At 60.1% G+C, this 56271-nt stretch carries 53 protein-coding genes and 2 tRNA genes (2 of these 55 cut by a window edge); 23 read left to right on the top strand and 32 right to left on the bottom strand.

Translation table 11 applies throughout. The features are described 5' to 3' along the window. Both nusG and secE read right to left on the bottom strand, forming a co-directional pair. Positions 1–470 carry the 5' portion of a transcription termination/antitermination protein NusG gene (gene nusG, locus ACEWMW_RS06750; protein ID WP_409413126.1) on the bottom strand. The gene continues 67 nt to the left of window position 1, outside the view, so 470 of the gene's 537 nt are visible here — the first part of the coding sequence; its start codon is at positions 468–470; the stop codon falls past the left edge of the window. Positions 471–496: 26 nt separating this feature from the next. Beyond that, on the bottom strand, positions 497–718 hold the full coding sequence (gene secE / locus ACEWMW_RS06745; RefSeq protein WP_409413125.1) for a preprotein translocase subunit SecE: 222 nt from the start codon (positions 716–718) through the stop codon (positions 497–499). A gap of 259 nt (positions 719–977) precedes the next feature. On the opposite strand from secE, the gene ACEWMW_RS06740 reads away from it, so the two are divergent. After that, a complete protein-coding gene (locus ACEWMW_RS06740) occupies positions 978–2531 on the top strand; it encodes an alanine/glycine:cation symporter family protein (RefSeq protein WP_409413124.1) in 1554 nt (517 codons plus the stop codon). A 67-nt stretch (positions 2532–2598) separates the two neighbouring features. Here ACEWMW_RS06740 and ACEWMW_RS06735 read toward each other — a convergent pair whose 3' ends face one another. Both ACEWMW_RS06735 and ACEWMW_RS06730 read right to left on the bottom strand, forming a co-directional pair. Then, positions 2599–2751, bottom strand: coding sequence for a hypothetical protein (locus tag ACEWMW_RS06735; RefSeq protein ID WP_409413123.1), 153 nt, complete (start codon positions 2749–2751; stop codon positions 2599–2601). Positions 2752–2883: 132 nt separating this feature from the next. Then, positions 2884–2959: transfer RNA gene (locus ACEWMW_RS06730), tRNA-Trp, on the bottom strand. Positions 2960–2987: 28 nt separating this feature from the next. Here ACEWMW_RS06730 and aat point away from each other — a divergent pair. Next, the gene (gene aat, locus ACEWMW_RS06725; RefSeq protein WP_409413122.1) at positions 2988–3752 is read left to right on the top strand and encodes a leucyl/phenylalanyl-tRNA--protein transferase; all 765 of its coding nucleotides are present in this window, start codon (positions 2988–2990) and stop codon (positions 3750–3752) included. On the opposite strand, the gene ACEWMW_RS06720 is transcribed toward aat, so the two are convergent. From ACEWMW_RS06720 to ACEWMW_RS06705, 4 genes are all read right to left on the bottom strand, one after another. After that, positions 3698–4183: a DUF2155 domain-containing protein gene (locus ACEWMW_RS06720; protein ID WP_409413121.1), complete on the bottom strand. Its 486-nt coding sequence runs from the start codon at positions 4181–4183 to the stop codon at positions 3698–3700. The genes aat and ACEWMW_RS06720 overlap by 55 nt on opposite strands. Positions 4184–4186: 3 nt before the next feature. Beyond that, a complete protein-coding gene (locus ACEWMW_RS06715) occupies positions 4187–4582 on the bottom strand; it encodes an NADH:ubiquinone oxidoreductase subunit NDUFA12 (protein ID WP_409413120.1) in 396 nt (131 codons plus the stop codon). A gap of 61 nt (positions 4583–4643) precedes the next feature. Then, positions 4644–5159, bottom strand: coding sequence for a DUF192 domain-containing protein (locus tag ACEWMW_RS06710; RefSeq protein WP_409413119.1), 516 nt, complete (start codon positions 5157–5159; stop codon positions 4644–4646). After that, positions 5156–5737, bottom strand: a complete 582-nt coding sequence (locus ACEWMW_RS06705) for a regulatory protein RecX (protein ID WP_409413118.1) — start codon at positions 5735–5737, stop codon at positions 5156–5158. Before ACEWMW_RS06705 ends, ACEWMW_RS06710 begins: the two co-directional genes overlap by 4 nt. Before the next feature lie 128 nt (positions 5738–5865). On the opposite strand from ACEWMW_RS06705, the gene ACEWMW_RS06700 reads away from it, so the two are divergent. The 6 genes from ACEWMW_RS06700 (at position 5866) to ACEWMW_RS06675 (ending at position 13277) form a co-directional block, all read left to right on the top strand. Continuing rightward, on the top strand, positions 5866–7605 hold the full coding sequence (locus tag ACEWMW_RS06700) for a fatty acyl-AMP ligase (protein WP_409413117.1): 1740 nt from the start codon (positions 5866–5868) through the stop codon (positions 7603–7605). A 140-nt stretch (positions 7606–7745) separates the two neighbouring features. Then, a complete protein-coding gene (locus tag ACEWMW_RS06695; protein ID WP_409413116.1) occupies positions 7746–8960 on the top strand; it encodes a toxic anion resistance protein in 1215 nt (404 codons plus the stop codon). Further along, positions 8960–9721: a hypothetical protein gene (locus tag ACEWMW_RS06690; RefSeq protein WP_409413115.1), complete on the top strand. Its 762-nt coding sequence runs from the start codon at positions 8960–8962 to the stop codon at positions 9719–9721. The genes ACEWMW_RS06695 and ACEWMW_RS06690 overlap by 1 nt, the downstream gene beginning before the upstream one ends. Then, entirely contained in the window at positions 9721–10017 is a 297-nt protein-coding gene (locus ACEWMW_RS06685; RefSeq protein WP_409413114.1) for a polyhydroxyalkanoic acid system family protein, read from the top strand. The genes ACEWMW_RS06690 and ACEWMW_RS06685 overlap by 1 nt, the downstream gene beginning before the upstream one ends. A gap of 156 nt (positions 10018–10173) precedes the next feature. Further along, positions 10174–10707 carry a biliverdin-producing heme oxygenase gene (locus ACEWMW_RS06680; RefSeq protein ID WP_409413113.1) on the top strand — a complete coding sequence of 178 codons (534 nt, stop codon included), beginning with the start codon at positions 10174–10176 and terminating at the stop codon, positions 10705–10707. After that, a complete protein-coding gene (locus ACEWMW_RS06675; RefSeq protein ID WP_409413112.1) occupies positions 10704–13277 on the top strand; it encodes an HWE histidine kinase domain-containing protein in 2574 nt (857 codons plus the stop codon). The genes ACEWMW_RS06680 and ACEWMW_RS06675 overlap by 4 nt, the downstream gene beginning before the upstream one ends. Here the strand turns inward: ACEWMW_RS06675 and ACEWMW_RS06670 are convergent. The 6 genes from ACEWMW_RS06670 to ACEWMW_RS06645 all read right to left on the bottom strand — a co-directional run bounded on the left by ACEWMW_RS06670 (position 13274) and on the right by ACEWMW_RS06645 (position 21800). After that, positions 13274–14047: a class I mannose-6-phosphate isomerase gene (locus ACEWMW_RS06670; RefSeq protein WP_409413111.1), complete on the bottom strand. Its 774-nt coding sequence runs from the start codon at positions 14045–14047 to the stop codon at positions 13274–13276. The genes ACEWMW_RS06675 and ACEWMW_RS06670 overlap by 4 nt on opposite strands. Further along, complete coding sequence (locus tag ACEWMW_RS06665; RefSeq protein WP_409413110.1) at positions 14044–15090, bottom strand: mannose-1-phosphate guanylyltransferase; 1047 nt, start codon at positions 15088–15090, stop codon at positions 14044–14046. Before ACEWMW_RS06665 ends, ACEWMW_RS06670 begins: the two co-directional genes overlap by 4 nt. A gap of 48 nt (positions 15091–15138) precedes the next feature. Further along, positions 15139–15858, bottom strand: coding sequence for an energy transducer TonB (locus ACEWMW_RS06660; RefSeq protein WP_409413109.1), 720 nt, complete (start codon positions 15856–15858; stop codon positions 15139–15141). 116 nt (positions 15859–15974) lie between these two features. Beyond that, positions 15975–19379 carry a TonB-dependent receptor gene (locus ACEWMW_RS06655; protein ID WP_409413108.1) on the bottom strand — a complete coding sequence of 1135 codons (3405 nt, stop codon included), beginning with the start codon at positions 19377–19379 and terminating at the stop codon, positions 15975–15977. Positions 19380–19612: 233 nt separating this feature from the next. Beyond that, positions 19613–20542 carry an isopenicillin N synthase family dioxygenase gene (locus ACEWMW_RS06650; protein ID WP_409413107.1) on the bottom strand — a complete coding sequence of 310 codons (930 nt, stop codon included), beginning with the start codon at positions 20540–20542 and terminating at the stop codon, positions 19613–19615. Between the two features lie 10 nt (positions 20543–20552). Next, positions 20553–21800, bottom strand: a complete 1248-nt coding sequence (locus tag ACEWMW_RS06645) for a NupC/NupG family nucleoside CNT transporter (protein WP_409413106.1) — start codon at positions 21798–21800, stop codon at positions 20553–20555. A gap of 138 nt (positions 21801–21938) precedes the next feature. Here ACEWMW_RS06645 and ACEWMW_RS06640 point away from each other — a divergent pair, with 138 nt between their 5' ends. Continuing rightward, entirely contained in the window at positions 21939–22643 is a 705-nt protein-coding gene (locus ACEWMW_RS06640; RefSeq protein WP_409413617.1) for a queuosine precursor transporter, read from the top strand. Positions 22644–22653: 10 nt separating this feature from the next. Here the strand turns inward: ACEWMW_RS06640 and ACEWMW_RS06635 are convergent, their stop codons facing one another. Continuing rightward, positions 22654–23601, bottom strand: coding sequence for a helix-turn-helix transcriptional regulator (locus ACEWMW_RS06635; protein ID WP_409413105.1), 948 nt, complete (start codon positions 23599–23601; stop codon positions 22654–22656). 152 nt (positions 23602–23753) lie between these two features. Here ACEWMW_RS06635 and cysD point away from each other — a divergent pair, with 152 nt between their 5' ends. Genes cysD through ACEWMW_RS06620 form a run of 3 tightly spaced genes read left to right on the top strand, consistent with a single transcriptional unit; the run spans position 23754 to position 27324 of the window. Beyond that, the gene (gene cysD / locus ACEWMW_RS06630; RefSeq protein ID WP_409413104.1) at positions 23754–24665 is read left to right on the top strand and encodes a sulfate adenylyltransferase subunit CysD; all 912 of its coding nucleotides are present in this window, start codon (positions 23754–23756) and stop codon (positions 24663–24665) included. After that, the gene (gene cysN, locus ACEWMW_RS06625; protein WP_409413103.1) at positions 24665–26575 is read left to right on the top strand and encodes a sulfate adenylyltransferase subunit CysN; all 1911 of its coding nucleotides are present in this window, start codon (positions 24665–24667) and stop codon (positions 26573–26575) included. Before cysD ends, cysN begins: the two co-directional genes overlap by 1 nt. Before the next feature lie 11 nt (positions 26576–26586). Then, positions 26587–27324 (top strand): 3'(2'),5'-bisphosphate nucleotidase CysQ, encoded by a 738-nt coding sequence (locus tag ACEWMW_RS06620; RefSeq protein ID WP_409413102.1) that lies wholly within the window; start codon positions 26587–26589, stop codon positions 27322–27324. Between the two features lie 3 nt (positions 27325–27327). On the opposite strand, the gene galK is transcribed toward ACEWMW_RS06620, so the two are convergent. Genes galK through ACEWMW_RS06600 form a run of 4 tightly spaced genes read right to left on the bottom strand, consistent with a single transcriptional unit; the run spans position 27328 to position 33029 of the window. Further along, a complete protein-coding gene (galK, locus tag ACEWMW_RS06615; RefSeq protein WP_409413101.1) occupies positions 27328–28362 on the bottom strand; it encodes a galactokinase in 1035 nt (344 codons plus the stop codon). A gap of 1 nt (position 28363) precedes the next feature. Continuing rightward, positions 28364–29443 carry a galactose-1-phosphate uridylyltransferase gene (locus ACEWMW_RS06610; RefSeq protein WP_409413100.1) on the bottom strand — a complete coding sequence of 360 codons (1080 nt, stop codon included), beginning with the start codon at positions 29441–29443 and terminating at the stop codon, positions 28364–28366. Further along, entirely contained in the window at positions 29440–30918 is a 1479-nt protein-coding gene (gene glpD / locus ACEWMW_RS06605) for a glycerol-3-phosphate dehydrogenase (protein ID WP_409413616.1), read from the bottom strand. The genes ACEWMW_RS06610 and glpD overlap by 4 nt, the downstream gene beginning before the upstream one ends. 11 nt (positions 30919–30929) lie before the next feature. Then, positions 30930–33029 (bottom strand): alpha-galactosidase, encoded by a 2100-nt coding sequence (locus ACEWMW_RS06600; RefSeq protein WP_409413099.1) that lies wholly within the window; start codon positions 33027–33029, stop codon positions 30930–30932. 136 nt (positions 33030–33165) lie between these two features. On the opposite strand from ACEWMW_RS06600, the gene ACEWMW_RS06595 reads away from it, so the two are divergent. Next, positions 33166–34662 carry an SLC5 family protein gene (locus tag ACEWMW_RS06595; protein WP_409413098.1) on the top strand — a complete coding sequence of 499 codons (1497 nt, stop codon included), beginning with the start codon at positions 33166–33168 and terminating at the stop codon, positions 34660–34662. 2 nt (positions 34663–34664) lie between these two features. Here the strand turns inward: ACEWMW_RS06595 and ACEWMW_RS06590 are convergent, their stop codons facing one another. Beyond that, positions 34665–36170 carry an NADP-dependent isocitrate dehydrogenase gene (locus tag ACEWMW_RS06590; RefSeq protein ID WP_409413097.1) on the bottom strand — a complete coding sequence of 502 codons (1506 nt, stop codon included), beginning with the start codon at positions 36168–36170 and terminating at the stop codon, positions 34665–34667. A gap of 96 nt (positions 36171–36266) precedes the next feature. Here ACEWMW_RS06590 and ACEWMW_RS06585 point away from each other — a divergent pair, with 96 nt between their 5' ends. Beyond that, complete coding sequence (locus ACEWMW_RS06585) at positions 36267–37142, top strand: LysR substrate-binding domain-containing protein (protein ID WP_409413096.1); 876 nt, start codon at positions 36267–36269, stop codon at positions 37140–37142. A gap of 263 nt (positions 37143–37405) precedes the next feature. Here ACEWMW_RS06585 and ACEWMW_RS06580 read toward each other — a convergent pair whose 3' ends face one another. Continuing rightward, entirely contained in the window at positions 37406–38062 is a 657-nt protein-coding gene (locus ACEWMW_RS06580; protein ID WP_409413095.1) for a TetR/AcrR family transcriptional regulator, read from the bottom strand. A 97-nt stretch (positions 38063–38159) separates the two neighbouring features. Here ACEWMW_RS06580 and ACEWMW_RS06575 point away from each other — a divergent pair, with 97 nt between their 5' ends. Genes ACEWMW_RS06575 through ACEWMW_RS06560 form a run of 4 tightly spaced genes read left to right on the top strand, consistent with a single transcriptional unit; the run spans position 38160 to position 42484 of the window. Then, the gene (locus ACEWMW_RS06575) at positions 38160–39296 is read left to right on the top strand and encodes an ABC transporter permease (RefSeq protein WP_409413094.1); all 1137 of its coding nucleotides are present in this window, start codon (positions 38160–38162) and stop codon (positions 39294–39296) included. After that, on the top strand, positions 39296–40039 hold the full coding sequence (locus ACEWMW_RS06570; protein WP_409413093.1) for an ABC transporter ATP-binding protein: 744 nt from the start codon (positions 39296–39298) through the stop codon (positions 40037–40039). The genes ACEWMW_RS06575 and ACEWMW_RS06570 overlap by 1 nt, the downstream gene beginning before the upstream one ends. 25 nt (positions 40040–40064) lie before the next feature. Then, positions 40065–41063, top strand: coding sequence for an HlyD family secretion protein (locus ACEWMW_RS06565; protein WP_409413092.1), 999 nt, complete (start codon positions 40065–40067; stop codon positions 41061–41063). Next, entirely contained in the window at positions 41063–42484 is a 1422-nt protein-coding gene (locus ACEWMW_RS06560; protein ID WP_409413091.1) for an efflux transporter outer membrane subunit, read from the top strand. Before ACEWMW_RS06565 ends, ACEWMW_RS06560 begins: the two co-directional genes overlap by 1 nt. 132 nt (positions 42485–42616) lie before the next feature. Here the strand turns inward: ACEWMW_RS06560 and ACEWMW_RS06555 are convergent. From ACEWMW_RS06555 to ACEWMW_RS06535, 5 genes are all read right to left on the bottom strand, one after another. Next, positions 42617–42692 (bottom strand) — tRNA-Lys (locus tag ACEWMW_RS06555). 26 nt (positions 42693–42718) lie between these two features. Further along, positions 42719–43225, bottom strand: coding sequence for a 2-amino-4-hydroxy-6-hydroxymethyldihydropteridine diphosphokinase (folK, locus tag ACEWMW_RS06550; protein WP_409413090.1), 507 nt, complete (start codon positions 43223–43225; stop codon positions 42719–42721). Continuing rightward, positions 43210–44073, bottom strand: a complete 864-nt coding sequence (gene aguB, locus ACEWMW_RS06545) for an N-carbamoylputrescine amidase (RefSeq protein WP_409413089.1) — start codon at positions 44071–44073, stop codon at positions 43210–43212. Before aguB ends, folK begins: the two co-directional genes overlap by 16 nt. 32 nt (positions 44074–44105) lie before the next feature. Continuing rightward, positions 44106–44582: a YybH family protein gene (locus ACEWMW_RS06540; RefSeq protein WP_409413088.1), complete on the bottom strand. Its 477-nt coding sequence runs from the start codon at positions 44580–44582 to the stop codon at positions 44106–44108. Further along, positions 44582–45433, bottom strand: a complete 852-nt coding sequence (locus ACEWMW_RS06535) for a class I SAM-dependent methyltransferase (RefSeq protein ID WP_409413087.1) — start codon at positions 45431–45433, stop codon at positions 44582–44584. Before ACEWMW_RS06535 ends, ACEWMW_RS06540 begins: the two co-directional genes overlap by 1 nt. 111 nt (positions 45434–45544) lie before the next feature. Here ACEWMW_RS06535 and msrA point away from each other — a divergent pair, with 111 nt between their 5' ends. Beyond that, complete coding sequence (msrA, locus tag ACEWMW_RS06530) at positions 45545–46087, top strand: peptide-methionine (S)-S-oxide reductase MsrA (RefSeq protein WP_409413086.1); 543 nt, start codon at positions 45545–45547, stop codon at positions 46085–46087. 44 nt (positions 46088–46131) lie between these two features. Then, a complete protein-coding gene (locus ACEWMW_RS06525) occupies positions 46132–46959 on the top strand; it encodes a hypothetical protein (protein ID WP_409413085.1) in 828 nt (275 codons plus the stop codon). 24 nt (positions 46960–46983) lie between these two features. Here the strand turns inward: ACEWMW_RS06525 and ACEWMW_RS06520 are convergent, their stop codons facing one another. Together ACEWMW_RS06520 and ACEWMW_RS06515 are read right to left on the bottom strand one after the other, a co-directional pair. After that, complete coding sequence (locus ACEWMW_RS06520; RefSeq protein WP_409413084.1) at positions 46984–47475, bottom strand: DM13 domain-containing protein; 492 nt, start codon at positions 47473–47475, stop codon at positions 46984–46986. A gap of 99 nt (positions 47476–47574) precedes the next feature. Beyond that, positions 47575–48807 (bottom strand): RsmB/NOP family class I SAM-dependent RNA methyltransferase, encoded by a 1233-nt coding sequence (locus ACEWMW_RS06515; RefSeq protein WP_409413083.1) that lies wholly within the window; start codon positions 48805–48807, stop codon positions 47575–47577. A gap of 57 nt (positions 48808–48864) precedes the next feature. Here ACEWMW_RS06515 and ACEWMW_RS06510 point away from each other — a divergent pair, with 57 nt between their 5' ends. Beyond that, positions 48865–49023 (top strand): DUF1674 domain-containing protein, encoded by a 159-nt coding sequence (locus ACEWMW_RS06510; protein WP_409413082.1) that lies wholly within the window; start codon positions 48865–48867, stop codon positions 49021–49023. Here ACEWMW_RS06510 and ACEWMW_RS06505 read toward each other — a convergent pair. The 4 genes from ACEWMW_RS06505 to ACEWMW_RS06490 all read right to left on the bottom strand — a co-directional run bounded on the left by ACEWMW_RS06505 (position 49020) and on the right by ACEWMW_RS06490 (position 54830). Then, positions 49020–50420 (bottom strand): cytochrome P450, encoded by a 1401-nt coding sequence (locus ACEWMW_RS06505; protein WP_409413081.1) that lies wholly within the window; start codon positions 50418–50420, stop codon positions 49020–49022. The two genes, ACEWMW_RS06510 and ACEWMW_RS06505, sit on opposite strands and share 4 nt — an antisense overlap. Before the next feature lie 41 nt (positions 50421–50461). Beyond that, positions 50462–51484 (bottom strand): ferrochelatase, encoded by a 1023-nt coding sequence (hemH, locus tag ACEWMW_RS06500; RefSeq protein WP_409413080.1) that lies wholly within the window; start codon positions 51482–51484, stop codon positions 50462–50464. After that, positions 51481–53766: a molybdopterin cofactor-binding domain-containing protein gene (locus tag ACEWMW_RS06495; protein ID WP_409413079.1), complete on the bottom strand. Its 2286-nt coding sequence runs from the start codon at positions 53764–53766 to the stop codon at positions 51481–51483. Before ACEWMW_RS06495 ends, hemH begins: the two co-directional genes overlap by 4 nt. Before the next feature lie 107 nt (positions 53767–53873). Beyond that, a complete protein-coding gene (locus ACEWMW_RS06490) occupies positions 53874–54830 on the bottom strand; it encodes an Mrp/NBP35 family ATP-binding protein (RefSeq protein ID WP_409413078.1) in 957 nt (318 codons plus the stop codon). A 93-nt stretch (positions 54831–54923) separates the two neighbouring features. Here ACEWMW_RS06490 and hflK point away from each other — a divergent pair, with 93 nt between their 5' ends. Continuing rightward, positions 54924–56102 carry a protease modulator HflK gene (gene hflK / locus ACEWMW_RS06485; RefSeq protein ID WP_409413077.1) on the top strand — a complete coding sequence of 393 codons (1179 nt, stop codon included), beginning with the start codon at positions 54924–54926 and terminating at the stop codon, positions 56100–56102. A 1-nt stretch (position 56103) separates the two neighbouring features. Beyond that, a protein-coding gene (gene hflC, locus ACEWMW_RS06480) for a protease modulator HflC (protein WP_409413076.1) crosses the window boundary here: on the top strand, positions 56104–56271 show its start. Its footprint extends 702 nt past the window's final position; only the first 168 of its 870 coding nucleotides appear in the window; it begins with the start codon at positions 56104–56106; its stop codon lies beyond the right edge, outside the window.

Genomic DNA, 56271 nt, shown 5'->3' with positions numbered 1-56271 from the left:
GAAACCTTGACCTTTTGCTTGTCGAAATCGAGTTCCTCGACGAGTCCGTTGAAGCTCGCGAATGGGCCATCGAGCACCTTGACGCTGTCGCCGATTTCGTAATCGACAGTGATTTCGCGCTTGGGCGCCGACTTGGCCTCTTCAACACCGCCGAAGTAGCGCGCAGCTTCCTTCTCGGAGATCGGCTGCGGCTTGTTGTTCGAGCCGAGAAAGCCGGTCACCTTCGGAGTGTTCTTGACCAGGTGGTAGACATCGTCGGTCATCTTGAGCTTGGCGAGCACGTAGCCCGGCATGAACTTGCGTTCGATCTGGACCTTCTTGCCGCGCTTGATTTCGGTAACCGTTTCGGTCGGCACTTCGACAGCCTCGACCGCTTCGGCGAGGCCGAGGCGCTCTGCTTCACTCAAGATCGATTCGCGGACCTTGTTTTCGAATCCGGAATAGGCGTGGATGATGTACCAGCGGGCCATGGGTTATCCTGTAATTATGTGGTCGGTCAGGCGAGTTCGAGGAGCCACTCGACGACAGCGCCGAATATCGAATCGATGAGGAGGAAGAATAGCGACAGGATCACCATCATGATGAACACGAAGATCGCCGTGCGGATTGTCTCCTCACGTGTGGGCCACACCACCTTGCTCGTTTCGGTCCGGACCTGCCGGATGAACTCGCCGGGCGAGGGCTTGGGCTTCTTCGGTGCGCTCTGTTTTTCAGCCATGGGCTCTTACTCGTCAAAATGCGTCACGCCGTTCGCGACCGGTTTCAGGTAGGGTTCCGCGCCGCCCCGAACAAGGTCCGGGAGGGGCTTTCATCTGATTCCAATGTCGGAAGACGATTGGCCGTTTAGGGCGCAGTTTGGCCAAATGCAAGCCGAGACGCACGCCAGTGGTTACACTTGCGACTTTAGGGCTGGTCATCGTCGGATCGCGCCACTAGCCTGCGCCGCTTCTGACGGGAAGCATTAGGGGAAGCCGAAAATGGCAGCTAGCGAGGCCGGATCACCAACACTGGTAGATCGAGTCGTAAATGTATCCGACTTCATTTGGGGTGGTGAGTGGAACGGAGAGCCGGTCTCATGGCTTAGCTTGGGGGGCGTTGCAGTCCCCCCGATGGTGATCATACTGCTCGGTATCGGGCTCTACATCATGATCGGCCTCAGATTTTACCCAATCCTCAAGCTCGGCAGTGCGTTCAAGGGCTTGTTTGCGGGCCGCAAGGGCAGTGGCGACGGGGAGATTTCTCCGTTCGCAGCGCTCTCAACAGCGCTTTCGGGGCAAGTCGGTACAGGCAATCTCGCCGGGGTAGCATTCGCCATTGCCTGGGGTGGCCCGGGTGCCGTCTTCTGGATGTGGGTAACCGCGTTGATCGGTATGGCGCTGGCCTTTGCTGAAGGTTCTCTCGCAATCCGTTATCGTGAAACGACGTCGGACGGAGTGAAACGCGGCGGGCCAATGAGCTACATCATGATGGGGCTGGGTCCGAAGTATACCTGGCTTGCCATCCTCTTCTGCCTCGGCACACTTTTCTCGGCACTTGTGACAGGCAACTCGATCCAGTCGAACGAAGTCGCCACCGGCCTCAACGAGCTATTCGGGATCGAGCGCTGGCTCGGTGGCCTGATCGTCGCCATTGCAGTGTTTATCGTTATCATCGGTGGCATCAAGTCGATCGGGAATGTGGCTGAGAAGGTCGTCCCGTTCATGGCGGCAGCCTATATCGTGCTGGCCATCATTGCGCTGATCCTCAATGCGAGCGATCTGCCAGAAACGTTCAGCCGTATTTTCGCAGGCGCTTTCAACAACCAAGCTGCCGAAGGCGGATTTGTCGGCGCATTGATTATCATCGCCATCAGGGCCGGTGTGGCGCGCGGACTGTTCTCGAACGAGGCGGGCCAAGGTTCGACCCCGATCGCGCACGCTGTGGCGCAGACCAACGATCCCGAGCAGCAGGGCCGCATGGCAATGCTTGGCACCTTCATCGATACGATGGTGATCTGCACCATGACTGCGCTGGTAATCCTCACCGTCCAGGGTGATTTCACCGGCGCGGGTCAAGCAGTCGAGCACGTCTGGCAATCCGATCTCAGCACTGTCGAAACCGCGGGTGTGGCGACGACCATCGCCGCCTACAGCGCGGCATTCCCAACCTTGATCGCGGGTGTCCCACTCGGCACCTTGGTGGTGAGCGCTGCGCTGATCCTGTTCGTATTCACGACACTCCTTACGTGGAGCTATTATGGCGAGCGCGCGATCACCTTCATCTACGACCGCGTACCGGGCTCGACCCGTGGCGGCGAGAAGGTGCTGCATATCATCTGGCGCGTGATCTGGTGCGTTGCGATCTTTGTCGGGGCAACCCAGCCATCGCAACTGGTCTGGCGCTTGGGCGACATCTCGAATGCGGCGATGGCGTTGCCCAACTTGCTGGCGCTCGTGCTACTGTCCGGCGTCGTGTTCAAGCTCGCAAAGGGTGACAAGACTGCTGGCAAGGACTTCGCAGCGGAAACGGCTGAGGAACCCGAAGAGTACTGACACTCACGAAAAAGGGCCGCTCGCCTAATGGCAAGCGGCCCTATTCGAAATCTCGTTCGGACTGGGCTTAACGGAAGCCCATCAGGCGCGCCCAAAATCCGGGCGGTTCTTCCATCGGACGCACCCTGCCATACTTGCGGCGACGCAAGCTCGCGTCGGTATAGCTACGCGGATGCACCCATGAATCCGGGCGACTCGTGTGATAAACGTGACTGGACATCGCAAAGTCTCCTTGTGACAATGCCCTCCCTTGCAAATACCAATGCAAATCAGGTGCTTCTGGTTCCCGCAGTGTCCGGAAAAAAGGAAACGATGTGTTTGGGAGGGCGCACAGAATTTGCGCGCGAAGAACTGGCAGGGGTGACAGGATTCGAACCCGTGGCCCTCGGTTTTGGAGACCGATGCTCTACCAACTGAGCTACACCCCTGCAGCGCGCCGCGCTCTAGGGCCATCGGATGAGAATGGCAAGCGGTGAGAAGAGGCGCGACGCTTTGCTGTCTGACTGTTATGATGTCAGTGCCATGCATGCGCCGCTCCAACCACCTATTCCGCTCGAGACGCTGATGCTTGCCTATCGCAACGGCATCTTCCCGATGTCGGACGGACGCAAAGCGGAAGAGGTGTTCTGGGTCGAACCGCGCGAACGCGGCATCTTGCCGCTCGATAACTTCCGCTGCAGTCGTTCATTGAAGAAGATGATCCGAACTTCCCCGATCAGTGTTACCTGCAATCAGGATTTTGATGCGGTCATCGAAGCATGCGCTGCACCGCGGCCCGGCCATCCGGAAAGCTGGATCAACCAACCAATCATCGACAGCTACCGCGCATTGCATCGCCTCGGATACGCGCATTCACTCGAATGCTGGGACGGAGAAGAATTGGTCGGCGGGCTCTATGGAGTGGGTTTCGAAAGCGTTTTCTGCGGGGAATCGATGTTCAATAGCCGCCCTAACATCTCGAAGCTTGCGCTTGCATGGCTTGTCGCGATCATGCGTCATGCGGGATATCGGTTGCTCGATTGTCAGTTCATAACCGACCACCTCGCTTCGTTGGGCGCGCAGGCAATCAGCCAGGCTGAATATCTGCAGCAGCTCTACTTGGCCACCAAACAGCCCGCGCCGTCGTTACCCAATGCTTTCGATGCCTTGATAGAGGCTGCGGCGACTCAAGAGGTCTCGCCTGCGAAGTTCATCGCGCAGTCCTTCACCCACACATCATAGATCGGATGTTCGACCACGTTGAGGGAGGGTGATTCCTTGAACAGCCAGCCCGAAAATACGCGTTCGAAATCAGCGTCGTTTCCGCGTCCCCGCACCAGCACTTGCACGAAGGCGCCGGTCTCTTTGGGCATCTCCCAAGGCGCGGTGCGTTCGCAAGCCTGAAGCCGCACAATCACATCGCCAACCCGGCGCGTTTCGCCCGGTCGCATCTCCAGATCCTGCGTGAGATTGTTGCGCTTGTTCAGCAGGCCCAGGGTCGCGACCCGCTCTTCCATGGGAGTCCCGATCCCGGCATCGGCCGGATCGACCACCGGCCCCGAGCTTTGCAGCTCATCGGGAACATCCGTCTCGATGGCTCCTGGCTCGGGCGCGTCTTCGGAGCAAGCCGATAGCAATGCAAATGCAGCGGCAAAGGCGGCCACCCGGCGCATGGCTTAACTGTCCGGGCTCCAGGCCTCGTAATCGCCTGTGGCACCGGCACGCTTGCCGCCGCTCTCTAGCGCGCCCTGCGGCCGATAGGCACTGAGCGTTCCGGTTGCATTGGGGGTGTAATCAACTTCCCAGATGCGCGGCGGCGGAAGATGGCTTTCCGGCACATCTTCGCCTGCACCGTGCAACCAACCATGCCATTCGGCGGGCACGCGGCTCGAATCGTTCGCCCCGTCATAGATTACCCAGCGGCGTTCGCGCTGACCCTCTTTGGGCTTGGAGCGATAATATTTGTTGCCCTGCGCATCGGTACCGACATGCTCGCCGTGACGCGCGGTGTGCAACATGGTGGTGAGCGTCGCGCCGTCCCACCACGTAAAGATCTTGCCGAGAAAACTCATGCCAGCGCGCCTAGCCGATTCGATCCTCGGGGCCAAGCGCGAAGACAGGCGTAGGCTGCACCTACCACTCGACTGTGTCGCCCGGTTCGATGCCAAGTTCGGCTGCACGCCCACCCCTGATTTCCAGGACTGCGATTACCGGACCATCAGACGGGATCGAATCGAGTGAGTAGGGTTCAGCCATCGCGGCGATATTGCGGATCTTGCGATCTTCCCCGATGAAAATCAGGTCCAGCGGCAGCGGCGTGTTGCGCATCCAGAAGCTGCGTGGGATCGGAAACTCGCTAGGGAAGATCATCCCTTCGAAATCGCCCAGCTCGGTGCGGAACATCAGCCCCCGGGTTTGCGCTTCCGGAGTAGAAGCCAGTTCGACCTCAAAGCCATAGTTTTCCTCTCCGCTATCAATCTTGGCGATGATGATATCCAGGCCGGAGATCGGGTGTTTGGCATCGAGCGGCAGCACTTCCGATGACGTTGCGGGCTGGCCAGTCGAGGCATCTGCCGGAGTTGTTGCCGATTGCGGTGAGCAAGCAATGAGCGCAGCGCCAATCAGACAAGCAAAGATTCGCATCATCATTCCATTCCTTCGGCTTCTGCAACCCAGTCAGCGGCGCGATCTATGTCTGCAGCATCAACCATCGCCTTTGCAGCATCGAAGCTATGACCTGCGCGCACCATCGCTGCAATCTGCTTTTCTCGGATCTTGCGATCAAGTGGTGCACCGAACGGACCAAATCGGCGGCGTTCGGCCAGCCTGTAGGCGCTCTGGCGTTCTTCAAACTCGCTGCCCGCGACGTCTTGCCGCACGTCTTCATCGATCCCCGCCGCACGCAGATCCTGCTCCACCCGACGCGCGCCGTAGCCGCGTGATCGCAGGCCCTCGCCGCGCGAACGGGCGTAGGCCGCATCATCGATGTAACCGAGCTCGACGTATCGCTCGACCAAAGCTGCGATCAGACTTCTGACATCGGCTTCCTCTTCATCGGCACCCTCAAAGCCACGCTCGCGAGTTTTTCTCTGAAGATAGGTCGCCAATTTAGCAGAACTGGTCGAAAAACGGGCCACGTAGGCCAGCGCCAATTCTTCCAGTTTCGCTGCATCGAGCGGCTTCGGCTTGCGTCTGCGCCGGGAATAGCCTGTTTCCTTTGAAACCATTTGGCCATATTCGTGCCACACTCATTAGGAAATGGGAAAGGCTGATACGGGGTAGAGAGCCGAATTTGGGCCGTATCGCAGCAGAATTCTTCGTAACGCACTGAAAAATACGGGTATCGCAAGGGTAAATGAACGACGCCGCTATGAAGCCGACGCCGAATAATTGCGAACTTCCCCGCCGAAAAGCGGATTTCGCAACCTTCATCGAGGCCATCGACTACGCCGCAAGGAGCGAAAAGGGCCTCAACTTTCACGATATGCGGGGAACGCTGGAACGCGTTTATCCCTTCGCGGAGATGCGGGAGGATGCATTGGCGATGGCGCGCCGCCTGATCGCATCAGGTATCGGCAAGGAAGACCGCGTTGCCCTGATTGCGGAAACCGGTCCCGAATTTGCCGCACTTTTTTGCGGATGCATCTATGCCGGGGCCTGGCCGATTCCGCTGCCGCTACCGACCACCTTTGGCGGCCGCGACAGCTATATCGAACAGCTCGCAGTGCAATTGACGAGCAGCGATCCAAAGATGCTCATCTATCCGGCCGAAATTTCCGAAATGGCCGCCGCCGGTGCAGAGAAACAGGGCTGTGAAGGAGTGGATTGGGACAGCTTCGCTGACCGCCCCGATCCGCAATGCGAACTTCCGGAAACGCATCCGGATGACATTTGCTACCTACAATACTCGTCTGGCTCGACCCGCTTCCCAACGGGTGTCGCTGTAACCCACCGCGCACTGCTTAATAATCTGGCGGGTCACAGCCATGCGATGAAGGTTGGAGACAATGATCGCTGCGTCAGCTGGCTCCCCTGGTATCACGACATGGGCCTTGTCGGCTGCTTCCTTTCACCTATCGCCAACCAGGTTTCTTCGGACTATCTGCGCACCGAGCACTTCGCGCGCCGTCCGCTGGCATGGCTTGACATGATCAGCCGCAACGAGGGCACGACGCTCTCCTACTCGCCCACTTTCGGCTACGATATTTGCGCGCGCCGCATTTCCAGCCAGAGCCATGTCGGCGACCGCTTTGACCTCTCGCGCTGGCGCATAGCCGGCAACGGCGCCGACATGATCCGGCCCGATGTGATGCAGGGATTCGTCAACGCCTTCGCCGAAGCCGGGTTCAAGGCGAGTGCCTTCACGCCGAGCTATGGGCTGGCCGAGGCGACACTTGCTGTCACTGTCATGCCACCGGGTGAAGGTATTCGCGTCGAACTGGTCGAAGAAGAACGTCTCTCGGGTACTCCGCGCGATCTCTCTCGCCCGGCGCGCTACCGGGCGATCGTCAATTGCGGCAAGCCGGTGCTCGATATGGATGTCGAGATTCGCGGCGAGAATGGCGACGTCAAAGGTGATCACCAAATCGGCAAGGTCTGGTGCCGCGGCCCCAGCGTGATGCACTCCTATTTCCGCAATCAGGAAGCGACCGATGATTGCCTGATCGACGGTTGGCTCGATACCGGCGACATGGGCTACATGGCCGATGACTACCTGTTCATTGTTGGCCGTGCCAAGGACATGATAATCATCAACGGCAAGAACCACTGGCCGCAGGATATCGAATGGGCAGTCGAGCAATTGCCCGGTTTCAATCACGGCGACATCGCAGCATTTTCAGTCGAGACCGAGAATGGTGAAGAAGCGCCCGCCGTACTGGTCCACTGCCGCGTTTCCGATCCGGAAGAACGGATCCGCCTACGCGACCTGATTTCCGACAAAGTCCGGTCGGTCACCGGAATGGGCTGCGTCGTCGAGCTGGTCCCGCCGCGTACATTGCCGCGCACCAGTTCAGGCAAGCTCAGCCGCGCCAAGGCGAAGCAGCTCTATCTGTCGGGCGAAATCCAGCCTCTCGAACTAAAAGTCGCGGCTTAGGCGCATACCCATCAAGGGTTGCGGTTTTGGTCGCGCGCGGCATCCAGCCTGTGCTAGTCTGTCAAAAGCTTGAACTATGTGTCTTATATACCTAATACAGGTATCAAGAAAGTTCGCCCTTAAAGGAGCCCAGGGTTCACATGAACGAGACTACCACCAAGACCGCAACCGAAACGGATTTTGACCTGACCCCGCCCGATCCGGTTCCCGCCGTCGCGCCCGAAAAAGCTGCAGGGCTCGTCCCGGTAAGCGAAGAGAAGAAGTCCAAGCTCGAAGAAAAGGTCGACGGCTTTGTGGCCGAGCTGGTTTCTCAAGATTCCAATTCGCCCGAATTCGGCCAGAAGGTCGACCAGATCACCAATATGGGCCGCAAGGAAATCATGGCCGCGGCCGGCATGTCCAACCGCTTCCTCGACCGGCCATTGCGCGCCATGGATCAAGATGAAGGCGTGGGCGCCAATCTCGCCGAATTGCGCCGCACGGTCGAAGACCTCGACCCGAGCCGCCGAGGCAAGCTGACGGGGCCGCGCAAGTTCCTCGGCATCATCCCGTTCGGCAACAAGCTAACCAACTATTTCCGCAGCTACCAGAGCGCACAAACCCACATCCAGCAGATCCTCTCCAAGCTCGGCAACGGCAAGGACGAGCTCCTGATGGACAACGCCGCAATCGATGTAGAGCGGCAGAAGCTTTGGGAAGCAATGGGTAATCTCGAGCAGATGATCCACATTTCCAAGACGCTCGATGAAAAGCTGGAAGAAAAGGCGGCCGAGCTCGACGCGACCGATCCGGCCAAGGCCAAGGCGATCCGCGAAACTGCGCTGTTTTACGTCCGCCAGCGCACACAGGACCTGCTGACGCAGATGGCGGTATCGGTGCAAGGCTATCTCGCGCTTGATCTCGTCAAGAAGAACAATGTCGAGCTGGTCAAAGGCGTCGACCGGGCCAGCACCACCACTGTCGGCGCATTGCGCACGGCCGTGACCGTGTCGGAAGCGATGACCAACCAGCGGCTGGTGCTGCAGCAGATCACCTCGCTCAATGAGACCACTGCAGGCATCATCGATAGTACTTCGACCATGCTGCGTGACCAGACCGGCAAGATTCACGAGCAGGCAGCAGCGAGCACCATCCCGCTGGAAACGCTCCAGCGCGCGTTCCAGAACATCTATGACACGATGGACGAAGTCGATGATTTCAAGGTCCGCGCCCTCGAATCCATGAAGCAGACGGTCGACGTGCTTTCCGACGAAGTCGAGAAGTCAAAAGGCTATATCGCGCGCGCCGAAGGCCAGAACCAGGCGCAGTCCAAGATCAGCACGGCTGACGACTCGCTGCTAGCACTGGAAGGCTGATGAACGACCTGACGCGCCAGAGCGAGCGCCTGATCGAAGAGGGACGCATCCTGCGCGACGACAATCGCGCTGGCGGCAGGCATCGGCGGGAAGGGTCGATCGGTGAAGGCTCAGCCAGCCTCAAGCTCAAACACTGGAAGAAGAAACTGATCCAGCTTGCGATCGGCACACTAGGCGTCTTTGCGGCGGTGAGCATCGCGGCCGCAATCCTTAATGGGATCGGCTTTTGGGGCGTGATAATCACCGGCCTGGTTCTGGTGCTGCTTTACAGCGGTGTTCTCAGCCAAAAAATCAAGGTGCCCAAGCGCAGCGACATCAACAAGGGCGACGTTCGCCAGATGGTCTCGCGCACCGAACTGTGGCTCGAACATCAGCGCCCCGCCCTGCCGCCGCCCGCGGTGAAGGTGGTCGAGGACATGGGCGTACAGCTAGATGCGCTGGGCAAGCAGCTTGAAACGGTTGATCAGAACCATCCGGCGGCGCGCGAAGTGCGCAAGTTGGTGGGCGAACACCTGCCCGAAATGATCGATTCCTATCAGCGAATTCCCGATCATCTGCGCCGCGAAGCGCGCGGCGGGAAGACGCCGGACGAACAGATTACCGCCAGCCTGGGCAAGATCAGCAAGGAAATCGACAGCGTAACCCGCCAGCTTGCGGACGGCGCACTGGACGAACTGGCGGTCAAGGATCGCTTCCTCGAATATCGTTATGGTGATGGAGAGACGGCTCCCATCATCGACAGGCCGGAAGGAACTGATTGATGCGCATCCCGATCAAGCATGATCTATCGCAGGAAGAAGTTCGCCATCGCCTCCGCAGCCGCAGCCACGAGATCGCCGATTTCGTGCCCGGCGGGATGGCTGACGTTACGACAAATTGGCCCAATGAAGACCGGATGGATCTCACAGTGGGCGCCATGGGGCAGCAGGTTGAAGGAAGCGTCCAGATCGAACCAGACCAGGTCGTTTTCGAGATCGACTTGCCGGCGGCGCTCAGCTTTATCAAGCCGATGATCTCCAGCGCGATTAAGAAAGAAGGGCAGAAGCTGCTGACCTGATCGCTCCCTTTGGATTGCCCAGCATGTGGTAATTGACTGGGAACCATTCCTGCGTACGTAGATTATAAACTAGTTGGGGGAGGTTTGTCGGGGTGGTGGCCTGGCGAGCACTTAGGGCTCCTGATCTGTATTTTGGTCTAAGAGGGCAATCACCAGTTGAGCATCAGAAGCCGTTTGCGGACTGTCACGCGTGGACTACATGACCGGCTCGATCGCGCGATGCCGTCCGACTTCAGCGATCGTGCAAGTTATGCGCGGTTCCTACGTATTCAGCTGGCTGCGCGGCTCCCGGTCGAACGTTGGCTCGTCAGAAACGCGCCTGACGAGTTGGTACCTCCCTCGCAGACTGCGCTCATCAGGCACGACCTCTCCAGCCTCGGTGCTTCTCAAGTCATTCAGGAACCCAAATTCGAACTGGAACCCGACGGAGATGCACTTGGCGTCGCGTGGGTCTTGGCAGGATCTCATCTAGGTAACCGATTCCTCCTCAAGGGGTTGCCCGCCGCATTGGAGCTGCCAACCGCATTTTTTTCCGACACGCGCATGACCGATTTCTGGAAGGGCTTGCAATCCCGGCTCGAAGCGGATTGTCCGAAAGACGCAGATTTGCCCGCCGAACGCTCTGCCACAATTGTTTTCGATCTCTTCCTCGCATTGGCGGGACAGAACCGCGAGAGGATCGCGGCATGAGCGAGAATTTCGACCAGGTTGACCTCACCAACTGTGATCGCGAACCGATCCACCAGCTTGGCAAGATCCAGGACTTCGGCGCGTTGGTCTCAGTCAACTCCGACTGGTTCGTTGCGCAACGTTCGGCAAACGTCGCGCAGATCCTCGGCGAGGATGTAAAGCTCGAACAAGGCATGCGGTTGAAAGACGTATTTTCCGCCGAAGCGATTGAGCGCCTTTCGAACACGATAAGCCCTCTTGACGATGCGGTTGTGGTGGAGCGGATTTTCGGCATTGACCTGATGGGCAACGGCAAACAGTTTGATTGCGCGCTGCATCGTTCGGGGTCGCTGATCATCATCGAATTTGAGCCCCACCCCGATGGGGATCGGCATGCCGAAGTATCCCAGCTGCGGCCGATGATGGCCGAGCTTGAGCCGCACAAGGACGTCAATTACCTCTGCGATAATGCCGCGCGGCAACTCAAGAAGATACTCGGGTTTGACCGGGTGATGGTCTATCGTTTCCACGCCGATGATTCCGGCGAAGTAATTGCTGAAGCACGCGAGCCTGAGCTCGAGGGTTTCCTGCGCCTGCGGTATCCCAAAACCGATATCCCGGCGCAGGCGAGGCAGCTATATTTGCTCAATCCGTTTCGTATCATCGCAGATGTGGATGCGGAGCCCGTCCCGATCGAACCCGCCACATCCTTCGACGGAGAACCGCTGGATCTCAGCTTCAGTTCGCTGCGCGCGGTTTCACCGATCCACATCGAGTACCTCAAGAACATGGGTGTGGGCGCTTCACTGTCGATCTCGATCATCGTCGGGGGGAAGCTATGGGGGCTTTTCGCATGCCACCATTACTCGGCTAAGATCCTCTCTTACCCTCACCGTAGCCTCGCCGAGCTCTATTCGCAGTTCTTCTCACTGGTTCTGGAGCGCTTGCTTGGACAGGCGACCGCCCGCCTGCGCGAGAAAGGCAGGACCATCCATCACCGTCTTATGGCGCAGTTGGCAAGCGGTGCGCCGCTGGTCGAAAGCCTCGCCACAATCGACATGGTGATCGGCCAAGTCATCGCGCATGACGGGATGTCCGCATATATTGACGGGACGTACAAAGCGCGCGGCAAGGCTCCGGCCAAGGATGAGTTCCGGGCGCTAACACCGATCCTCAACAGTGCTACGACCAGCCAGATCATCGCTACCGATGAGCTCGTAGCGCGCATTCCGGCAGCACAGGAATTCGCCGACAAGGCCGTCGGGGCGCTGATCATCCCGGTTTCGCGTAGGCCGCGCGACTATCTCGTATTCTGGCGCAAGGAGCTGAAGCAGCAGGTCATGTGGGCCGGCAACCCGGAGAAGCCGGTCGAATTTGGACCCAACGGTGCGCGCCTGACTCCGCGCAAGAGTTTCGAGGCATGGCAGGAGGATGTCAGCGGCAAGAGCGCGCGGTGGACGCGCGAAGAAGTCGAAATAGCCGAAAGCTTGCGGGTCACTTTGCTCGAGGTGATCTTGCGCATGACCGATGATGCTGTGCAGAATAAGGTTCGCGCCCAGCAGCAGCAAGAACTGCTGATCTCGGAGCTCAACCACCGGGTTCGCAACATTCTGAACCTGATCCGCAGCCTCGTAAGTCAGTCGCGCCATGAAGCGCTTTCTGTGGCCGATTTCAGCGAAATCATCGGCGGGCGGATCGGCGCGCTGGCGAAGGCGCATGACAACATCACGCGCGGCAACTGGTCCCATGCATCGGTGCACGAGCTAATCCGATCGGAGGCCGAGGCCTATCTTGCGGGGAAGATCCAGCGAGTAACCATTGAAGGCCGCGATCGCCTCGTCGCGCCAGAGGCCTACACTGTCTTAGCGCTCGTCATTCACGAAATGATGACCAATTCTGCCAAGTACGGATCGCTATGCGATAGCAATGGCACGCTGACGGTGACCATCGGTGAAGAGCTCGATGGCGATATGACGATCAAGTGGGTTGAGCGCGGCGGCCCGCCGGTGACGAAGCCCGAACGTCGAGGCTTCGGGAGCACGATCACCGAGAAATCGATACCCTTCGAGCTCCAGGGTGAAGCCAAAATCGATTTCAAGCTGGAAGGCGTGGAAGGTTACTTTGTCATCCCGCAGAAGCATCTGGCGGAGCTGGAAGAACAGGAATCGATCGAAATGGAACGCCAGCGCATCGAAAGCGCTCAGTCCAAGGTTTCAGGTAGGAATGCCCATTTGCCGAAACACATACTGGTTATCGAAGATAGCATGATCATCGCTCTCGAGACTGAAGAATGTCTGAAGGAACTCGGCATCGAGTCGATCGATATCGCAGGGAGTGTTGGCGCTGCAATGGAAGCGCTCGATACGAGAACACCCGATCTCGCCATTCTCGATTACAACCTCGGCAGCGAATCGAGCGAACCGGTAGCGAAGGAATTGCGCAAGCGCGGTATCCCCTTTGTACTGGCCACGGGATACGACCAGCTATCCGATCGGCTCGACGAGATCGGGGCGTTCAGCCTCCTGAAGAAGCCCTACAGCAAGGCCGAGCTGGACGAGGCACTCACGCTCTATGTGAGCGGCGACTACTAACCGCGCGGCGAACAGACCAATACTATAGCGTCCTCATCGAACCGCGTCTGGGAAAGCCCATCGACCAACACGCACGATCCCGGCTCCGCCTCGATCCCCTCGCATTCAAGCGCTCCAGCCAGCGGCAAAAGGAGACATGGGCCGTCGTGCGCCGCTAGCATCGCCGCATCAGCCTCTCCCACCAATCGGTCCAGCCGGAAGAAACACCCATCGACAAGGCAAGCGCTTTGCTCGCCAGCCTTCTTCCACAACGCGCGATCATGCGGCCCGCGATCCGCGACAGCCAGGGCGTCCTCGAGGTGCAACTCGCGCGGCCTGCCGTAGTCGTAGAAACGATAGGTGATGCCGCAGTTCTGCTGCATCTCGACCAGTGTGCAACCCGCGCCAATGGCGTGAACTGTGCCCGCCGCAAGGTATACGAAGTCGCCCGACTCCACTTCGTGCCATTCCAGCATTGGCTCGATCGAACCATCGAGCGCGCCTTGCCGTAACTCCGCCTCGGAATGCTCTTCGATGAAGCCCACCGCGAGCCGGGCACCCGGTTCGGCATCGAGCACCAGCCAGCACTCGTCCTTGCCCGGCGGATGCACTTGGACCGACAGCTTCTCGCTCGTGAACAGGTATTTGCCGAGCAGTTCGGGCAGTTCCAGGGGTGGTTCGAACCAGATCTCGCCGATCCGCTTGCCGGATGGCGCAGAAAATGGCGGCGGCAAGGTATCTTTACCCCACACCTTCTCGACGAGCCTGGTCTCAAGCTTGCGCGGCATCATTGGCTTTTCGACCCTGGCAACTGACCGACTTTTTGCGCGCCTTCAGCGCTGGTGACGAGCACTTCTTCGCCGTCGACCACGACAATCACATTTTCCAGCCCAACGACGGAAACACGAGGCCCGTCGCTGTCGACGGTAACGTTCTTACAGTCGATCAAATCCGCGGATGCCATCGCAATATTACCATTGCCGTCGGCATTATCCCCGCGGGCCTGGGCCAAGGCCTGCCAATTGCCAATGTCGGACCAGCCGATGTCGGCGTCGACCAGCGCAGCGCGATCGGTTGCTTCCATCACGGCATAATCGACCGATTCCGCGGCGATTTGGGCAAAAGGAGCTTCAGAGGGGCGAATGACACGCCCATCGGAGTCAGCTTCATTGGCTGACTGCGCGACCAAAGCCGCCATTTCGGTTCGATGTTTCACCAGTTCCTCGAGAAAACTTCTGGCGGAGAATGCAAAGATCCCTGCATTCCAGAGGTAGCCGCCATCGGCGAGATAGGCTTCAGCGCGCGCAAGATCCGGCTTTTCGACAAATTCCTCGGTGCGGCAACCCACACCCAATGCTGCGCCGCGCTTGAGGTAGCCGTAGCCCGTTTCCGGCCTGTCTGGCATAATTCCAAGCGAGACGAGCCAGCCCTCGCTGGCGAGCTCCGCTGCCGCCTTGGCTGCATCTTGGAATGCCTCGACCGAGGCAATGTAATGATCGCTGGGACAAACAAGCATGATATCATTTGGATCGAGCACATGCGCCGCAAGCGCGATCGCAGGAGCGGTATTCTTCGCCGCAGGCTCGATTGTGATGCGTGCATCGGAGTATTCGCCAAGCTGGTCTTCGATCAAAATTCGATGAGCTTCGCCGGCGACCACGATCGGCGGCCGGAAGCCGGTATCGGCGGAGAACCGATCGCAAGTCTGCTGGAAGAGCGAGCGCTCGCCCAATAGCGGTAGGAACGGCTTTGGTCTCTCTTTGCGACTGCGCGGCCAGAGCCGCGTGCCACTTCCACCACATAGGATTACCGGGACGATTGTAGTGCTGCTCATGACATTCTCGATAGCACAGCGTGGTTAATGCATCCTAGCTGGAAGCGCTCAAGAAGGCCGGAAATCCACCCGGTAGCCATAGCGGGCTGCAATCGGATCCCCGTCCGCATTGCGCGCTGGGTTGAATCGGATCTTCTGGATCACCAAAGGGCAGACCGCAGCGGTCGTTTCGGGATCAACCGAGGTGCGTGCGACCGAACAATTGCTTGCCCTACCGTCTGTACCGACCGTGAAGACAACGGTCACCGACCGGCCAAAGCGTGTTTGCCGCCCGCCTTCGGGGATAGGGAAATCACGCGCCTGGTTGAGCTCTCCCGAACGCACCGATGGCCCGCTAGCGACCGAACCTTGCCCGCTTCCCGAGTTCCCGCTGCCCGTTCCGAGCCCATCGCCCGATGCTCCGGTGCCATCGCCGCTGTCGCGCGCGCCCGAGGTGTTGGCATCGCCGGTGGACGCGGTGCGCGGCATGGCCTCGTCCTGCCGGATCGGAACCTTGGGAGTCTCGGCGGATTTCGGCTTGGGAATGGCTTCTCCACCTGCTGATCCGGCAGCTCCGGCATCGGGTTCAGGTTCGACCGGCTCATCCTCGGGCGTCGTGATCGTGACGGTGAATGCCTCGACCACAGTATCCTGCACATTGGCGGTGAAATCGGGGGCGAGCGCGCGCATCAAGCCGTAGAGCACCAGCACATGGAACAAGGCAATCGCCACGACCAACAGGGGCCGGGGCCGCTTCTTGGTGGTGAGAAAATTCGATCCCTCGGTCATCGCAATCCCAAACGCACGAGGTGTTAGCCGCGTTCCGGCCCCCATGACAATGCGCGCAAAGCAAAAGGGCGGAGCCATGCGGCCCCGCCCTTTCTTGATTCGATTAAATCAGAAGATCAGAATTCGTAACGAACGCCGAGCTGGATTTTCCAGATCGATGAGGAGGTCCGAAGGTTCACGCGATCATCGGGGTTGAAGCCATCAATCTCATAGCGTCCCTCGCTATCAAGCCCGCCATCGGCAAGATCGACCAGAGCGCCATCGCCATTGGCAAAGTTATTGCCCGGAACCGTGCGAAACACATTCCAGCTACTGTCGAGCATATTCAGAATATTGTCGAAGTCGGCGAATAGCGTAAAGCGGTCTTTCACACCGAACAACTTGCCCGGCCCAGGCAATTCCTGACTAATCCGCATATCCATATCCCAATACCAATCGGCGCGGCATGTGTTACGCTTGATCGTTTCTCCGGGCGTGAAGTCGCAGCCCGATGCAGCCACATAATCAATCAGTTCCTGAACATCACCGAAATCGGAATCGGGTGACAGGTTCGGATCATCGATTCCGGTCGGCACGTAGATGAGCGCCGAATCCCGACTGCTCGAAAGCTCGCTGAATGGCGAACGATCAAAGGTCAGGCTGTAGGGACGACCCGAACGAGCAACAAGCGCAAGCCCGATCTCGGTTCCGTAGTCACCGAAGAACTCTTCGCGCAGATTCGCGGCAAAGGTCAGCACATGAGCCGTCTGATAGTTTGACGTCGACGCGTCAGGATCGAGCAGGTCAAAGTGAGCGGACTTGCCGAAGTTCGAAGATGCGGTGGAGCTACGTGACTCGCGACGGTTCTCTGCATCAGTGTATGCATAACCCATGTTGAGGCGGAAGTTACCAGCTTCCGTAAGAAGGCCGCCTTCGAAATTCTTAGAGAGGATTGCCGAAAAGACATGGCTCTCAAAGCTGCCGGCGTTGGTCAGCATGTATTCGTCTTCACGCCGGGTATTGAAACATTCTGTGGTGACACCATCCCAAACGCCGGGTGAGATAAAGGTTGCATTGCAATCGTCTAGCAACGGATCGATTGACGAATAATAAGGACGACCGTCTACCGCGAAACCATTGTCGCCACGACGGAAATCGATCGCGTACGTCAAATCGACCCAATTCAGCGGATTGCGGAACTTGCTGTAGATGTAATCAAGATTGAGATTCCAGTTGCTGAAGAATCCAGTCTCCGTGCCGAAGCGTGTCTCAAGGCCGAGATTGGCGCGAACTACGGTGGGCAATTTCAGATTCGGGTCAATAGTCTGAGTCGGATTTTCGCCAGAAGCAGCGACATTCCCGCCCGCATCACGAGCGCACTGAGGGAAGCCTGTGAACTGCCCGTTCTCTACTACGTCGATAGGGGTAGCGAGGGCGGCACACTCACCGTCGTTCGTGCTCCCTTGAGAGGCAGAAAAGCCGGTATTCGAGAATGTGTTGGAGAACCAGACGCTAGGATCGCCCCCGCCAAAGATCCCAACTCCGCCCTTGATAACGGTTGAATCGAAGAAGCCTTCATTGAACAGGTCATAGGTGAAGCCAAGGCGTGGCAGGAAGATCGGATCGATCGATCCGAAGGAGCGCGAGTTGGAGAAACCGTAGCGCTGCTGGAAGTTGGGCGTGACACGCGCCGCATCGCCGCTGTACCAGTCCATTCGCGCACCGAGAAGAAGGTTTAGTTGATCATTTACTTGCCACTCGTCCTGAGCGTAAATACTCCAGATTGTTCGAGTGAAGGTTGCTCCTGTCTCGCGAATATCACCTGAGGCAGTAGCCGCAATCAGTCCACCAGCCGTTATCCCATCGACGACGTCATCGGCACCGGCGAAGGGAGTGGTCAGGAATCCATCGGTCAGTATGCCTTCTCGGAAATCATCTAGATTTTGAAAGTACAGAGTGCCGGTAGAGTTGATGGCAAAGAGATTGAACACCTCGGCGCGGTTTGCTTCGGCGCCGAAGCTGAAGGTGTGATCGCCAGCGAGCAGCGTCGCGCCCAATTTGGCCTGGTCGACTTGCTGCTCCAGTGCGTTTGATGAGCGGAAGATACTCGGACCCGTAGTAAGCAATCCATTCTCACTTGGTCCAACGACACCGACAGCAAGACGAACGGTGGGATTCTCTTCCTGCTGCTCGTTAAAGCCGAACGGACCCTGACGGTCAGAGATATCCGAACGGGAGACGCGTAGTTCGGTAGAGAAGTTCTCGCTCCAATCCGAATACAGACGCGCCGAATAGTAGTCCGAGAGCGTGCCTTGCTCGTTGAAGCTGTTAATCCCGGTGAAGTTGTTGCCACCCGTGTCGGAAGTGACATTGGATTCGTCGAGATGCTGGTAGGTTAGCTCGAGTCGGTGGTCGTCTGTGATGTATGCATCCAGGCGACCGAAGTAGCGCACGGCTGTTTCAGGCGTGATCGTTGCGAAACCGCCGATGTCCTGTCCGTAGATGTCATTGGCAATCTGTTCAAATTCATCGAACTGCGCCTGAGTTGCGAAGTCTGCTTCGTTCGCAAGTCCGCTTCCGGTCGGGCCGAAATCTACTGGATCGGGGAGGTCTGTTTCTTCATAGGCAGCAAAGAAGAACAGTCGGTCTTTGATGATCGGACCGCTGAGAGTAGCACCCCAACGCTTTTCCTCAAAAGGCAGTGTGCTGCGATCAAGGCCATCGACCGTATCACCTCTTAAGTCGTTGTTGCGGAAGGTGAAGAACGCGCTGCCGTGGAAATCGTTCGAACCAGACTTCGTTACAACGTTAATCGCACAACCGGTGAACTGGCCGTACTCCACGTCGAAAGGAGCGAATTCAACCGATGTTTCGCGAATGGTATCGTAAGGGATCGGCAAATTGCTGCGTGCCGCGAAGGGCGTATCTGTCAGGCCGAAATTGTCCGATTGGACGATACCATCGACAGTGAACGAGTTGAGGCGATCATTGCCGCCGAGACATGAAATACGGTCGACTTCGCTATCTCGCTCAATCGCCACGCGCGGATCGAGGCGGATGATATCGCGAATGTCGCGCGAAATGGAGGGGAAGGCTTCAAGCGTTTCGAGCCCAAAGGCCTGGCCTGGGCCAACGGCAAGCTGCGAAACGTTAGCGCGAGCGCCGGTCACAATGATCACACCGGCTGCATCGCCGGGAGACAGTTCGAAGCGGAATGCAGTGTTGCCGGCGACCGAGATACCGACGCCTTCGACTGTTTGGCCTTCGTAGCCACTTGCGGTAGCGGTGACGGTGTAAGGTCCGCCTGGGACGAGTGAGGCCGTGCGGAAATCGCCGTCGTTTCCGGTGCTGAGTGTACGGGTTTGGCCGGTACGGGTGTCAGTTACAGTGACAGTGGCGCCAGCGATCGCGGTGCCGGTCTCGTCGACGACGCTACCCTCGATACCTGAGGTAATTTGCTGTGCGTGGGCAACGGTCGGAACCATTGCAGCCGTGGCGGAAAGGCTGACAACGCTGGCAGCCAGGAGATATTTGAGCTTCATGAGATGACGATCCCTTGCAATCTCGAGAGAGATATCTGGTGAGTGAGATGCGCCCCGTTAGGAACGCCACGCTACGAGAGAAAGTATCTTTTGTTACGGGCGCGTGACAACCGGGCGAGGACTTATCCACATTAGCTGGATCGTGCCTATATCCCTGTTTCTAAAGAACAAATAAGTGTTGCTGCAATGCAACAACCAGGAGAAACTTTCACAGATGTCAGTTGTACAGCGCGTCAGGCGAGATTGATCTCGCGCAAGCGCTGCAAAAGGAACTCGTGGCTCGAGATCGATTCGGGCGCATCTTCGGGATGCTCTGGGTCGATACAAGAGGGCAAGGTATCAATCACGTAATCCGGCCGGAAGTGCAGGAAGAACGGCATTGAATAGCGCGCACGGTAAGCAGCTTCGCCAACAGGATTGACGACCCGGTGCGTTGTCGAGCGCAGCTTTCCGTTGGTCTGCCGGTCAAGCATGTCGCCGACGTTGACCACCAGCGATCCTTCGGGCGGATCGATGGCCAGCCATTCGCCCTGCTTGGTCAGCAGCTCCAGCCCGGCTTCTTCTGCTCCGAGCAAGAGCGTGATGGTATTGATATCGCCATGCGCCGCCGCGCGGATCGCGCCCTGTGCCTCTTCCCCCTCAAGCGGTGGATAGTGCAACAAGCGCATCACCGAATTACCGTCTTCGACAGTTGGTGCAAAAAAGCCGCGATCAAGCCCGAGATGTATGGCGATGCCTTCCAGCACGCGCCCGCCGGCTTTCTCGAATGCCGCGTAAAGCGCTTCGAAGGTCTCACGAAATTCGGAAATCTCGGCCGGCCAGACATTGTCCGCCATATACTCGGCCAATTCATGGCCCGGCGGAAGGCTGCGCCCAACATGCCAAAATTCCTTGAGGTCATGGACTTTTGCGTCCTTGGCCTTTTCGGTGCCGAAAGGCGTGTAACCCCGCGCGCCGCCGCCGCCGGGAATATGATAGGCCTGTTTGACGTCGGCCGGAAGCTCGAAAAACCGCTTCGAAAGTTCTTCCGCCTTGTCGATCAACTCCTGCGGGATGCCATGGTCGCGAATGACCGCGAAGCCAAATTCGGAAAAGCTGCGGCCCAATTCATCGGCCACGTCTTCGAGCGGCCGCGCCAACGATACGGTTGCAATCTCGTTCATGTCTTGAAACTTAGTAAGGGAGGAACAGCCCGGCAAGCGCCGCGCTCATCAAATTGGCAAGCGACCCTGCCGCCAGCGCGCGCAGGCCAAGCCGTGCGATCACCGGGCGCTGGTTCGGCGCCAGCCCTCCGGTCACCGCCATCTGGATCGCGATTGAGGAGAAATTGGCAAAGCCGCACAGGGCAAAAGTGATGATCGCGCGGCTGCGATCGGAGATTACTCCGGCTTCGAGCGCACCGAGTTCGATGAACGCTACGAATTCGTTGAGGACGATTTTGGTCCCAAAAAGACCGCCGGCGAGACCCGCATCCTGCCAAGGAATGCCGATCAGGAACATCACCGGGGCGAAGATCCATCCTAGTATTTGCTGGAACGAAAGCTCAGGATAGCCGAACCATCCCCCGACACCGCCCAGCAAGCCATTGGCCAGTGCGACTAGAGCCACAAACACCAGCACCATCGCGCCCACGGCCACCGCGAGTTTCACGCCCGTCTGCGTGCCTTGTGCGGCCGCCTCGATCACATTGGCGGGGACGTGTCCTTCCTCGAAAGTTTCCGAGACGGTAATAGGCTGCTCGTCCTCGGCATCATCGCCAACCTCATCGGGATAGATGATCTTGGCCATCAATATCCCGCCCGGTGCCGACATGAATGCCGCGGCAAGCAGGAACGGGACCGCTTCGGAACCGATAAAGCTAGCATAGGCGGCAAGGATTGTGCCTGCGACGCCGGCCATGCCTACGCACATCAGAGTAAACAACCGCGCCGGAGGAAGTGCTGCCAGATAGGGCCGCACGACCAGCGGGCTTTCGGATTGGCCGACAAAGATATTGGCGGCGCTACCCAGCGCTTCGACCTTGCTGATCCCGGTAATCCAACCGATCGCCCCGCCAACCCAGCGCACGAGACGCTGCATGATCCCCCAGTGGTAGAGGATCGCCACCAAGGCGGCGAAGAAGATGATCACCGGCAGGGCGGCAATCACAAAGGTATTCGCAAAGGGATTGCTATCCATCGAACCGAACACCGCCTCGATCCCGATTTTGGAGTAGTCGAGCAAGGCAATCACGCCATTAGACAAAGTCTCGATCGCAATGACGCCCCATGGCGTCCGCAACACCAGCAGGGCCATCAGGGCCTGGAGAGCGAATGCCGCACCTACCACCCGCAGCTTGATACGCTTCTTCCCATTCGACAGCAGGAATGCGATCAGGAGAATTGCAAGAATGCCCAGAAGGCTGGAAAGAATCGGTGACATCAAGCCTGGCCCCGCATGTTAGGAAGCTGCGGGGTTAGTAACATTGGCAAGCAAATGCCAGACGCGCCCGGCGATGGCGCGGTCCATGTGGAAATCTCCGGCTTCCTTTTTGATCTCATTGCCCATAACCATCCGCGCATGAGCGAAGAGCAGTTATCCGCCGCCCCCGGGCATTCCCTAACGAATGCCGCAGCGGCCATCCCACGCGCATTGTTCATCTACATCGTGCTTTATGGCGGGATGACAGTGCTCGCTGGCGTTGTTGCATTCAAGCAGGTGCAACTTTGGCCGAGCCAGCTGGCGGTCGAGGCCGGGATATTCCCCTTCCTCCTTCTGGTCGTAATCACATCGACGATTGCTCAGCTTTATGGACAGAAGCTTGCCAACCGGCTGATCTGGATCGGGTTCATCCCGCTGGCGCTCTCCGCCGCGCTGATTTTCCTGGTCCTGGGTCTGCCACCTTCGCCGGAGATGGTGGAGTTTCGCGCCAGTGATCTGGCTGCTTTCGAAACCGTCTTGGGCCAGACACCCCGGATACTTATGGCCGGACCCGCAGCTTACATTACATCCTTGCTGCTCAATGTCTGGATCTTTTCCAAACTGGCTGGAAGCGGACAGAGCGGAACCATCGGCCTAATGGTGCGCGGCGCGATTGCCTCAGCGCTGAGCCAGGCAGTGGACTCGGTGATTTTCATCACACTCGCATTCTACGGTGAATTCGACATCACCAACCTGCTGATCGGACAAGTGATCGCAAAGGTTACGCTATCGATCGTGCTGGTACCGTTCCTCATTACCGGCGGCGTGGCACTCGCGCGCTGGCTCGACAGCAAGCAGGACTAAGCCCTGACGATCAAGCAAGCGCCAGCACACTGGTGAGGATGTTGCGAACGAGATCGGATTGCCCGCGCGCACCGGTCTTGGCGTAGATCTTCTTGGAATAGAACCGCGCGGTCTCGATGGTCAGGCCATGCTCTTCAGCGGCCTCCGCTATCGAGAGACCCTGCGCCATCGACCAGGCGACCCGCGCTTCGCCCGGCGTGAGTTGAAACAGATCCACCAGCTGCTCGCGCCGGTCAGCTTGCGAGCTGCGATCTCCTCGCAGATAGACCACTGCCACCGCCTGCCCGCCTGCGCCAAGCCCTTCGAACCGCACCGGTGAGACCAGCAATTCGATCCAGGGGTCATGACTGAGATTGAGCGCGCGAGGTCGCACGTCCGGATTGCCTGAGCATTCCCGCACGATCGCGGACAACTCCCGGTCGAGCATTGCCGAACTGGGCACAAGGCGGTCATAGGCTCCGCGGGCGAGAAGTCCTGAAACCTGTAACGTTCGTTCGGCAGCAGGATTGCAATCAACGATACGGCCTCGCTGGTCGAGCGTAATCCAGCCAAAGTTCATCCGGCTGGCAACGCCTTCGCTCACCGCGCTGCGGGCCTTCTCGCGTTCGATCTCGGCAAAGGTTCGCAGTGCAACTTCCAGATGTGGCAGGAGCAAGGTGAGCAGGCTGGAGACCGATGCGTCGAAGTCGCCATCCGCAAGGGCCAACGTGGCGGAAATGCCTTCGCTTCGGCGCGTGCGCATCAGCCGAAAAGTTCCGGCGGCATTGGCGCCAAGTTCTTCGCCGGAATAGACCCTTCCTTCGCGCAGGCTCGGCTGGGGATCGAGCCAGCGCTCAATGCCGCTGGCCCTCGCTTCGCCCGATTCCAGCACGATCCGGTCACCTGCACCTTCGAGAAGGATCAGCGCGCTTTCCGCCCCCGTCGCACTGCGCAGCCGCGAAAGAAACGTCTGCCACATTGGCTGCTCGAAAAGCCCGCCATGCAGGGGGACAAGTAGCTCTGTCTCTCCAAGCGTCGGAAACCGCATGGGCTTCTCAATATACCTCCCATATGGGAGATGAAAGCAAATTTTCCGGCTATATGCCGCGCGCCAAGCAATTCGGGAATGAAATGACCGCCTTAACCCATCTCGAGCGCCTCGAATCCGAAGCGATCCACATCATGCGCGAAGTTGTCGCCGAGGCTGAAAAGCCGGTGATGCTCTATTCCGTCGGCAAGGACAGCGCGGTGATGTTGCACCTGGCGCGCAAGGCGTTCCACCCTGCCCCGCCGCCGTTCCCGCTGCTTCATGTCGACACCACCTGGAAGTTCCAGGAAATGTACAAGCTGCGCGATTCAGTTCCCGAAAAAACCGGGATGGAACTGCTCATTTGGCGCAACGAAGAGGCGCAGGAACGCGGCATCAATCCGTTCGATCACGGACCGCTCCATACCGATATGTGGAAGACGCAGGGACTCAAGCAGGCGCTCGACCACTACGGTTTCGATGCCGCATTCGGCGGTGCGCGCCGGGACGAGGAAAAGAGTCGCGCCAAGGAGCGTGTTTTCTCGTTCCGCACTGCCAGCCATGGCTGGGACCCGAAGAACCAGCGGCCAGAACTTTGGAACCTCTACAATGCACGCAAGCGCAAGGGCGAAAGCATCCGCATCTTCCCGCTCTCGAACTGGACCGAGCTCGACATCTGGCAATATATAATGCGCGAGGAAATCGAGATCGTCCCGCTCTACTTCGCGGCGGAGCGTCCGACTTACATCTGGGAAGGCGAGCTGTTCATGGCCGATGACGTCGATCGCCTCGTAAAGGTACTCGGCAAGAAGCCCGATATCATCAATCGCTCGGTCCGATTCCGCACGCTTGGATGCTTCCCGCTGACCGGAGCGGTCGAGAGCAAAGCCTCGACACTGGCTGAAGTGGTGCAGGAAACCCTGCTGACCTCGACAAGCGAGCGACAGGGCCGCGTCATCGATAAGGATGAAGGCGGTGCCGGAATGGAGAAGAAGAAGCAGGAGGGCTACTTCTGATGGCCGATGCGACTTACCAGACCGAAGCGCTGATCGCGGAAGACATCGACGCCTATCTCGACCAGCACCAGCATAAGACAATGCTGCGCTTCATCACCTGCGGGAGCGTGGATGACGGCAAGAGCACGCTGATCGGACGGCTGCTCTACGATTCCAAGATGATCTTCGAAGACCAGCTCGCAGCGCTCGAAAGCGACAGCAAGCGGGTTGGCACACAAGGCCAGGAAATCGACTTTGCGCTCCTAGTCGACGGTCTTGCTGCCGAGCGAGAACAGGGCATCACGATCGATGTCGCTTACCGTTTCTTCAACACGGAAAAACGCAAGTTCATCGTCGCCGATTGCCCCGGTCACGAGCAATATACGCGCAACATGGTAACGGGCGCATCGACCGCTGACCTTGCTGTGATCCTTGTCGATGCGCGCAAGGGTGTGCTCGTCCAGACGCGCCGGCACTCCTACCTTTGCCACCTACTGGGCATACGCAACATCGTCTTGGCGGTGAACAAGATGGACCTCGTCGACTACGACGAGAATGTGTTCGACGATATCGTGGCGGACTACACCGCATTTGCCGTGGAAATCGGGATCGAGAGCTTCACCGCCCTGCCGATCTCGGGCTTCAAGGGCGACAACATCACCAGCGCGCCAAGCGAGAATACCCCGTGGTATTCCGGGCCATCGCTGGTCGATCACCTCGAAAGCGTCGAAGTGCGCTCGGTCATTGATCGCGAAAAGCCGTTCCGCATGCCGGTGCAATGGGTCAACCGCCCCAATCTCGATTTTCGCGGCTTTGCCGGATTGATCACCGGCGGGATGATCGAGCCTGGGGATCCCGTGCGCGTCTTACCCTCGGGCAAGACAACAAGCGTGAAATCTATCGTCGAATTCTCGGGAGAACTCGAAGAGGCGGGCGCAGGCCAGTCGGTCACGCTCACGCTCGCAGACGAAATCGACTGTTCGCGCGGCGACGTGATCGCTTTGGCCGACGAGCCGCCGCAAGTCGCCGACCAGTTCGAAGCCACATTGGTGTGGCTCAATGACGAAGACCTGAGCGTGGGGCGCGGATACTGGCTCAAGCTTGGCACGCAAACCGTTTCAGCGACGGTCCAGCAGCCCAAGTATGAAGTCGACGTCAATACGCTCGACCAAATGGCTGCGAAGACGCTTTCGCTGAACGAGATTGGCGTCGCCGAAGTCATCACCGACAAGCCGCTGGTGTTCGAACCTTATGCCGACAGCCGTGCGCTGGGCGGGTTTATCCTGATCGACAAGGTAACCAATGCCACGGTCGCTGCGGGCATGCTCAATTTCAGCCTGCGCCGTTCGCAAAACGTGCACTGGCAGGCGACCGATATCAGCCGCGAGCATCATGCGAGCATGAAGAACCAGACCCCGCGTGTGCTGTGGTTCACCGGGCTATCTGGCTCGGGCAAGTCGACCATCGCCAACGAAGTCGAGAAGAAGCTGGCGCTCATGAATCGTCACACCTTCTTGCTCGATGGCGACAATGTCCGCCACGGTCTCAACAAGGATCTGGGCTTCACAGAGGCCGACCGGATCGAGAATATCCGCCGAATCGGCGAAGTCGCGCGCTTGATGACCGACGCCGGGCTGATCGTGCTCACAGCCTTCATCAGCCCGTTCCGCGCCGAACGGCAGATGGTTCGCGACATGCTGGAGGATCACGAATTCGTCGAGATCTTCGTCGATACACCGCTCGAAGTGGCCGAGGAACGCGACGTCAAAGGTCTCTACAAGAAAGCGCGCGAGGGCAAGTTGAAGAACTTCACCGGGATCGACAGCCCCTATGAGCCGCCAGAAGAACCCGAGATAACGGTCAATACGGCCGAGATGACGCCGGAAGAAGCCGCCGAATACATCATCAATCAGATCCTGCCGCTCAAGTGATGGATGACCTCATGACTGACACCGATCTCGCAGCAAAGCTTGCCGAGGAAGCCGGGCGTATACTTCTCGATGTTCGGGACAGCGGCCAGTTCGAAGGCAAAGCGCTGGGCAAGGCGGGCGACGAGGAAGCCAATCGTTTCCTAGTGGCCGAATTGCGCAAGGCGCGGCCCGATGACGGATTGCTCTCCGAAGAAGAGAAGGACAGCCTCGCTCGCCTGCACAAGGAGCGCGTGTGGATTGTCGATCCGGTCGACGGCACCCGCGAATATGGCGAGGAGCGGGCCGATTGGGCGGTGCATGTCGCGCTGGCGGTGGATGGCGAGCCGCAGATTGGCGCGGTGGCCCTCCCCGGTCTGGGTCAGGTGCTGCGCACCGATCAACCCGGAGTCGTCCCGCCTGCGCCCGAAGTCCTGCGCATGGTCGTCAGCCGCACCCGTCCGGCCAGGGAAGCCGTCGCGGTGGCCGAAAAGCTGGGCGCGGAGCTCATCCCGATGGGTAGCGCCGGGGCCAAGGCAATGGCCGTGGTGCGCGGCGAAGCCGACATCTACCTTCACTCGGGTGGCCAGTTCGAATGGGATAGCTGCGCCCCTGTTGCTGTGGCCAAGGCGCACGGCCTGCATTGCTCGCGGATCGACGGCTCACCGCTCGTCTACAACCAGGCCGATACTTACATGCCCGACCTGCTCATTTGCCGCGCCGAACATGCCGAGCAAGTGCTGGCAATGATCGCCGAGCTTCCGAGCGACTAAAAGCTACCCGGAAACGGCGTCGATAAAGCGCGCGTCTGTGTGGCGAGCAAGCAATTCGGCCTGCCACGCTTCCCGCTTGTCCCTGCCCACGCAGGCGACGATGCAACCGCCGAAGCCGCCTCCGGTAAGCCGTGCACCCACCGCGCCCAGTTCGATCGCGCAATCGACCAGCCGGTCTATTGCGGGGAGCGAGACTTCGAAATCGTCGCGCATCGACAGGTGGCTCTGCGCCATCAAGGCTCCGAATAGAGTCGTGTCCGCGCCCTCGAGCGCATCGACCGCCGCCAAGACGCGCGCATGTTCGGTAACACAATGCCGCGCCCGCCGCTTCACTGCCTCCGGCAGGTCTGCATCTTCAACCTGATCCAAGGCAAGGTGGCACAAATCGTCGGTGTCGAAATACGCCTTGGCGGCATCGCATTCGGCCTTGCGCTCTGCGTAGCGGCCATCGGTCAGTTTGCGAGTGAGGCCCGAATGGATCACCACCATGTCGTGGTCCGAAGGCAGTTCGACCAGCCGGTACTCCAAGCTTTTGGTATCGAGCGCCATGGCTGTGCCGGGGCTGGCCAGCGCCACCGCCATCTGGTCCATGATCCCGCAAGGCACACCCATGAATTCGTTCTCGACGCGCCGAGCGGCGATCGCCAATTCCACGTCATCCGGTCCAACGCCCGCAAGGTCACGCGCCGCTTTGAGTATCGCCACAATCAGCGCGGCGGAGGATGAAAGGCCTGATCCTTGCGGAATGCTGGAATGGATCGTCAACTCCGCGCCCGCGCGCAGCAATCCCAGCGTCGCCGCCTCCTTGATCGCACCCACTGCAGTATCCGACCAGTGCCCGTTTTCCGCATCGTCAAGCGAGCGATGGGCAAAGTCGCCATAATCGTTCGCCTTGATCTCGATCTGCCGATCGGGGCGCGGTTCCAGCGTAACTTGTAGTCCGCACGCGAGCGCCGATGGCAACACCATGCCGCCATTGTAATCGATATGCTCGCCGATCAGATTGACACGGCCAGGCGCCTTCCCCGTACCCGGCATTTTACAAATCCCGCATTGCCAGAGCGGCACTTTCAGGCATTACATCAACTGTGAACACACCGCTGTGCTGCTCGACCGAGGCAAGGTACTTCACCCGGCCCGGAGCGCGCAGAAGCGGGTAAAATTGCACGGTTAAGTGATAACCCGGTGCACCGCCGTCCGGCGCCGCGTGGAACGCCATCATTGTCGCAGCGGGCCCCTCAAACAGCGCGTCATAGCGCCGCGTTACCTCACCCAGCCAATACGCTAGCGCCTCCAGCTCTTCATCGCCGCAGTCCCAGAGCCCCTTGCGCCTCACCCGCGGCGCGAGCCAGACTTCATAGGGGAAGCGGGCAAAGCGAGGAACGAATGCAGCAATGCCGCCGTCTTCCCCGATCCCGTAATCCGGCATCGCCTGCGCGATCTCTGACGCCAGATCATAGCCATTGGCGAAAGCATCAACAGCTCTCTGCTCGACCCGCGGAATGCGCTGGAAACCGTAGATCTGTCCGTGCGGATGGTGGAGCGTCACGCCCACCTCATCGCCGCGGTTTTCAAACGGCATCACGTAGCGACAACCCTGCGAAAACAGCGACTGGTAGCGATCGAGCATCGCCGAAAGATAAACCTGGCGACGATCAGCGCCGATCGAATAGAGGCTTCCTTCGGCCTCGGGTCCGTAGACCACCACTTCGCAGGCGCCGCGCGCAGGCTCGATTTCGATACCAGAGATGCTCGCAGCGTCCTCGGCTTGCGGATGAAAGGCGGCGAACTTGTTATCGAAGATCGCCACCTCGAAATCGGAGAACGGGATCTCCGTTTCCGGCCCACCGGGCACGGTCGCCGCCAGCGGATCATCGGCTGCAGACGGCTTGAAGGTACGGTTTTGGCGATGCGCGGCGTAAACATGCCATTCTTCGCGCAATGGATGGTGTCGCAGCTCGCCGCCCTTGGGCAAGTCCTCGCTGGTCTGCGTCATCGGATCGAGATTGTGCAAGCTGCGCCCATACAGTCGGAGCATGCGGCCATCTGCTTTAGGGAAGTCTCGCCGGAAGACTGGCTCACCGCCGATCGCGCGGAGTTCAGGCCCGATCGCGCTCATCCAGTTTCTCTCCGCTGCGCAAACCATTCGGCCACTCTAGCGCGCTGGCTTTGATCGAGGTGCAGGCCCAGCTTGCTGCGCCGCCACAACACGTCTTCTGCGTTTGTCGCGAATTCTTCTTCTAATAGATATTCCAGTTCCCGCTCAAACAGGTCCGGCCCGAATTGCTCGCCGAGATCGGCAAGCGAGGCTGCCGTGCCCAGCAGCATCTCTGCCCGCGTGCCATAGGCGCGGCACAAACGCGGGAGGATGTGGCGCGCCCACGGATTTCGATCTGCGAGATCGGCGACCAATTGCTCGAAGCCGTCCACCGCGAAGTCCCCTCCGGGCAGCGCCGCATCGCCGGTCCATGCCTGTCCATCAAGTCCGCCAAGTTTCGCCGCCGCATGTTCGGCAAGCTTGCGGTAGGTTGTGATTTTCCCGCCGAAGATCGACAGGATTGCCGGTTTGCCATCCGCATCATCCAGCTCGAAGACATAATCGCGGGTCACGGTCGAGTTGTTGGCGGACTTGTCGTCATAGAGGGGGCGCACTCCGGCGTAAGACCACACCGCATCATTGGGCGTGACATCCTTGGCCAGGTACTCGTTGATCGCATCGCAGATGTAATGCTCTTCTTCCGCCGAGATTTCGACGGTGTTCGGATCATCCTCGAACAACACATCGGTGGTGCCCACCAGTGTGAAATCGCGCTCGTATGGAATCGCAAACACGATCCGGTTGTCGCGGTTCTGGAAGATGTAGGCATGGTCACCGGCAACGAGGCGCGGGAAGACCAGATGGCTTCCCTTGACGAGCCGCAGGTTCTGGTGCGCTTGCCCCGGCATCGCGTCACGCAGGATCTCGTCGACCCATGGGCCTGCTGCATTCACTACTTTGCGAGCTTTGATTTGCCGTTCGCCGCTCGTGCTACGCAGTGTCGCGACCCAATGATCCGACTGCCGCTGAAGCCCGACGCATTCGGTTCGCGTGAGAATTTCCGCGCCGTGCTCTTTCGCGTCCATGCAGTTGAGCACTACGAGGCGCGCATCCTCGACCCAGCAATCGGAATACTCGAAGCCTTTAACGAGGCGCTCTTCCAGCACTTCTCCATGAGGAGCCTGTCGCAGGTCGACCGATCGTGTCGGCGGCAGTAGCTTGCGCCCGCCGATATGGTCGTAAAGGAACAGACCCAGCCGCAGCATCCACATGGGTCGCAACCCCTTGTCATGCGGCAGCACGAAGCGCAGCGGCCAGATGATGTGAGGAGCGATGCCAAGTAATCGTTCGCGTTCGATAAGGCTCTCGCGCACTAGCCGAAATTCATAGTGTTCGAGGTAGCGCAACCCGCCGTGCACCAGCTTGGTGCTAGCCGACGAGGTGTGCGCGGCAAGGTCATCCTTCTCGACAAGGATGACTTTCGCACCCCGCCCGGCCGCATCGCGCGCAATTCCTGCGCCGTTGATGCCGCCGCCGATCACCAGCAAATCGAACATGTCGTCTTGGCTCAAGTGACTGCTTCCAGGTGATAGATCAGACAGGTATCGGGATGCGTTTGCGGCAAGCGCAAGCCGTAGCCGATCAGCGCGGATCCGGCAAAGCTGCCGCATTCGCGCTCCAGGAATTCCGGCCAGATCATGCAAACACGATAGCGCCGGCCGGGATCAAGCCCCTCGAAATACAGTATGGGAGGATGCGGGGACGGATGCTGGTCGAGCACCGCGATTTGAACCAGCGCTTCAGACTTATCGGCGTTCACGACCAAAATCCCCGATAGATGCTCCGCCGTTTCCAGCCGATGATATTCGCCTGCGTGGATCAGCGCGCGATGCTGCTTGTGCAGCGCAATCGCGTTCTTGAGCACCTCGCGATCGGCCTCGCTCTCCCGATCAAGATCGAGCTCGATCCCCATATGGCCGAACACTGCCGTGCCGGCGCGAAAATGCATGTCGAAGCGCCGCCCGGTGATGTGGCATTTTTTCGGTCCGACATGATTGCCGAGCACTTCGAGCGGCAGGAAATGCGACGCGCCGCGCATGATCGCATGGCGCAAACGGGCATCGTTATTGTCGCTGGGCCATATGCGCCCGGTGCGCTCAAGCATGTTGTAATCGGCGCGCGCGCCGCCCGACGAACAGCTTTCGATCTCTAGCTCGGGACACTCCGAGCGAATGCGATTGATGAGAGCCGAAACTGCAATAACCTGCTCATGCATCACCGCGCGCCCATCGCCGCCGCCGGGATGCTGAATATCGCGGTTCATGTCCCATTTGATGTACGCGATACCGAGCTCGCGAACGAGGCAGAAGATCCGCTCGAACAGGTAATCGCTCACTTCCGTCCGTGTCAGGTCGAGTGGCAGCTGATGACGCGATGCAATCGGCTCGACCCCTTCAACTTGCAGCAGCCAATCAGGATGCGCGCGATAGAGATCACTGTCCGGATTGACCATTTCCGGTTCGAACCAAAGCCCGAATTCCATGCCGAGGCTGCGGACGTGATCGGCAAGCGGTTTGAGACCTTCGGGAAACACATCTTCGCAAACATGCCAGTCGCCCAGCCCGGCACGGTCGCTCCGGCGCGCAACGAACCAGCCATCGTCGAGCACAAAACGCTCCGCGCCGACTTCGGCGGCTTGCTCGGCCAGGGCAAACAGCTTTTCGGGCGAATGATCGAAGTAGACCGCTTCCCAGGTGTTGAAATGGACCGGGCGCGCCGGATCGCCCTTGAGCAGGTCATCGCGCACGAAGCGGTGCAGGCGACGGGTAACATCGCCGTACCCAGTGTTTGACCAGCATGCGAACAGCGGCGGCGTCAAGTATTGCTCACCTGGTTCAAGCACAATCTCGCCGGGCAGGAGCAACTCGCCCGCCTGCAGCGAGATGGCGTCATCAGATAGCCGATCGACTCGCATCCGGTGATTTCCGCTCCAGCCGAGATGGAAGGCGGCGGCGAGGCCATGCGTTTCGCTCGTCGTCGGCTCGCCCAAATAGAAACCCGGATAGCTATCATGGCTGGTCCGCCCCTTGCGGTTTTCGCGCAGGAACGAGCCGCGGATCAGGTCCACCTGCTTGGTCTGAAATTCGCCGGCCCACTTGCCCGTAAAACTCGTCAAGCGCGTCAGACGAGGATCAAGCGGCAGGCAGACGGCAGCGCACCATTCGAGCGAGAGCGGTTCTTCGCCCGCATTCTCGATCATTGTCACGAACTGGATCACCCCGCTGTCGCCTGTCCGGTTGATAATGTGGTGCAGTGTCAAACCGGTCGGTTCATCCACGGTCGTGATACGGTAGAGGTCTTCGCGCTCGAAGACCTCTGTGACGCGCGGATCGAGTGCCCAGTGATTACCGGCGCAATGCGCGAGAAGCCCGGGCGGCGAGGGATTCCCCGTGCCGATGCAGTTGAGCCATGAGGGTGCAATCGGCTGCTCGGGCCCACCCGGGGCATGCTGGCGCTCGGCCAGTTCTTCCAGCTCTTCCGCTGAGGCGCCCGGCAGGTCGGGACCCCCATAAAGAACCTGCAGGCGCTCGCCGGTTGCAGCTTTCACCACGATCAGCGCGCCACCCGCCCGCAGCGAAAGGTGGCCGTTATGATTGCTGGACTGCATCACTTCCCTTCGCCTACTGCTTGCCGGACAGCATGTTGTAAGTTTGAAGGGCCAAACTGTGTTGCCCGACACGGTGATCGTCAATGGTTGCCCTTATTCAACTTTTAGTCAATAAGGTTGCTGGGAGGGTAAGCGAGTGATCAATTTCGTCCAGGTCGCAGTTTTCCTGGCCTTGATGGTCATCCTGGCTGTGCTGACATGGCGCAAGGTCGCTGCTGCGCGCGCCGCCAGCCACGCTTCGGCAGACCGGGAGATCTTCCTCGCAGGCGGAGGCCTGTCATGGTTCTTCGTTGCGGGCGCGATCACCCTCACCAACCTCTCGACCGACCAGCTTGTCGGGATGAACGGCAACCAGATGATGCTGCTTGCCTGGTGGGAACTGGCCGGATTTATCGGCCTGATGCTGCTCGCCTTTGTGTTTGTGCCGATCTACTATCGCAACGAATGCACCACGATCACCCAGCTGCTCGAGAAGCGCTATAGCGGGGCAAGCATCCGCACCGTCATCTCTGGCCTGTTCCTGTTCGGCAATTTCGCGATCTACCTACCAGCAGTGATCTACTCGGGCGCGCTCTTCATGCAGACGCTGTTCGGGGTCGAGGCATCGGTTACTGCTATTGCCGCGATCTTTGCGGCGGTGGGCGCAGCCTATGCGATCCTTGGCGGGCTGCGCGCGGTGGCCGTGCTCGATACCTACGCCGGAGTCGGCATACTGGCGCTCGCTTTGGTCGTCGTATTCCTAGCCATGCAAGCGGTCGGCTGGGATATCACGACAGGTGTGCCCGAAGAGCGCCTCACGATGATTGGCTCGCTCGATAGCCCGATTCCGTTCCACACGCTGTTCACCGGCATGCTCTTTATCCAGATTTTCTACTGGTCGACCAACCAGAACATCACGCAGAAGGCGCTCGCCGCACCCAATGTGAAGGAAGCGCAAAAGGGCGTGATTGCAGCGGCCATCATCCGCGTGCTGATCGTGCCGCCGATCGTGGTCATACCAGGCATCGTCGCTTTCAAGCTGTTCGGCGATGTCGACGACCGGGCCTACGCGATGGTCGTCGGCGAAGTGCTGCCCAGCTGGACCAGCGGCATGTTTGCCGCGATGATCGCGGCGGCTGTACTGACGACCTATTCTGCAGTGATGAACGCCACGATCACGCTTTGGTCGGTGGACTTCCATCGCCGCTTCATCAACCCCAAGGTCGACGTGAAGCGCCTCAACCGCATCGTCGGCATACTCGCCATGCTGGTCTCCATCGCGCTGGTTCCGATCTACGCCGGGGCAGAGAGCATCATCAACCTGCTGCAGGAACTCAATGGCCTGCTCTCCATGCCGATCCTTTCGGCATTTATCTCGGCGCTGATGTTCCGCAACATGGATGCGCGGGCGGCCGTTGCCGGCCTAGTATGGGGCTTTTCGATCTACGCGTTCCATACCTTCTACCTATACGTGCCGGAGAACTTCGGCGGGGTGAGCTGGTATGCGACGATCGGCCTGCCCTGGGTGCATTATATCGATGTGATGCTGTTCGTGCTTTTCTCGTCGGTAGTGGTGGCCTTGCTCACAAACCTTCTGGTGTTCGGCAGAAAAGCCAGCCTAGCCTTCGGCCGCCAGGCTGGCACTGCCACCTGAGTCTATTGACCTTGCCCGAGTGAATAGCCCGCTTCACCATCGAAGCTGTAAAGTTGTTCGGTCTTGATGAAATCGATGCCCGCAGCCGCAAGCCTGCGCTGAATTTCGACGATCATCGGCTTGTTGAGCGAAAGATGCCCTTGCGGCTGGAAACGGCAGCGCCAGTGATCGGTGCAGAATGTCGCGGGATTGCCTTTGGGCCATACCTTGACGCCGCGATTGGTGATCATCTGAAGCGGTATCAGCCCTGCCGTCGCTACCTGCAAGTCACGGGCTAGCGTTTCAGGGTCAGCTTCGCTCATGACGAAGACATCAATGCCTTCTAGTTTTCGCTGTGCGCGATTCCGCGGAGCCGGAGTCTCTTGTGCCCGGTCCGGGATCGGCGCCACGTCTTCGTAATCCACCGGAGTGAAAGTCTGCGGCTTGCTTCCCAGCCGCTCGATGACCGCGTCGGCGAAAGCTTCCGTGCCCAGACGCTCCTTCGATGAACCTTCGCGATAGATATCGCCCGGATGCAGGCCATCCTCGATTGTGCGCAGCCAGGCATTATGAATGCGCGCAGCGGTCTTGCCCTGCCCGAGGTGCGTCAGCATCATAACGCCGGCCAGGATCAGGCCTGATGGATTGGCGATACCATTGCCCGCGATATCGGGGGCCGAACCGTGGATTGCCTCGAACATGGACAACCGTTCGCCGATATTGGCAGACGCGCCCAGCCCGACCGATCCGGTCAGCTCGGCGGCGATGTCGGAAACAATATCGCCATACAGATTGCTGGTCACGATCACGTCAAAGTCTTGCGGCCGAGCTGCCAGTCGCGCCGAGGCGATATCGATGATCATGTGATCCTGCTCGATCTCGGGATATTCTTCGCCGATCTCGGTGAACACCTGCTGGAAGAGCCCATCGGTGAGCTTCATGATGTTGCTCTTGGTGAAGCAGGTAACCTTCTTGCGTCCGTTCGCCTTTGCGTATTCGAAAGCGTGGCGCACAATGCGCTCGCATCCCGGCCGGCTCACCAGTTTCAGGCATTGGTACACATCGTGCGTCTGGCGATGTTCAATGCCTGCGTAGAGATCCTCTTCGTTCTCGCGCACGATCACGATGTCGAGCTCGGGGTGGAGCGTGGAGACCGAAGGTGCAAGCGAGCGGCAAGGCCGGACATTGGCAAATAGGCCGAGCGTCTTGCGAAGGGTGACGTTCAAGCTCTTGTAGCCAGAACCCAACGGAGTGGTGATGGGCCCCTTGAACAAGGCATCGGCGTCGGCAAGCACGTCCCACGCCTCGTCGGAAATGCCCGAGGAATACCCGGCGCGATAGACCTCCTCGCCAACCGAAATCGGCACAGCCTGGAATTCCGCTCCGGCGTCTTCGAGGACGCGCAGCGCGGCATCCATGATCTCCGGGCCGATCCCATCACCATGAGCGATCGCTATGGTCGGGACAAGCGCAGGTAAAGATGGGGAAGACGGCGACGGCTGCTCGAAAACTGCGGGAATTGTGGCCATGAGAAATGCTCCTGATTGCTGTTGCAGCCGATCTAGTGAGCACGGCGGATTTATGGAAATTGATAATTGGAACGAAATCTATTAAGATTATCAATAGTGCCTACAGCCGATCTCGATCCCTCTTGCCTGCGAGCATTTGTCACCGTGGCGGATTGCGGCGGTTTTACTGCGGCATCTCAGCGGCTCGGCCGGGGGCAGTCGGCGGTATCGCTCCAGGTGAAACGACTTGAGGACCAACTCGGCGTCCAATTGCTCGACAGGCGAACGCGGCAGGTTGGACTAACCCCGGCGGGAGAGCGGTTGATCGACCGCGCGCGTCAGCTTCTGGCGATGCACAGGGAGCTGGCGGCGAGCGCAGCTCTCCCGGAAATTGCAGGCGCCGTGAGGCTTGGTGTACCCGAAGACTTCGCCTCGACGCACTTGCCCGGGCTTCTGGCCGAATTCGTCCGCGCCCACCCGCGCATTTCGCTTGAGGTAACCTGCGAACTGACCTTGCCTATCCTGGAGCGGTTCGATGCCGGCGAACTTGATTTGGTCCTGTTCAAGCGGCGACCTGGTGCCGGAGAGGGAGAGACCGTGCTGCACGAGGATTTGGCTTGGGTCACCGCGAAAGATGCGATGATACCGAACCCAGAAGAACAGGTGTCGCTGGTCTGCGCGCCTCGCCCTTGCGTCCTGCGCGACCTCGCTACAAAGCTGCTCGACCAGCAAGGGCGCGGCTGGCGGATCGCCTTCAGTAGCGGTTCGCTGGCAGGCAACCTTGCCGCGCTGCGCGCCGGGTTGGGGATTGCACCTCTGCCGCTTGAAATGGTGCCGCCCGACCTTGTTGTCCTCGACCCTGCCATATTGCCCGCATTGCCGGACATCGAAACGTCCATGCTGGAAGCCGCGAGCCTGTCACCTGCGGCACAGCTCCTGCGGGACTCAATCCGCGAGGCGCGCCAACAGAACCTCCTTCTGCCGACGCGTTGACGCTGCGTGCCGGGTACCGATGACGCGCGGCTCTCTGGCAATACTGACTATGCGAAAAAGTTGAGAACGGCGCAGGCGGATTGGATGCAACTCTGTCAGTTCCGTAGGCATAAAGACTCAAAATTGGCTTGCTGTGAACAGACAAGGTTCTCTCAGTTTCTAGCGCCAGTTCCCTCCACTCGGCTCGTCCCGCTAGCTGATGAATTTGGGGCTTCCGAGATCCGCCAACAATCGGGACGATACCGATGATGGCCAAGAAATCCCTACCTCGCGTAGAAATGGAGGAACACGTCGACCGCGCCCTCGATGCGCTCGCGATTGCGCTTGGGATCGTTGGGCCGGCCGAAGCGCCGTTCAAGATCTCCCATTCCCTTGCACATCGAAACGAATTGCTCGGCTGCCAGCGTCGTATCCCCCACTTTGACTTCTCCAGCTGCATCCAGCGCCTGAAGAAATGCGGCAAATGCGGTCTTCATCCGGTAGGGCCCGGCGTTCAGGAATGCCTCGCCGATTTGCGGGTCGTGTTCGGTTTCGGCAGCGATTCGCCGCTCGAACTGCACCATTTCCGGACGCGACAGGAAAGCGTCAACCGCTTCGCCAATCGCCAGCAACCGCTCACGCAGTGTGCCATGCGGCATCTCGGCCAAAGTAAAGTGTCCGCGCATTTTCGCGCACTGGGCATCGACCGACTCGGTGAAGAGCCCCCGCTTGTCTCCGAAGTGATTGTAGACCGTGACCTTGGATACGCCTGCCAAGGCAGCGACCTGCTCGATTGAGGTGGCCGCGAAGCCGTTCTCGAAGAAAGAATCGGTCGCCGCCTCAAGGATGGAATCGCGCTTGTCGGCATCGACCGGCCGGCCGCGCCGAGAGCCGTGTGCCAACTCCTTGTTTTCTTCAGCGATTCCATCACCGCTTGACAAAATGAACGCCCCCGTTCAATTAAACGCTCCCGTTCACTAATGGGCCGCGCGAATAGCAAACGCAAGGCCTACACCAAAGCAAGGCTCCTCTCCACCCATGCTCTGGATCGCAATCCGAATGCTGACCGGCGACAAGCAGAAGTTCTATGGGCTGCTGTTTGGTATCGCCTTTTCCACCCTGCTGATCACTCAGCAGCTCACGATCTTCATCAACCTGATCGAACGCGGCGCGAGCGGTGTCTACAACGAACCAAGCGCCGAAATCTGGGTGATGGACCCGGTCAGCCGGACAAGCGATGTGAGCTACGCGATGCCATCAACCGCGCTCGACCAAGTGCGCTCCGTCCCAGGTGTCGCATGGGCAGTCCCGCACCTGCGCGCCAACGCTTCGGTCCGCACCCGGACAGGCGATCTGGAAGGCGTTGCAATCATCGGCGTCGACGACGCTACTCTGATCGGATTGCCCAAGCGCATGTATGCCGGTTCGCCCGAAGTACTGTCCCAGCCTGACAGCGTCATCATCGATGATGGCGGCGCTTATAACATGTTCGGGCCCGAGGCTGATCCGATTGGCGAGCGACTCGAACTCAACGATCAACGCGCAGTCATTCGCGGGGTTGCCGATACCATTCCCAGTTTCACCAGCCAGGCTACGCTTTACACCAAGTATAGCCAGGCACTGAATTATGTCCCGGGGACCCGTAACCGGATGACGTTCGTGCTGGCCGGAGTCAGCGACGGAGTTATACCTGAAGTAGTTGCCGGACGCATTGAATCACAGACCGGATACAAAGCCGAAGTTCGCGAGGACTTTGCTCGTGCCGGGGTCAACTTCATTATCGAGAATACCGGAATTCCGGTCAATTTCGGGACGACGGTCGTGCTTGGCTTCGTCGTCGGCGTGGCGATTGTGGGCCTGACATTCAGCTTGTTCATTCGCGACAACATCAAACAGTTCGGCGCGCTCAAGGCAATCGGCGTGACAAATTCGCGGATTATCCGGATGGTTGCGGCGCAAGCCGCGCTGGTCGGCTCGATCGGCTATTGCCTTGGTGTAATCGGCACCGTCGTATTTATATTCGGGTTTGGCGAAGGGCCCTTTTTCAAGGGCTTCTATGTCCCCTGGGCAATCCCGATCGTCAGCCTCGTAGCGGTCATCGTAATCCTCGTCATTACAGGGTGGATTGCGCTGCGCAGCGTGCTCAATACCGAACCGGCAGCGGTGTTCAGGTAATGGCTACTCAGATGGACACCACCGCAATTGGCGGCTGCGCGCCCGAAGCGGCGATTTGCGCGCGCGGTATCTCGCGCGATTTCGAGACCGGTCAGACGACCATCCGCGTCCTTCATGATATCGACACCGACATCCATCCGGGCGAGATGACATATGTCGTGGGCGAAAGCGGTTCTGGCAAGACCACCTTGATCTCGATCATGTGCGGCATCCTGTGGCCCACCGAGGGTGAGGTACGGGTATTCGGGACGGATATTTACGCTCTGTCAGATTCCGAACTGGTCAATTTCCGCTTGCAGAACATCGGCTTCATTTTCCAGCAGTACAATCTTATTCCCTCCATCGATGCGGCTTCCAATGCCGCCGTCCCATTGATCGCCCGGGGGATGGATCGGCTCGAAGCGCGCGACCGCGCTTGCGCAATGCTGGAAGCGCTCAATATCGGCGACCAGTCAGACAAGCTGCCCAATCAGCTATCGGGCGGCCAGCAACAGCGCGTCGCTATTGCGCGTGCGCTCGTTCACGAACCGCGCCTCGTCGTTTGCGATGAACCCACCGCTGCCCTCGATGCGAGCTCCGGGCGGCGCGTGATGGACCTGCTGCGCGAAGTCGCGGTGGCCAAGGACCGCGCCTGCATCATCGTCACCCACGACAACCGGATTTTCGATCTCGCCGACCGCATCCTCGTCCTTGAGGATGGCCGGATTACCCATGACGGCACTGAAATGCCTGATGGACACTAAACAGGCACCAGCCAGGAACACGATTATGGCCCTTCTCCCCGAAAACCTGAGCTTCTCGCGCAAGGTCCTGCCGATCATTGCGGTCGTGGGCCTGATTATCGCGATATATTTCATTGTCGCGGGATTGCCCGACCGCGAGCTATCCGAGCCCGACCAGCAACCACCGAGCGCAACGGGTGAGTTGGCCGATGCCGCGCGGGTCGCAGGGGCGGGTGTGGTCGAGCCGTCCAGCGAAATCATCGACATCGGCACGGCTTTGTCGGGCCTGATCACCGAACTGCGTGTCATGCCGGGTGATTTTGTTGAAAAGGGAGAGTCGCTCTTCGTTGTGGACCAACGTGCGGCCCAATCACGCCTGCGCGAAGCCAATGCGGCCATTGCGGAGGCGAGGGCGTCGATCCGCGAAGCGCAGACTGCGCGCGACACTGCGGGCCGGCAACTGGATCTCTATCGCCAGATCGATGATCCCGCCGCGGTGAGCCGCGCCGAGGTTATCCGGGCGGAAGGTGATGCCAGCGGCGCAGCCAGTCGCTTCGATCTGGCACGGGCGCGTCTCGCGGTTGCCCAGGCGCAGGCGGCAAGCGCGCGTACCGAACTCGGGCGGCTAACCGTCCGCGCGCCGATCAGCGGCGAAATCCTGGCCGTCAATATCCGCCCCGGCGAATTCGTCAGTACGATGGGCGGTTCATCTGAGCCGTTTATCCGCATGGGCGAAACCCGCCCGCTGCACATTCGCATCGATATTGACGAGGATGAGGCAAGCAGGGTCAAGCAAGGTGCCGAGGCTTATGTGTCGCCGCGCGGTGCTGCAGATCGGAAAGTCAGAGCACGCTTTGTGCGCGCCGAACCGCTGGTGGTGCCGAAACGATCGCTCACGAATTCGGCTGCCGAAAGAGTCGATGTGCGCGTACTGCAACTCATTTACGAGCTGCCGCCGGAAGCGCGGGACATCTTTCGGGTCGGACAACAGGTCGATGCATTCATCCCGGCGCGAAATGGCTCTTCAGAGCGGGCTGGCGCGTAATGAGGGCCAAACCCATCCTGCCGCTCGTATCGGCATTGGCGCTTGGCGCCTGCGTGGCTGGGCCGCCGCCGAAGATTGCTACGCCGGTCCCTGAGCTGCCGACAGAGTTCTTTTTCGCTACCGACGTGGCGGATCAGGGCAGTCTTGCAGCGCTGCTCCCACAAGATGATCCCGCATTTGCGGCGCTCACTGTAGCAGCATTGGCCGACGCTCCTACGCTCGCCGAAGCGCTAGCCCGCATCGATGTCGCCCGTGCAGGAGCAGATAGGGCCGGTGCCGAGAGGCTGCCGAATATCGGGGCGGACGCATCGGTTCGAGCAACGCGTACCAATCCTGCGCAGTTCGGGAGCAATCTTCCCGAGGGCGTCTCCTTCGATGCAGAGCAGACCTCCTACGGCGCGAACCTCACCGCGAGTTGGGATCCGGATTTGTTCGGCGTCCTGCGCGCGCGGGAGCGCGCAGCCATGGCACGGGTGAACGCTGCGAGCGCAAATGCTGTTGCTGTGCGCAACGCCCTATTGGCCGAAATTGCATCGACGGTTATCGATTGGCGCACGCTTGATGCCCGCATGGCGAGCCTGACGCAGGATCTCGAAGCGGCCGAACGTCTGGCTTCGCTTGCCGGCGCGCGCGAAGAGGCAGGCATCGCGCCGGGATTCGACCGTGTCCGCGCCGAAGCGGCAGCAGCGGGATCGCGCAGCAGGCGCGCAGCGCTTGCAAGCGAGCGCAATCGTCTGGCCGGCCGCCTAGTGACGTTAACCGCTCAGCCTGGGTCCGAAGTGCTTGCGGCGCTCGCGCTCTCGCCGCCACAAGCGTCGCTCCCCGAAGCGCCGCGTGCAGTTCCTTCGACCTTGCTAACCAACCGGCCCGATGTCTTGGCAGCCGCAGCAAATCTCGCCGCAGCCGACGCTGAACTTGCAAGCGCTGCTCGGCAACGCTTTCCGCGGCTGACCCTTTCCGGAGTGCTTGGCCTGCTTGCCTTCGATCTGGGCAGCCTCTTCGACAGCGATTCCTTCATTTATAGCGGCGGAGGAAGCCTAGCCGCACCTCTGCTAGATTTCGGCAGGATTGAAGCCGGGATCGATGCGGCAGCCGCTGAAAAGCGCGCCGCATTCGCAGCCTATCGCGGCGCGGTCTTCACAGCGCTGGGCGATGCGGAAGCGGGCTATGGCCTCGTTGCCGCAGCTGATGCTGAGGCTGCAGCAGCCGCGATCGAGCGCGACCAGCTTGAGCGGGCCGCGCGGCTCGCCGATACGCGCTACCGAGCCGGTCTGACCGATTTCCTGACTGTCCTGGAGGCGAGGCGCGCTGCCGATGCCAGCGGCGAACGCGCTGCTGCGGCGCTGGGACGCGCACAAAGAGCGCGTATTATCCTTTGGCAAGCGCTCGGCGGGGGCGAGAATGACCGAGGGCCCAGCTAGTCTTCGCTGAAAAGCATTGTATCAATCCAAATGACGATGCGAGAAGATCGGTCGCAGTTACGACTTCCGATTTGCGGAGAAACTCCCCGCGATCCGCAGAGCAGTCAGATCGCTCGGATATTGCGAACTGTGTGGTGAGCCCTGCTGGGTTCGAACCAGCGACCTACTGATTAAAAGTCAGTTGCTCTACCGACTGAGCTAAGGGCCCCCATGGGACATTCGGTATCCGCGCGCTCACCTAGGGATGGGCCGGTTGCGGGTCAAGCGGGCATTGAGCTGCCGGAGCGAGAACCCGCTCACAGGATCGCGCCAGTCGCCTGCAATTTGCGAAGCGGGGCCAAGCACGAAGTCGCGTTCGCGGAAGCGGGGATGCGGAATCTGCAGCTGCGGCGATGCCCAGATCCCCTCATCCCACAGCACGATATCAAGATCGAGCGGACGGGCGCGCCAGCGCTGGCCGCGGCGCTGTCGACCGAACACGTCCTCTGTGGCGCGCAACAGGCCGAGCAGCTCCTCCGGATCGCGTTTGGTCTCGATCACCGCAACCGCATTGGCGTAGCGGCGCTGCGAAGGGCCGATTGGCGCCGTGTCTATCACGTCCGAGACGGCGCGAAAAAACAGGCCCAAGTCTTCCAGTACTTCGATCGCGCTGGCCAAGACTTTGCGGGGCGAGCCATCGCGCGCCGTGCGCATATTGCTCCCGAGCGCGATGAGATAGGTGTGGCTCAGATATCCTCGCACAACCGGCCATAGAGCTGCGGGCGGCGATCGCGGAAGAAGCCCATGCCGGCGCGGTGCTTGGCTGCGCGTTCGAGATTGAGTTCGGCCACCAGCACGCCGCTCTCTTCGCTGCCAAATTCCGCGATCATGTCGCCCCATTCGTCGCAAATAAAGCTGTGGCCGTAGAAACTGTTGCCAGCCTCCTGTGTGCCTTCGTGACCGATCCGGTTGCTCGCCAGCACCGGCATGCAGTTCGATACCGCGTGGCCAATCATCGCGCGGCGCCACATCCGGCTAGTGTCGAGTTCCGCGTCATAGGGTTCGGAGCCGATGGCAGTAGGATATAGCAGCAATTCAGCGCCCATCAGCGCCATCGCGCGCGCGCATTCCGGATACCACTGGTCCCAGCAGATGCCGATCCCGATCTTGGCGTCAAAGACATCCCACACCTTGAACCCATCATTGCCGGGGCGAAAATAGAACTTCTCCTCATATCCGGGCCCGTCGGGGATATGGCTTTTGCGGTAAGTGCCCATGATGCTGCCATCGGGCCCGATCATGGCGAGCGTGTTGTAATAGTGATGCCCATCCCGCTCGAAAAAGCTGGTCGGGATCGCGACACCGAGCTTTGCGGCAAGTTCCTGCATCGCGGTGACCGAAGGATGCTTCGCCGTGGGCCGCGCGAGCGCGAAAAGCGCCTCGTCTTCCTCGCGGCAGAAATACTCACCACTGAAAAGCTCGGGCGGCAGGATTACCTGCGCGCCCTTGCTTGCCGCCTCTTCGACCAGTGCAGAAACCGCGGCGATATTCACCGCCTCATCGGGTGCATGGAGCTCCAGTTGCAGTGCGGCGACAGTAAGCACGGTCATGCGCTGCGGTTACTGCGCTGCCGGAGCAGAGTCTAGCTTGAGTGGTCGGCGATCATCTTCCAGCCATCGTCTTCGCGCCGGAAGACCAATGTGGTTGTGCCGCTGGCTTCGTCCCTGTCTTCCCAGTTGAGCGAGAAACGCCCGATCAGCAGGGCGTGGTCTGGCCCAAGCGGGCGGAAATCGAGCGTTTCGATCGCAAGCGTTCCACGATTGGCTGGATTGTCGAAGTCGAATCCCTTGGCGTAGTAATCCGCCATCGTGTCGCGCCCGCGGATCAGGCCCTTGCCCGTGACGAAGCTGGTCTGCGGATCGGTCGAGTAAACATCGATAAAACGATCCATATCGCCTTCGTTCCAGCCGGTAACACTGTCAGCCAGCGCGGCTTCGACCGCTGCTTGCTGCGAGGCAGTGGCCTCTTCGGTGTCCTCCGAGACCTCAACCGAAACCTCGGGCGAACAGGCCGCCAGCATCGCCCCGGCCAGAACCGGGGCGATAAGCCAGCGCTTCATCAGGATTGCTTCCGGAACAACAAGGTCATGCGGTCGCTTTCACCGATTGCACGATGGCGTGCCATCTCTTCTTCTGACTGGCGACCAAATCCGAGCGAGGGAGGAAGCGTCCATACGCCGCCTTCCCAGTTGGCGGGATCGTTCGGATTGGCATTGATTTCGCTTTCGGCAACGAGCTCGAAACCATTGGACTCAAAAATCGCAACCACATCCTGCTGGCGCAGATAGCCGCGCTGGCGTGCGCCGTAGTCATCATAGCTCGCGCCTTCGGGTGCACGGTGCTGCACGACACCAACCATCCCGTCATCTTTCAGCATCGCGCGCAGGCCCTTGAGCACATCGTCGGCGATATTGTTGTGATGGAGGCCGTGCATCGAGCGGAAGATGAGTGCGCGATCGACCGTGCCATTCATTTCCTCAGGCACTTCGTCGATCTCGTAGGCATGCACCGCGTCGGCTTCGACACCCATACCCTCGGCAAGGCCTTCCTTGAACCGCTCGGTCCAGCCCTTGGCGCGCGCTTCCTGCGCCCGGTCGCGATAGTTGCCGCCCTCGCTATTGCCATTGATGGCGACATACTTGCCTGCAGGCATCAGGTAAGGCGCGAGCACGCGGGTGTACCATCCGCCGCCGGGGCCCCACTCCACAACCGTCATGCCGGGTTCGACCTGGAAGAATGCCAGCGTTTCAGCCGGGTTGCGGTATTGATCGCGCGCGCGGTCGTCATCGCGGCGTTCATGCGCCAACACGTCTTCCAGACTATGCGCACCGGCGCCGTGATGATCGGCGATTGCGGGTGTCGCGATGGCCAGCGTTGCGATGCCGGCCAATGCCAGAAATGCCTGTTTCATTTGAGATGTCCCTCTATCTTCAATGTGATGCCCCTGTCCTGACGCAATGACAGTGCGATGACAAGCGCGCCGAGAATACCTATCTGTTCGGCGAACAAGGAGTTTCGACGAATGGCAACTACACAGCAGGCAATCATCGCAGGCGGATGTTTCTGGTGCACCGAGGCGGTGTTCCGCGATGTGATCGGAGTAAGCGAAGTCGAATCGGGCTATATCGGCGGCCATACCGCCGATCCGACCTACCGCGAGGTATGTTCGGGCAGCACCGGCCATGCCGAAGCGATCCGTGTCACGTTCGATCCTGATGTTATCTCGGTTGCCGAAGTATTCGATATTTTTCTCGGCACGCACGATCCGACCCAGCTCAACCGGCAGGGCAACGACATCGGCACGCAGTACCGCTCGGCATTCTTTCCACTCGATGAGGTGCAGAAGGCTGAAGCCGAAGCGGCGATTGCTCGCTGGAACGAGGAAAACGCCGGGCAGCGTGCGGTCACCACGATCGAGGCGCCGACCCAGTGGTATCCGGCAGAGGACTATCACCAGGAATATTGGGAAGGCGAAGGCCAGCGCAATCCTTACTGTCTGGCGACGATCCCGCCCAAGCTTGCCAAGCTGCGCAAGAGCTACCAGGCCAAGGTCAAGGCTGACTGATCGACCGCTTGTCCCGAAGCCGCGTCTGGGCTTAGAGTGGCAGGATGCAAAGCGCTCCGGGCAAGATTTATACGCACGATCGCAAGGTAGCCGTTGATGGCACGGTGTCCTTCACTTGCTCGCAGGATCAGGAGATGTGGCCTTGGCTGGCATTGCACCCACACCATCCGGCGGTGGTGCAAACACAGAATTACTGGACCGCCGTCGAAGGTTCGCAAGCTCTCGACCGGATCGAGCAGGACAAATGGACCGCGATGGTCTGGACCGATTGGGAATTCGGCAGCCCGGACGTAAGCCAGGCAGTGCGCGGAGAATACGCGCGGGCAACCGACGAAAGCTTCGGATTTGTAACGAGCCTGTTCGACTGCGACGACCAGTTGATTGTGCGCATGCGCGGCAAGGGTGTGGTCTTTCGCACGCGCGACTTCGAAAAATGGCGCGAGCCGGCAAAGGAAGAGGCGCGGCGGAATGCGATTGCTGCTGCATTCGCCTATGCTAATCGCGAGGCTCTAGCGCTTGAAGAAGGCGAACGCAGGTTCTTGTCGCCATTGGCAGACGTCTCGCCGCCAAAGGCGGTTGCCCTGATCACCAAGGAAAACGGCTTCATGCCGGGAAACAGATTCATTGGCGGATCAGGCGATCACGTTAACGCGACGCACCTGTCTGAAAGTGCGCGGCAGATGCTCACCTTGCTGATGGGCGGGACTCCGCACCGTATTACTGGCGGCGAGATGGCGATGAACCGCTATGTCGAGTTGGGGACCCCGTTCACGCTGACCGTTTCCGGGCGGGAAGACGGCACAGTGCACTTGACTGTCAGCCAGCTCGACCGCGACTGTTCGGAAGTTACGCTGCGCTTCGAAACCGGCTGATAGATCCGACAGCGCAGAGGTGCTCTAACTCGTAGAAGACGCGAGTTCGCGATACTGCGCCGCGGTGATGAATTCGCCGAAGCTTTCGCACCAGATCACCACGGTTGTGTAATCCTCGATGTTCACGCCTTCGGGGATGTCGAGAATGAACCCGTCAAAACTTTTCACCGCGCCGACACGGACAGCCTCGCTCTTCGTCCCGGCGAACTCGCCTTCATCCTCTACGAACTCCTTGGTGAGATAGACGAAGTAGTCGGGACCCGGAGCCAATTCACCCTGATGCGAGATCGACGTTGCGGAGATGCTGATCGTGCCCTCGCCCCAATGTAGCGCGTCACTACCGCGCAGCTCGCGGGTCAGCTTGGCCGAATATTGCGCGGCAGCGGCGCGCTCTTCGAGTTCGGCTGCCTCGGGCGCAGGCGGCGCGGTAAGGATGGGAAGAAAGAATACCCCGGCAGCGAAGCCGATGGCTATTGCTCCCAGGTGAGTGATTGCAAGCAGGATGATCTTCTTCATGGCAGGCCTCCCTGGCCCTCGGGTTCGATACTTGATTTCACGAGGATACGCACGGCAGCGAAGCGAGGTTACATCCCTGCGAAAAATTGTTGCCGGAATTCACTTCGTCCAGCGCGCTATGAAGAACCCGTCGAGACCGCCATGCTCGGCCGCCATTCCGGGATCGGTTCTCAGCCAGCCTTCTGCAGTTGGAGTAAGACCTTCAGGCAAGTCCTCCGACTTGATAGGATCCAATGCGAGCGAGACCTTTCTGGCCTGCTCCGCACCCTCCTCATCCTCAAGCGAGCAGACAGCGTAGACGAGCGTTCCGCCGGGTTTGAGCCACTCCTGAGCGCGTTGGAGCAGCTTGGCCTGAAGCTCGGCCATCTCCTCGATCTGGCGCGGACCAATCCGGTGGATGACATCGGGATGGCGGCGGCAGGTGCCTGTGGCGGTGCACGGGGCGTCGAGCAGTATTGCATCGAACTGGTGCTTGGGCTGCCAGGTCAGCGCATCGGCGCGAACAGGTGAGGCAGAAAGCCCCGTCCGCTTGAGATTGTCTTTCAGCAGCGCCAAGCGCCGCTTGCTCATATCGAGCGCGGTCACCTTCCATCCGGCAGCGGCCAGTTGCAGCGTCTTGCCGCCGGGCGCTGCGCACAGATCGAGCACATGCTTGCCGTCGCCCGCTCCGAGCAAACGCGCCGGGAGCGATGCGGCGAGATCCTGCACCCACCAAGTGCCATCTTTGAAGCCGGGCAGGCCTTCGACGCCCGCTCCCCGCGCGATGCGCACATGGCCAGGCATCAGGCTGTCGCCTGAAAGTTCGTTCGCCCAGCGTTGTGTCTCACCCGCATCGCGCAGCGTCAGGTCGAGCGGTGGGGGCAGCGCCAGACCGGCTGCAATCGCTTCCGAGCGTTCGCCCCACCGTACCGCCACGTCAGGCGGCAACGTGGGATTGTGCGGCAAGGTGACTTCGCCTCGGGTCAGCGTCGAAAACACACCATGGGCAAGCCGCTTGGGTCCACCCGACAAGAGCGGCAGGGCCGTTGCGATCACCGCATGCGGCGGCGTATCGAGGCGCAGCCATTGCGCCAACATCATCCGCAGCACCATGCGCGGCTTGGCATCGGCCGGCAGCGCCTGCTTAGTCGCGCTATCTATCAGAACATCGAAATCGACCAGCCAGCGCAGCACTTCGCCAGCGATCGCGCGCGCCAAAGCCTTGTCGGCAAAACCGCGCACCTGCCGTGTGGCCGGGCCAAATGCCTGGTCGAGCGTTTCCCCGCGCCGCAATACGGCATCAAGCATCTGCAAGGCCGCGCGCCGCGCGGGAAGACCGGAAATATGCGTCATCAGGAATGCGCCCTATCTGCGATTGCAATCCTGCGCCACCCGCTCCACATTATAGCCATGGCAAAAGACAAGCCGAACAAGACCAAGGACTTCAAGAAGCCCGCGCACTGGAGCAATGATCCGCCGCCCGAGCCCGCTGCGCCCGAGCTTGACGAAGAGCTCAGCCCGACGCGTTATGGCGACTGGGTCAAGAACGGCATCGCGATCGACTTCTAGAGAGCTTTGAATTCCACCTTCAGGCCGTCTTTCGGCTTGGGAATCGGCCACGCCTGCCATTGCGGATCATAACCCTCGGCGATTTCGATCCGGTATTGCGGCAGCAGCTGCGCCATCAGGATCTTCACCTGCATATAGGCGAAGTGCAGACCGAGACACATATGTGCGCCTCCGCCGAACGGCACCCAGGCGTATTTATGGCGCGCTTTCACCTTCTCCGGCGTGAAGCGCATCGGATCAAAGGTGTAAGGATCCTCCCAGTGCTCTTCGGAATGATGGACGTAATGCGCGTTGATGCCCACCGGAGTGCCGGCCGGAATGCGGTAACCGCCATATTCGAACTCGCGCAGCGCGCGGCGCGGGGTTGAGGGCACCGGCGGCACCATCCGCAGTGCTTCCTTGAAAGCCATTTCGGTGAGATCGAGCTTGCCCAGGTCCTCGTAAACCAGATCACGCGGCCTGCCCTGGGCATCCGGGCCGCCAGTCACGGCGATGATTTCGTCACGCAGCTTGCCCTGCCATTCGGGGTTCTTCGCCAGCAGCCAGACCAGCGAGGTCGCGCTGGAAGTGATTGTGTCATGCGCGGCCATCATCAGGAAGTTCATGTGATCGACGACTTCGTCCACCGCCAACAACGAGCCATCCTCATGCGTGGCGTTAGCGAACTGGCTGAACATATCCTGCCCGCCGCCTGCTTCGCGGCGCTTGTGCGTTTCCTGCGTAAAAAAGTCGACCAGGAACTCGCGGCCTTTGACTCCCTTGCGCATCAGCGTGAACGGCAGAGGCTTGCGAACGGGCGCGACCGAGGCCTGCACCATATCGACGAAGGCTTCGTTGATCCGGTCAGCTTCGGGACCCCACGGAATGCCGATGAAGCTGTCTGCGGCAAGATCGAGCGTGAGTTGCTTGATCTTGGGATAGAACAGCATTTCGCCTGCCCAGTTCGCCACTTCCTTCCCGATCCCGCGGTTGAGCGCGCCGGAATAGTGGCGCATCGGTTCGGGCTTGAAAGCAATCGATAGCGCGCGGCGATCGGCGCGGTGATGGTCAAAATCCATCAGCATCAATCCGCGCGGGAAAAGCTGGTCGAGGATCGGCCCCCATCCCTGCTCGGACGAAAAAAGCTTCTGTCTGTCAAACAGAACGAGCTCGTTCGCATCGGCTCCGATCAGCGCGACATTCCACCCGCCAAAAGCGCGGTTCTTGTAGACCGGGCCGTAGGTCTCGACCATGCGGCGGGCCATGGCATGCGGATCGGCCAGCATCTTGAAGGTATTGCCGACGATCGGCAGCCCGGCCTCGCCCGGGATGTGCGCGAGGTCAGCTTCGCTGGGATTGCCCTCGGTCCAGTGGGCCGGCTGCGCTTCAACCGGCGAATGTGCTGCAAGTGTGGCCATCGATTTTCCTTTACTTACTTCAATGTAAGTAATTCGTTACGTCAAATCCAGCCCGCAAGTTCCCTGCGCATGATCTGTTCGAGCATTTGCATGCCGGGATCGGAGTCGTTGAGACAAGCCAGCGCGGCGAAATCGGTTCCGCCCGCCTCGCAAAACTGCTCCTTGCCCTGGATGGCGATCTCTTCGAGCGTTTCGAGGCAATCGGCGGAAAAGCCGGGGGTTGCCACCGCGAGCCTGCGGGTCCCCCGCTCGGCTTCCGCAATCAGAGTTGTATCGGTGGCAGGCTCCAGCCATTTGGCTCGGCCAAAGCGGCTCTGAAAGGTTGTTTCGATGCGCAATCCGGAGCGGCCCAGCAGTTCTTCCAGCAAGCGCGCGGTTTTCTGGCAATGGCAGTGATAGGGATCCCCAAGCTCGAGCGTGCGCTGCGGCATGCCATGGAAGCTCAGCAGCAGCACTTCCGGCTCAAAAGACAACCCATCAAGCTGGCTGCCGATGTTCTTGGCCAGCGCGTCTATATAGGCCGGATCGTCATGATAGGGCGGGAGGTACCGCAATGCAGGCTGCCAGCGCATATCGGCCAGCACGCGGCCCACCTCATCGACAACCGTTGCGGTCGTGGCACTCGAATATTGCGGATAGAGCGGGGCGACGAGGATGCGATCGCAGCCATTCCCATGCATAATCTTCAGCAGCGCTTCGATCGAGGGAAAGCCGTAGCGCATCGCCCAATCGACCTCGACGCCTTCACCCAGTAACTGTTGCAACCCCTCAGCCTGCTTGCGCGTTATGACCGCCAGCGGCGAGCCCTCATCGCTCCACACCTGGGCGTAGGCATGCGCGGACTTCTTCGGCCGCGTGTTGAGAATGATGCCTCGCAGGATCGGTTGCCACGCAATCGGCGGGATCTCCACCACCCGCCGGTCGGACAGGAATTGCTTGAGGTAACGCTTCACTGCCCCGGGCTCTGGCGCATCGGGAGTGCCAAGATTGACCAGCAGCAGGCCGACCTTCCCGCTGCGAACCGGCGGGTGCTGGGCGGGGAGTTGTTGATCTTGCCAAGTCATACTGGATCGCCCGCTAGCAGCGGAAGCGTACGATAGCGATTCCCTGTCGCTGCATAGATGGCATTGGCAAGTGCCGGTGCGACCACCGCCACGCCCAGTTCTCCCGGATCAGCCGCGGGCTCATCGCTCGAGAGGAAATCGACCGTAATCTCGGGGCACTGCGCCAGCCTCGGGATACGCATATCTGACAGGCGCCTGACACCAGGCAAGCCACGTTCGTAGTCGAGCTTCGGCGCCAGCGCGAGCGAGAGTCCGAACAACAGGCCGCCTTCGATCTGCTGGCGCGCGATATCCAAATTAACGATCCGCCCGATATCGACCGCCGCCGTCAGCCGGTCGACCACGATCCCGCCTTCACCCATGCGCGCTTCGGCAATGCAAGCAATGCGCCCTCCCGCCTCACGACTGCCGATCCGGTGGCAGGCGAGGCCCTGCCCGCCCTGGCCGACATTGCCGCCTTCCCATCCGGCGATCGCGGCGGTTCGGCGCAAGCAGCCCACCATCCGTGTGTCTCCGGCAAGCATGCTGATGCGGTACGACAGCCGCTCCTTGCCATGCCTTGCAGCGATCTCGTCGATGAAGCTCTCGGTGAAGAAAGCAGTGTAACGATGCGCGTTGCCGCGCATGCGTCCGGCGGCGAGCGGCAGAGACAGCGGCACATGGTCAAGCGCGACATGAGGGATGTCATAGATCGGGAACGCGCCTTCGCAGGCGAGCGGATCGGCCTTGCCTTCGCTGCGCTCGATTGCGGCGACTGCAGTAGCATTGTCGAATAACCGCTCGCCGAATTCATGCATCACGGGCGGAAGTGCGAGCCGGGCCTGCCATGCGGAAATGGCTCCCTCTCCCTCAATCACATTCGCGCTCAAACGCGCCGCGACCGGCGGGCTGGGGCGTGTCATGAGATGTTCCTGCCAGCGAGACCAAGTCAGCTGGACAGGACGGCCGATCTCCTGCGAAAGGATCGCGACCTCGATCGCATGGTCATTCTCCAGCCGCCTGTCGAAACTGCCGCCTGCGGCCACCGGGTAAAGCACGACATCTTCGGGGGAGAGACCAATCGCACGGCCCGCAGCAATGCGGGCCTGCTCGGGTGCCTGTGAGGCAATCCACAGCTCCAGCCGTCCATCGACCAGCCGCGCGGTCGCGCTGGCCGTTTCCAGCGGCGCATGCAGCGCGGGATGCACATCGTAGCGCGCAGCCATGCTCGGTGTGACGAGCAACTCATCGGGCTCGCCCCGCTCACTCACCCGGCTCGCTTCGCCTGTCTCGATGGCTTGGCTCAAGCGCGATTCCATCGCCACCGAATCCACCGGCTGCAGTGACCGGAAACGCGGGCGCATCGCATCGAGCGCAAGATTTGCGCTCCACCAGCTGTTGCCAACGGCGGCGAGCCAGCGCTTGGCCTTCACGGCTCCTACAAAACCTTCCGTACTCGCCGCAGTATTGGCATCGAAATCGACCAGCTCGCTGTCGCCATGCGGTGCATGACGGATCGCGGCATAGACCATGTCGGGAAGCCGGATATCTCCGGCGAACAGCAAGTTCCCGCCGACCTTGGCCGGCAAGTCCAGCCGCGGAAAAGCGGACTCGCCTTCACCTTCTCCGGGCAGCGGCTCTTCGGAAAAAGCGGTTGGACGCAAAGGCGGCGGATCGGGCGGATCAAGCAGCGCGGCTTCGCTTACCAGCTCGCCAAAACTGGCGCGTCGCTCGCCATGGGTCACGAACCCGGCGCTGACCACGCATTCCTCGGGCGCCACATCCCACCGCTCTGCCGCAGCTTCGGCCAGCATTCCCCGCGCCGTGGCGGCGGCCAACCGGCAAGGCCCTTCATAGGCTTCAAGCGAAGTCCCATCGGCAGTCAGGTTGAAGCGCTCGCTCTCGGCAAACCGGCGCGCGCGATAGTCTTCCAGGCCTTCACCGATATTGGGCAACATGCCGTGCCACAGCTGTGACCATTTGCTTGCGAGCGGTATGTTGGGATAGGCACCCGAAGGCGGGACCGGCTCGACCGCGATCTGGCGCCAGTCCGCGCCGAGTTCCACCGCAATGATCTGCGGCAGTATAGTGGTGACACCCTGGCCCATTTCCAGCTGCGGCACCGCGACGGTAACGACCCCGTCCTCGCCGATCTTGAGCCAGGCGTTGAAAGCGTGCTCTCCCCTTCCCGGCTCGAGCGTTGGCGCAAAGCTGCGCGGCAGCAATGACCAGGCGACCAGCAAGCCCCCGCCGGCAGCAACGCCTGCGATCAGCCCGCGCCTGCTCACTGTGATATCAGGCAAATTCGGTTTGGGGAGCTCCCGCAAGGCGGCGGGCAATTCGCGCTCGCCCAGACGTTTCCTCTGCGCGCCGACCCAACCCGCAACTCTTTTGCGCAGGGCAGGAATGTCTAGGCGTCGAGCCATGCCGCCAGCTGCTCTGCTATCTGTCTGAAGGGAGCGCTCGTGTCATCGTCGCGCGTTGCGGGCGGCGTGCCGCCATCACTCGCTTCGCGGATCGCCATGTTCAGCGGAATGCGGCCCATGAAAGGGACATCCATCGCTTTGGCAGCGGCTTCGACACCGCCCTGACCAAAAGGATCGCTGATTTCACCGCAGTTCGGGCAGACATAACCTGCCATGTTCTCGACCAGGCCGATCAGCGGGACACCGGCTGCATCGAACAGCTGGGCTGCGCGCTGGGCGTCGATCAATGCCAGATCTTGCGGAGTCGAGACGATCACCGCGCCAGCAGGCTTGTGCTTCTGCAGCATCGAAAGCTGCACATCACCGGTGCCCGGCGGCAGATCGACCAGCAAGGTATCGACTTCGCCCCAATGGGCATCGATCAATTGTCCGAGCGCGTTTCCTGCCATCGGCCCCCGCCATGCGATCGCCTTGCCCGGCTCGACCAGGTGTCCCATCGAAAGCACCGGGATGCCGTGGGGGCTCTGGACAGGAATGAGTTTCTGTTCTTCGGCCTGCGGTCGCTCGCCCTGATTGTCGAGCAGCGTAGGCTGCGAAGGGCCATATATGTCGGCGTCGACCACGCCGACCTTGCGGCCCATCCGGTGCAATGCCACCGCCAGATTGGCGGTTAGGGTCGATTTCCCGACCCCGCCCTTGCCCGATCCGATGGCAACGATGCGGCGCTGGACTTTCTCGGCGGTCATCGCCACGCGTACTTCCGCTATTTCGTCCAACTGACCAAGAATGTCGCGAACCGCTTCTTCAAGTTCCCCGCGCTTGCTCGCATCGAGCCCGCTCACGTCGAGCACCAATGTAGCCACGCCATCTGCCAGCTTGGCAGAGCGAACACGCGATGCGATTGAGGCGGGGAGCCGCGATATCAGAGCGTCCTGATCCATGCTGCGCGCCTCCTAGCACCAATTTCGCCAGCACAACCCCCAAGATTTTCGTTTGGCACTGTTTTTCCGCTGCGCGGTTCCTATAAAGGTTGCATGAGGATTTTTAACGGGATCGGACGGTCGATCGGACTCGCCATGGCGGGCAAGCGAAACCCCTGGGGCAAGCCCTCGGCGGGCGGTGGTAATGGCAGCGGCGATGGAGGTGACGGCGGGGATGGCGACACGCCATCAGAGCCCGCCGGCGGTTCCGACGGTCCGCGCAATCCCTGGCTCCCTGGTGGCGGCGGCAATGATGGAAAGCCGCGCCGTTCGGCCAATATCGAAGACATCTTCAAGCATCGCGGGCCTGAAGGTCCTCGCCGCGGCGGCCCCGGCGGTCCCAATTTCAATTTTCCCCAGCGGCCCGGCGGCAAGAGCTGGTTTCCCGTGGCGCTGGGCGCGCTTGCGCTGATCTGGATCGGTTTTTCCAGCATCCACTTCGTCCAGCCGCGCGAACAAGGCGTCGTCACCTGGTTGGGGGGCAAGTATTCGAGCACGATGAACCCGGGTACGAACTGGACAATGCCTTTCCCGATCCAGACCGTAGACGTGATGGATGTGAGCGAGATCCGGCTCGAAGAAATCGGCTCGAATGGCGAAAACCTGATCCTGACTGGCGACCAGAACCTCGTCGACCTGTCCTACATCGTGCGCTGGAACATCAGCGATCTTGTGGCATACAAGTTCGAGCTGCCCGATCCGGCGGAAGCGGTGCGCGAAGTCGCCGAATCCGCGATGCGCGAATCGATCGCTGAAACCGATCTTGACCGGGTGCTTTCGGGTGCCGGCCGTGAACAGGTCGAGGCGAGAGTCCGCGCACGCATGCAGGCAATCCTCGACGCATATGGCGCAGGCATCGCGGTCCAGGGTGTCGAAATCGCCCGGACAGAAGCGCCCGAGCAAGTTATTGCCGCGTTCAACGACGTGCTTGCCGCGCGTCAGGATGCCGAGCGCGAGCTTAACCAGGCGCGGCGCTATGAGCAGCAGCTCCTTGCGCAGGCGCAAGGTAGCGCGGCCGAGTTCAACGAAATCTATTCGCAATATCGTCTCGCGCCCGAAGTGACGCGGCGCAGGCTCTATTACGAAACAATGGAGAGTGTGCTGCGGGGAACCGACAAGACCGTGATCGAAGCGGGCGGTGTTACCCCGTACCTGCCGCTGCCCGAAGTGCGGCGGCGGTCGGTAGATGCCGGACTTTCGCCCGCTCCCGCCACTCCGCAGGGGAACCGTTGAGATGAGCAATATCTGGCAAACGCACAAGATGTCGATCATCGCACTTTTCGCGCTGGTGCTCGTCGCGCTCAGCACGGTGGTGATCATTCCCGAAACGCATCAGGCGGTGAAGATCCGTACCGGTGAACCGGTAGCCGTGATCAATCGTTTCGAGCCGAACGAGCCGTTC

The sequence above is a fragment of the Litorerythrobacter xanthomarinus genome, from assembly GCF_046254955.1.
GTDB lineage: Bacteria > Pseudomonadota > Alphaproteobacteria > Sphingomonadales > Sphingomonadaceae > Qipengyuania_C.
This window is presented reverse-complemented; position numbering and strand designations above follow the sequence as displayed.

Excerpts from the sequence above, each read along its gene's own strand:
- secE (WP_409413125.1), bottom strand. The coding sequence starts at position 718 with ATGGCTGAAAAACAGAGCGCACCGAAGAAGCCCAAGCCCTCGCCCGGC.
- ACEWMW_RS06740 (WP_409413124.1), top strand. The coding sequence starts at position 978 with ATGGCAGCTAGCGAGGCCGGATCACCAACACTGGTAGATCGAGTCGTA.
- ACEWMW_RS06735 (WP_409413123.1), bottom strand. The coding sequence starts at position 2,751 with ATGTCCAGTCACGTTTATCACACGAGTCGCCCGGATTCATGGGTGCAT.
- aat (WP_409413122.1), top strand. The coding sequence starts at position 2,988 with ATGAGAATGGCAAGCGGTGAGAAGAGGCGCGACGCTTTGCTGTCTGAC.
- ACEWMW_RS06720 (WP_409413121.1), bottom strand. The coding sequence starts at position 4,183 with ATGCGCCGGGTGGCCGCCTTTGCCGCTGCATTTGCATTGCTATCGGCT.
- ACEWMW_RS06715 (WP_409413120.1), bottom strand. The coding sequence starts at position 4,582 with ATGAGTTTTCTCGGCAAGATCTTTACGTGGTGGGACGGCGCGACGCTC.
- ACEWMW_RS06710 (WP_409413119.1), bottom strand. The coding sequence starts at position 5,159 with ATGATGATGCGAATCTTTGCTTGTCTGATTGGCGCTGCGCTCATTGCT.
- ACEWMW_RS06705 (WP_409413118.1), bottom strand. The coding sequence starts at position 5,737 with ATGGTTTCAAAGGAAACAGGCTATTCCCGGCGCAGACGCAAGCCGAAG.
- ACEWMW_RS06700 (WP_409413117.1), top strand. The coding sequence starts at position 5,866 with ATGAACGACGCCGCTATGAAGCCGACGCCGAATAATTGCGAACTTCCC.
- ACEWMW_RS06695 (WP_409413116.1), top strand. The coding sequence starts at position 7,746 with ATGAACGAGACTACCACCAAGACCGCAACCGAAACGGATTTTGACCTG.
- ACEWMW_RS06690 (WP_409413115.1), top strand. The coding sequence starts at position 8,960 with ATGAACGACCTGACGCGCCAGAGCGAGCGCCTGATCGAAGAGGGACGC.
- ACEWMW_RS06685 (WP_409413114.1), top strand. The coding sequence starts at position 9,721 with ATGCGCATCCCGATCAAGCATGATCTATCGCAGGAAGAAGTTCGCCAT.
- ACEWMW_RS06675 (WP_409413112.1), top strand. The coding sequence starts at position 10,704 with ATGAGCGAGAATTTCGACCAGGTTGACCTCACCAACTGTGATCGCGAA.
- ACEWMW_RS06670 (WP_409413111.1), bottom strand. The coding sequence starts at position 14,047 with ATGATGCCGCGCAAGCTTGAGACCAGGCTCGTCGAGAAGGTGTGGGGT.
- ACEWMW_RS06665 (WP_409413110.1), bottom strand. The coding sequence starts at position 15,090 with ATGAGCAGCACTACAATCGTCCCGGTAATCCTATGTGGTGGAAGTGGC.
- ACEWMW_RS06660 (WP_409413109.1), bottom strand. The coding sequence starts at position 15,858 with ATGACCGAGGGATCGAATTTTCTCACCACCAAGAAGCGGCCCCGGCCC.
- ACEWMW_RS06655 (WP_409413108.1), bottom strand. The coding sequence starts at position 19,379 with ATGAAGCTCAAATATCTCCTGGCTGCCAGCGTTGTCAGCCTTTCCGCC.
- ACEWMW_RS06650 (WP_409413107.1), bottom strand. The coding sequence starts at position 20,542 with ATGAACGAGATTGCAACCGTATCGTTGGCGCGGCCGCTCGAAGACGTG.
- ACEWMW_RS06645 (WP_409413106.1), bottom strand. The coding sequence starts at position 21,800 with ATGTCACCGATTCTTTCCAGCCTTCTGGGCATTCTTGCAATTCTCCTG.
- ACEWMW_RS06640 (WP_409413617.1), top strand. The coding sequence starts at position 21,939 with ATGAGCGAAGAGCAGTTATCCGCCGCCCCCGGGCATTCCCTAACGAAT.
- ACEWMW_RS06635 (WP_409413105.1), bottom strand. The coding sequence starts at position 23,601 with ATGTGGCAGACGTTTCTTTCGCGGCTGCGCAGTGCGACGGGGGCGGAA.
- cysD (WP_409413104.1), top strand. The coding sequence starts at position 23,754 with ATGACCGCCTTAACCCATCTCGAGCGCCTCGAATCCGAAGCGATCCAC.
- cysN (WP_409413103.1), top strand. The coding sequence starts at position 24,665 with ATGGCCGATGCGACTTACCAGACCGAAGCGCTGATCGCGGAAGACATC.
- ACEWMW_RS06620 (WP_409413102.1), top strand. The coding sequence starts at position 26,587 with ATGACTGACACCGATCTCGCAGCAAAGCTTGCCGAGGAAGCCGGGCGT.
- galK (WP_409413101.1), bottom strand. The coding sequence starts at position 28,362 with ATGCCGGGTACGGGGAAGGCGCCTGGCCGTGTCAATCTGATCGGCGAG.
- ACEWMW_RS06610 (WP_409413100.1), bottom strand. The coding sequence starts at position 29,443 with ATGAGCGCGATCGGGCCTGAACTCCGCGCGATCGGCGGTGAGCCAGTC.
- glpD (WP_409413616.1), bottom strand. The coding sequence starts at position 30,918 with ATGTTCGATTTGCTGGTGATCGGCGGCGGCATCAACGGCGCAGGAATT.
- ACEWMW_RS06600 (WP_409413099.1), bottom strand. The coding sequence starts at position 33,029 with ATGCAGTCCAGCAATCATAACGGCCACCTTTCGCTGCGGGCGGGTGGC.
- ACEWMW_RS06590 (WP_409413097.1), bottom strand. The coding sequence starts at position 36,170 with ATGGCCACAATTCCCGCAGTTTTCGAGCAGCCGTCGCCGTCTTCCCCA.
- ACEWMW_RS06575 (WP_409413094.1), top strand. The coding sequence starts at position 38,160 with ATGCTCTGGATCGCAATCCGAATGCTGACCGGCGACAAGCAGAAGTTC.
- ACEWMW_RS06570 (WP_409413093.1), top strand. The coding sequence starts at position 39,296 with ATGGCTACTCAGATGGACACCACCGCAATTGGCGGCTGCGCGCCCGAA.
- ACEWMW_RS06565 (WP_409413092.1), top strand. The coding sequence starts at position 40,065 with ATGGCCCTTCTCCCCGAAAACCTGAGCTTCTCGCGCAAGGTCCTGCCG.
- ACEWMW_RS06560 (WP_409413091.1), top strand. The coding sequence starts at position 41,063 with ATGAGGGCCAAACCCATCCTGCCGCTCGTATCGGCATTGGCGCTTGGC.
- aguB (WP_409413089.1), bottom strand. The coding sequence starts at position 44,073 with ATGACCGTGCTTACTGTCGCCGCACTGCAACTGGAGCTCCATGCACCC.
- ACEWMW_RS06540 (WP_409413088.1), bottom strand. The coding sequence starts at position 44,582 with ATGAAGCGCTGGCTTATCGCCCCGGTTCTGGCCGGGGCGATGCTGGCG.
- ACEWMW_RS06535 (WP_409413087.1), bottom strand. The coding sequence starts at position 45,433 with ATGAAACAGGCATTTCTGGCATTGGCCGGCATCGCAACGCTGGCCATC.
- msrA (WP_409413086.1), top strand. The coding sequence starts at position 45,545 with ATGGCAACTACACAGCAGGCAATCATCGCAGGCGGATGTTTCTGGTGC.
- ACEWMW_RS06525 (WP_409413085.1), top strand. The coding sequence starts at position 46,132 with ATGCAAAGCGCTCCGGGCAAGATTTATACGCACGATCGCAAGGTAGCC.
- ACEWMW_RS06520 (WP_409413084.1), bottom strand. The coding sequence starts at position 47,475 with ATGAAGAAGATCATCCTGCTTGCAATCACTCACCTGGGAGCAATAGCC.
- ACEWMW_RS06515 (WP_409413083.1), bottom strand. The coding sequence starts at position 48,807 with ATGACGCATATTTCCGGTCTTCCCGCGCGGCGCGCGGCCTTGCAGATG.
- ACEWMW_RS06510 (WP_409413082.1), top strand. The coding sequence starts at position 48,865 with ATGGCAAAAGACAAGCCGAACAAGACCAAGGACTTCAAGAAGCCCGCG.
- ACEWMW_RS06505 (WP_409413081.1), bottom strand. The coding sequence starts at position 50,420 with ATGGCCACACTTGCAGCACATTCGCCGGTTGAAGCGCAGCCGGCCCAC.
- hemH (WP_409413080.1), bottom strand. The coding sequence starts at position 51,484 with ATGACTTGGCAAGATCAACAACTCCCCGCCCAGCACCCGCCGGTTCGC.
- ACEWMW_RS06490 (WP_409413078.1), bottom strand. The coding sequence starts at position 54,830 with ATGGATCAGGACGCTCTGATATCGCGGCTCCCCGCCTCAATCGCATCG.
- hflK (WP_409413077.1), top strand. The coding sequence starts at position 54,924 with ATGAGGATTTTTAACGGGATCGGACGGTCGATCGGACTCGCCATGGCG.